A 56,970-nucleotide genomic window follows, 5' to 3' on the forward strand; every position below is an offset into this window, starting at 1 on the left:
CGCCCCAGGTCACGCAGGTGGCCGGTCCGGCCTTCCACAGCCAGGGGTGGCCGTGGCCGACCGGCCGACCGGGCACTGCCGCACCCGTCACCCCGAAGACGCCGACGCCCCCGTCCCCGCCTTCGTCGCGTCCGCGCCCCAGCTCGCCAGCAGCCGCAGGGCCTCCGCCGACGGCGAACCCGGTTCCGCGTGGTAGGTGATCAGGTTCTGTTCCGTGCCGTCGGTCAGGCGGAAGGACTCGAAGTTCAGGGTCAGCTCGCCCACCAGGGGATGCCGCAGGCGCTTGACGCCGTAGCTCTTCTCCTTGACGTCGTGGGCGGCCCACAGCTGCCGGAACTCCTCGCTCTTGACGGAGAGCTCGCCGACGAGGGCGGAAAGGCGCGGGTCGTCGGGGTGGCAGCCCGCGTCCATGCGCAGGAAGGCCACCATGTCGGACGCCTTCTGATCCCACTCCATGAACAGCTCGCGGTACTCGGGCCTGAGGAACACCAGCCGCGCCCAGTTCCGCTCCTTCGCCGGCAACTCCGCCCAGTCGCCGAAGACCGCCGCCGCCATCCCGTTCCAGGCGAGGATGTCCGAGCGCCGGCCCGAGATGTACGCCGGAACGTCGTGGATCGAGTCCAGCAACTGCCGCAGCGCCGGCCGCACCTGCTCCGTGCGGGACGCCGGCTTCTTCTTGTGCTGCTTCGGCTTCGCCAGGTGTGTCAGGTGCGCATGCTCGGCGTCGCTCAGGCGCAGCGCCCGCGCGATGGCGTCGAGGACCTCCGTCGAGACATTGCGCCCGTTGCCCTGCTCCAGCCGCGTGTAGTACGCCACGGACACCCCGGCGAGCTGCGCCAGCTCCTCGCGCCGCAGCCCCGGCACCCTGCGGTGGCGGCCGAAGTCGGGCAGCCCGACGTCCTCCGGCTTCAGCCGGGCCCGCCGGGTGCGCAGGAACTCGCTGAGCTCGGTGCGCGGATCCAGGCCGCGCCCGGTTCCGGCGGCGGGTCCTGGCATGGATCGGGGCTGTTCATCCATGCCTCAAGTATTCCCGTTCGTACGCCCACCAGCCTGTCCCCGTCAGTGGTAGGACCGGCCGACGTACGATCGACCGAGGTCTGGGTGACCGCCGGCCGAACCAGCAGGCTGAGGACGTGCCCGGACGAGAAGCAGGACCAGAAGGCAGCCGGGCGCGAAACCCCCGCTAGGAGAACCCGGCATGACCACCGTCGCCGCATACGCGGCACCCTCCGCCAAGGCTCCGCTGGAGCGCACCACCATCGAGCGCCGCGCGGTCGGCGAGTTCGACGTCCTGATCGACATCGAGTTCGCCGGTATCTGCCACTCCGACATCCACCAGGCCCGCGAGGGCTGGGGCGAGGCGATCTTCCCGATGGTGCCCGGCCACGAGATCGCCGGCGTCGTCTCCGAGGTCGGCCCCGGCGTCACGAAGTACCAGGTCGGCGACCGTGTGGGCGTCGGCTGCATGGTCGACTCCTGCCGTGAGTGCGAGAACTGCCGGGCCGGCCTGGAGCAGTACTGCCTCAAGGGCCAGATCGGCACGTACAACGCCCTCGACAAGAACGGCGAGCCGACCTACGGCGGCTACTCGCAGAAGATCGTCGTCGACGAGAACTTCGTCCTCCGCATCCCCGACGGCCTCTCCCTGGACGTCGCCGCGCCGCTGCTCTGCGCCGGCATCACCACCTACTCGCCGCTCAAGCGCTTCAACGTCGGCCCCGGCAAGAAGGTCGCCATCCTCGGCTTCGGCGGCCTCGGCCACATGGGCGTCAAGATCGCGCACGCGCTCGGCGCCGAGGTGACCGTGCTGTCGCAGTCCCTGCGCAAGCAGGACGACGGCCTGAAGCTGGGCGCCGACCACTACTACGCCACCAGCGACCAGACGACCTTCCAGGACCTGAGGGGCACCTTCGACGTCATCCTCTCCACGGTCTCCGCCCCGCTGAACCTGGACGCGTTTCTGTCCCTGCTGAAGTCGGAGGGCGCCTTCGTGAACGTAGGCGCGCCCGAGGAGCCCGTCGCGCTCAATCTCTTCTCCGTGATCGGCGGCGGCAAGACCCTCGCCGGCTCCATGATCGGCGGCATCACCGAGACCCAGGAGATGCTCGACTTCTGCGCGGCGCACGGGATCGGTGCCGAGATCGAGCTGATCGACGCCGACCAGATCAACGAGGCGTACGAGCGGGTGGTGAGCAGCGATGTGCGCTACCGCTTCGTGATCGACACGGCGACGATCTGACCGCGCCCGGCCCGAAGGGCCCCCGAGCCCGAGTACCGGAGGAGTAGCGCCACCCCCGCCCCACGACCGATGTGCCGCGGGGCGGGCCCGCCTAGCGTGAAGGTGAAGGAGCCAGTCCGGACCGTGTAGACGAGGAGGCAGTTCCGATGACTGTCCAGCTCAACCACACCATCGTCGCCGCGCGCGACAAGAAGGAGTCGGCCCGGTTCCTCGCCGACATCCTGGGACTGGAGGTGAGCCCGCAGTACGGTCCCTTCATCCCGGTCGGGATCTCCAACGGCGTGACCCTGGACTACCTGGACTCGCCCGGCGCGATCACGTCGCAGCACTACGCGTTCCTGGTGTCGGAGGACGAGTTCGACACGATCTTCGGCCGGATACGCCAGGCCGGCCTGACGTACTGGGCCGACCCGGGCCACCGCCGCCCCGGCGAGATCAATCACAACGACGGCGGCCGCGGCACGTACTTCGAGGACCCGAACGGCCACAACCTGGAGATCCTGACCAGGCCGTACGGCAGCGGCGGCTGACCCGGGTCACACCCCTCGCCCGGCAAGCCCGTCACATCACCGCTCCGCCCGGCGTCATACCGGCGCAGGCACACCACAGCACGATGGGAGCGGAGCGGTCATGACATCAACGATCCTGGTCACCGGCGGTACCGGCACCCTGGGCGGCCATGTGGTCCCGCTGCTGCGGGCGGCCACTTCGCGAGCGTCGAGGCGGCCGTGGCGGGCGCCGGGACGGTGCTGCATCTGGCGGGTGGCCGGAAGGGGGACGACGTGGCGACGCGCAACCTGCTGCGCGCCGCGTCGCGGGCCGGCGTCGGCCATCTCGTCTACATCTCGGTCGTCGGCGCGGACCGGGTCCCGCTGGCCTGGCTGCGCATGAAGCTCGCGGCGGAGCGGGCGGTGGCCGACTCCGGCATTCCTTGGACGACCCTGCGCGCGGCCCAGTTCCACGACCTGACGCTGAAGATGGTGCGGCAGCTGACGCGGCTGCCGGTGCTGCCGAACTCCGGCGGCCTGCGCCTCCAGCCGGTCGACGCCCGCGAAGTGGCCGCCCGCCTGGCCGAGTTGACCCTCGCCGCCCCCGCGGGCCTGGTCCCCGACCTGACCGGCCCCGAGCTGTACGACCTCCCCGCCCTGGCCCGGCCCTACCTCCGACTCACCGGCAAACGTCCCCGTCCGTCCCTGCCGATCCGCATCCCGGGCAGGGCGGGGCGGGCGTATCGGGCGGGGGCGAACCTGACGCTGGAGGGCGGGGCGGTGGGGAAGCTGACGTGGGAGGAGTTCCTGGCGGAGCGGCTGGGGCGGGGTGAGTACTCACTTCCCTCTTGACGGAGTGGGTACTCACTCTGCCGGTGTCCGCACGGTCCGTGCCCGTCAGTGCGGCAGCGTCGCCGGGCTTCCGCCGTTCGCCTCGTAGCCCGCCACCGCCATCGCGCGGTAGACCGCGAACTCCGCGGCCGGGTCGGCCGAGAGTGTCCAGGGCAGGGCGCCCACGTGGCCGTCCACGTGTATGAGCTGGTCCATCGCCTCCGCCCAGCGCTCGCCTCGGACCAGGAAGAACACCAGCAGGTGCCGTACGTGCGCCAGCATCGGGTCGTCGCGGCGGGCCGCGTGCACCGTGAACAGTGCGCCGTGGATCGCCTTCGTCACGACCTCGCTCTGGTAGAAGCCGCTGACCAGGTTCACCTCGGGCAGGTGCTCGAACACCGCGAACAGCGGCATGGCGGCGAGCAGGGAACCCTGGGGTGCGCGGGCCGCCGCCGCTTCCGCGAAGTCGTACGCCAGCTCCCGCGAGCCGTGCCACTTCTCGCACCAGTAGTGCAGGGCCGCCAGATGCGCGCCCATATGGGCCGGGGCGCGGTCCAGGATCTTCAGCCAGAGCTGCTCGAACTCCGGTCGGGGGTAGGCCAGTCCACGGGCCACCGACAGCTCGATGATGTACGGGATCGGGTCACCGGGAGCCAGCAGGGCCGCCTCGCCGCACGCCGACCTCGCCTCCTCCATGATGATCCGGAACTCGTCCGTGCCCGGCGTCGCCGTACGCCAGGCCTGCTGGACCAGGAACTCTGCCTGTACCGCCGCGCCGCCCGCGTCCTTGGGCTGCTCGGTCCGCCACACGCGCAGCCACTGGCCGCCCGGCGCCTCACCGACCCCGCCCGGTCGCTGCTGCAGCTCCAGCGCGGCGGCGCCGGCGAAAGCCTGTACGCGCTGCCAGCGCAGCTCGCCCTCCGCCTCGGTGCCGGCGAGGAGCTGCGAGGCCGCTCGGTAGTCCTGGGTGCGCTGCACCAGGTCCAGGACGTCCAGCAGGTCCTGGTCGGGGCCGGGCATGCGGATGTCCAGCTCCTCCTGCCGTACGAAGCCGTAGTTCGCCGGGTCCGCGGCGTCGGGGTGGCCCGCCGGGACCTGCTCGATCATGCCCCGCCTGCGGCGCATGAAGGGCACCAGCACGAAACCGATCATGACCAGCGCGACCAGGAGCAAGAGAATTTCCATGCCTCCAGCGTTCCAGACGCCGCCGACAATTGGCCAACGAGGTCGGAGGCCTGTGGAGAAACGGTTAACCCGCCGTCCGGCATCCGGTCCGTTCGCGCACTACGCTCGGTGCCCATGAGTGACAGGCACATCAGTCAGCACTTCGAGACCCTCGCGATCCATGCGGGCAACACCGCCGATCCCCTCACCGGCGCGGTCGTCCCGCCGATCCACCAGGTCTCGACCTACAAGCAGGACGGCGTCGGCGGCCTGCGCGGTGGCTACGAGTACAGCCGTAGCGCCAATCCGACCAGGACCGCCCTGGAGGAGAACCTCGCCGCCCTGGAGGGCGGCCGTCGCGGGCTCGCGTTCGCGTCCGGACTGGCGGCCGAGGACTGCCTGTTGCGTACGCTGCTCAGCCCCGGCGATCACGTGGTCATCCCCAACGACGCGTACGGCGGCACGTTCCGCCTGTTCGCCAAGGTCGTCGCCCGGTGGGGCGTGGAGTGGTCCGTCGCCGACACCAGCGACGCGGCCGCCGTGCGGGCCGCCATCACCCCGAAGACCAAGGTCGTCTGGGTGGAGACCCCCTCCAACCCGCTGCTCGGCATCACCGACATCGCCGCCGTCGCGCAGGTCGCCCGGGACGCGGGCGCCAGGCTCGTCGTCGACAACACGTTCGCCACGCCGTACCTTCAGCAGCCGCTGTCGCTCGGCGCGGACGTCGTCGTGCACTCCCTGACCAAGTACATGGGCGGCCACTCGGACGTCGTCGGCGGTGCCCTGATCGTCAGTGACCCGGACCTGGGCGACGAACTGGCCTTCCACCAGAACGCGATGGGCGCGGTCGCCGGGCCCTTCGACTCCTGGCTGGTGCTGCGCGGCACCAAGACGCTCTCGGTGCGCATGGACCGGCACAGCGAGAACGCCACGAAGATCGCCGACATGCTGACCCGGCACGCGCGCGTGACGCGCGTTCTGTACCCGGGCCTGCCCGAGCACCCCGGGCACGAGATCGCCGCCAAGCAGATGAAGACGTTCGGCGGCATGGTCTCCTTCCAGGTCGCCGGCGGCGAGGAGGCGGCCGTCGAGGTCTGCAACCGCGCCGAGCTGTTCACGCTCGGCGAGTCCCTGGGCGGCGTCGAGTCCCTCATCGAGCACCCGGGACGCATGACCCACGCCTCGGTGACCGGCTCCGCCCTGGAGGTGCCCGCCGACCTCGTCCGGCTCTCGGTCGGCATCGAGAACGTCGACGACCTGCTGGAGGACCTTCAGCAGGCGCTCGGCTAGGCCGGGGCGGCAAGAAGGTCTCACCAGCCCGTCAGAAGGTCTCACCAGCCCGTCAGGGGTGGAGTCGTCTCCGACGGCGGCTCCACCCAGGGCCGGGCCGTCACCGCCCACACCGCGAACGCCACGGCCGCCGCGAACAGCAGCAGCCACGTCAGCAGCAAGGCCGCCTTCCTGCGGCGCAGCATGCGCCCGCCGCGCCGGACCACCTCCGGGTACAGATCCGGCGGTACGGGCGGCGGCGTGCCCTCCATGATCCGCCGCGCGGCCGCCTCCCGCTGCGTGCGGTTCACGGTGACACCGCCTTCGCCCCCAGCACGGCCGGAGCCGGCCCGCGCGGCGGATGCAGCAACGTCGCCGTCGCCCGGTCGCAGATCGTGTGGACGCGCTCCGCGGGCAGGCCGAGCAGCGCGGCCGTCTGCTCCTCGGCGACCCCCTCGTACAGCCGCAGCACCAGGATCAGCCGTTCCTGCGGGGAGAGCCGGGCGAGCGGGCTGTCGGGGTGCGGGCGGGACCGGCCGAGGGCGCCCGGGCCGCCGTACCGGTGCCAGGCGACCCGGGAGAAGCGGGTGGCCAGTTCCTGGCGGGCGCGGTCGTACGGGTCCTCACCGCGCAGTCGGTCCCAGCACGCGTACGTGTGCGCCAGGGCCAGCGTCAGCAGGCGTCTCGCGCGCGGGTTGGCCTCGGGCGGCTCCGCGGTGAGCAGTGTGGCGGCATGCAGCAGCCGCCCTGCCGCGCCCGCGACGAACGCCTCGAACTCCCGGTCCCGGCGGGCGTCCTGGACCACACTCCGTCGTCCCACCGCCCCTCCCGCCTGACCGCGCCTTGAGGACCGGCCCCGACCCGGCACATGACGCATCGGCCGCGTACGAAGAGGGCCCGGTTTCACATCAGGACAGCTTTCATATGAGGACAGCTTTCATATGAGGACAGCGCGGGCCCGGGGTCAAGAGCCGGGACCCGATCATCCGTGCACGCGCGCGTGCACGATCCGGGACACCCCGGGAGCCAGCGGGCGCGGCCCCGCTGGTCAGGTCTCCGTGTGCGGCTCCGCGCCGGAGATTCCCTGGGCCGCCATCCGGGCGGAGAGCGCGGTGTTGAAGCGGGTGAGAAGCGTGCAGAACGCCTCGCGCTCCTCGGGCGCCCAGTCGTGTGTCAGCTCGGCCATCAACTGACGGCGCGACGAGCGCACTTCCTCCAGCCGGGACTGGCCGCGCGGCGAGAGCTGGAGCACCACCGCCCGTCCGTCCTCGGGGTGCGAGGTCCGCTTGACCAGCCCCGTGTCGACGAGCGGCGCCACCTGGCGGGTGACCGTCGACGAGTCGATCCCCATGCTCGCGGCGAGCGCCTTGACGCCCATGGGGCCTTCCTTGTCGAGACGGTTGAGCAGCAGGTATGCGGCGCGGTCCATGGAGTTGCGCACCTGCCCGACCCCACCGAGCCGGGTCTGTTCGGCACGACGGGCGAAGACCGCCACCTCGTGCTGCAGGGTGTCGAGGAGACCGCTGTCGGCGACGGTCGTCATGTCCATCGACATTTCAGGTGTTGTCGGCATGGCCGGGGGCTCACTTCATGAAAGGGGGTGCTGGGTTGGGGGACAGGGTACGCGGCCGGGAGGCGGGGTGTACCGGCGCTGCGCAAACCCGTCTCGGTGCTTGGTCACAACGCGGCCTTGCGCCTGTGAACTGCGAGACTTGTGTCATGAGCTACCGCACGGCTGACTCCTTGCCTCCCGTCACGCTCGACGACGTGCGCGGCGCGCAGAAGATGCTGACGGGCGTGGCGCGGGTGACGGCGATGGAGGGCAGCAGGCACCTGTCCCAGTTGGTGGGCGCGCCGGTGCACTTCAAGTGCGAGAACCTCCAGCGGACGGGATCGTTCAAGCTGCGCGGCGCGTATGTGCGGATCGCCGGGCTGCTGCCGGAGGAGCGCGCGGCGGGGGTCGTGGCGGCGAGCGCCGGCAATCACGCGCAGGGCGTCGCCCTGGCGTCGTCGCTGCTCGGCGTGGGCTCGACGGTGTTCATGCCGAAGGGCGCCCCGCTGCCGAAGATCAGCGCCACCCGTGACTACGGCGCCGAGGTGCGCCTGCACGGGCAGGTGGTCGACGAGACGCTGGCCGCGGCGCAGGAGTACGCGGCCGAGACGGGCGCGGTGTTCATCCACCCCTTCGACCACCCCGACATCATCGCGGGTCAGGGCACGGTCGGCCTGGAGATCCTCGAACAGTGCCCGGAGGTGCGGACGGTCGTCGTCGGCATCGGCGGGGGAGGGCTCGCCGCGGGTATCGCGGTGGCGGTGAAGTCGCTGCGGCCCGATGTGCGGATCGTGGGCGTACAGGCGGCGGGCGCGGCGGCGTACCCGCCCTCCCTGGCCGCCGGGCAGCCGGTGGCGGTCGACAACCCGGCGACCATGGCCGACGGCATCAAGGTCGGCCGGCCCGGCGACGTGCCGTTCCGGCTCGTCCGCGACCTGGTGGACGAGGTCCGCACGGTCACCGAGGACGAGCTGGCCACCGCTCTGCTGCTGTGCCTGGAGCGGGCCAAGCTGGTCGTCGAGCCGGCCGGGGCGAGCCCGGTCGCGGCGCTGCTGAGCGATCCCGGCGACTTCGAGGGCCCGGTCGTCGCGGTGCTGTCCGGCGGCAACGTCGACCCGCTGCTGCTGCAGCGCGTCCTGCGGCACGGCATGGCCGCGCAGGGCCGCTACCTGGCCGTACGGCTGCGGCTGACGGACCGGCCGGGCGCGCTCGCCACGCTTTTGGGGGTGTTGTCAGTGGTGGACGCTAACGTCCTCGACGTGAGCCATGTACGGACCGACCCACGGCTCGGGCTCACGGAGGCGGAGGTCGAGCTGCACCTGGAGACGAAGGGTCCGGCGCACTGCGTCGAGGTCGGTCAGGCCCTGCGCGAGGCGGGCTACACCGTCATCGGCTGAGGTCAGGCCAGTCTTCGTCACCCGTTCGAGTAAGTCCATTGAGAGACGCGATACATCGCGTTATGGTGTGTCTGCATTGCATGGCAGTAACCCCCCAACGACGTGGAGACCCATATGCCAGGCGCCATCTATGCCGAAGGTCTGGTGAAGACCTTCGGCGACGTAAGGGCTCTGGACGGCGTCGACCTCGATGTCCCCGAGGGCACCGTCCTCGGTCTGCTCGGGCCGAACGGCGCGGGCAAGACCACCACCGTCCGCTGCTTGACGACCCTGCTGCGGCCGGACAGCGGCTCGGCGGTCGTCGCCGGAATCGACGTCCTCAAGAACCCCCACGCCGTGCGCCGCTCCATCGGCCTGTCCGGCCAGTTCGCGGCGGTCGACGAATACCTCACCGGCCGCGAGAACCTCCAGATGGTCGGCCAGCTCTACCAGATGAAGGCGAAGGCGGCGAAGGCCCGCGCGGCCGAGCTGCTGGAGCAGTTCGATCTCGCCGAGGCCGCCGACCGCCCCACGAAGACCTACTCCGGAGGCATGCGCCGCCGCCTCGACCTCGCGGCGGCGCTGGTCGTCTCACCGCCCGTGATGTTCATGGACGAGCCGACCACCGGACTCGACCCACGCAACCGCCAGCTCCTGTGGGAGGTCATCAAGCGACTCGTCTCGGGCGGTACGACCCTGCTGCTGACCACCCAGTACCTGGAGGAGGCCGACCACCTCGCGCACGACATCGCCGTCGTCGACCACGGCCATGTCATCGCCAAGGGCACCTCCGACCAGCTCAAGGCCCGCACCGGCGGCGAGCGCGTCGAGGTCGTGGTCCATGAGCGCGAGGACATACAGCCCGCATCGGAGGTGCTGCGCGGCTTCGGCAAGGGCGACACCACGGTCGAGGAGCACATGCGCAAGCTCACGGTGCCCGTGATCGGCGGCGCCAAGCTGCTCGCCGAGGTCATCCGCGAGCTCGACGTCCGCGGCATCGAGATCGACGACATCGGCCTGCGCCGACCCACCCTCGACGATGTGTTCCTGTCCCTGACGGGCCATCTCGCGGAGATCGAGAACGACGAGAACGACGCCAAGGAGGCCGCGAAGTGAGCGCCGTCACCGATGCTGTGCGGGTCGCGCCGGCCACGAACCCGGTCAGTCAGTCGGTCCGGGACTCGATGGTCGTCGCCAAACGCAATCTGATCCGTATGTCACGCATCCCGGAGATGATCATCTACGGGCTCATCCAGCCCATCATGTTCGTGGTGCTGTTCACCTACGTCTTCGGCGGGTCGATGCGGATCGGCAACAGCACCAGCGTCGTCGACTACAAGAACTTCCTGATGGCGGGCATCTTCGCGCAGACCGTCACCTTCGCCACCGCCAGCTCCGGCGCGGGCATCGCCGACGACATGCACAAGGGCCTCATCGACCGCTTCCGCTCGCTGCCCATGGCGCGCGGCGCGGTGCTGACCGGGCGTACCTTCGCCGACTCCGTGCAGACGGCGCTGACGCTCGTCGTGCTGGCGGTGGTCGCCCTGCTGGTCGGCTGGCGTGTGGGCTCGGACGGCAGCACGAACGCGGGCAGGGTCCTGGCCGCCTTCGGCCTGCTGCTTCTGCTCGGCTACGCGTTCACCTGGATCGGCGCCCTGATCGGCATGTCCGTGAAGACTCCCGAGGCGGCCACGTCCAGCGGGCTGATCTGGCTGTTCCCGGTCACGTTCATCTCGAACGCGTTCGTCGACACCAGCCATATGACCCCGTGGCTGCGGCACATCGCCGAATGGAACCCGTTCAGCGCCACCGTCCAGGCCTGCCGGGTGCTGTTCGGCAACCCGGGCCAGTCGCCGTCGGACGCCTGGCCCATGCAGCACCCGGTGTGGGCCTCGCTGATCTACTCGGTGCTGATCCTGGTCGTCTTCCGCACCCTGGCGGTCAGGAAGTACCGCTCCGCCACGGCATGACGAAACCCCCGGTGCCGAGGGGCGGCCGGGGGTTGTCGTGGAAGACCGGGCCTGCCGGTCCTGTCCGGAGGCGGAGTCAGCCGCTGTAGGGCTCGGCCTTGAGGATCTTCACCGAGGCCGTCTTGCCGTTCGGCAGCTCGTACTCCGCGTCCTCGCCGACCTTGTGGCCGATCACGCCGGAGCCCAGCGGGGACTGCGGGGAGTACGTCTCGATGTCGGAGCTCGCGTACTCACGCGAGGCGAGCAGGAAGGTCAGCGTGTCGTCCTCGTCACCGTCGAAGGCGATCGTCACGACCATGCCGGGGGCCACCGCACCGTCCGCCGACGCCGGCGCCTCGCCGACCTTGGCGTTCTCCAGGAGCTGGGTGAGCTGACGCACACGGAGCTCCTGCTTGCCCTGCTCCTCCTTGGCCGCGTGGTACCCGCCGTTCTCGCGCAGGTCGCCCTCCTCGCGCGCGGCCGCGATCTTGGCGGCGATCTCCGTGCGCGCGGGACCAGACAGGTACTCCAGCTCGGCCCTGAGCTGGTTGTACGCCTCCTGGGTCAGCCAGGTGACGTTCTCGCTGGTCTGGGTCACAGGTGCTCCTCGTAGGTACTGGGAATACAAAGCATCGCCCTACCCAGAAGGATGTTCCCTCATGGATGGGCGAAACCACGAGCCTAACAATTCAATGCCCGAAGGGGGAGGACATAAGCCATCAGAATCACGTCAACGCAGGTCAGCGTCTCTGTATTCCGGACGAGGGCGAGGGGTCAGTCGGCGTGGCAGCCGAGCAGCTCGGCCGTGGTCCCCCGGGACGTCGTACGGAGTGTGACGACCTTGTCGATGCGGGTGGCATCGCCGTCGAAGCGGAAGTCGGCCCGGCCCACCTCGGCGCCGTTCTCCGCCTGGGAGCGCAGGGTGCAGTAGCCGGAGGCGCCGGCGTCCTTGCGGACCTCCAGATGCACCTTGACCGCGTTCTCGCCGACGTCGTACTCGATCACCTCGGCGCTGATCTTGTTCTGGCCGATGTAGTGATAGGCGAAATAGCCGATCAGCGCCAGCAGTACCGCCCCCAGGACGGCGCCGGTGACCTTGAGCGTGCGGTCGGCACGTGCGTCCGAGGAGCGGCCGTAGCGGCCCTCGGGCGGTCGCGTGCTCGCCGTGCTCATGATCGTCCTCTCCGCCGGGGCGGGACGGATGTCCCAAAACGGGGCCCGCGGGCCGTGGCCCGGAATTATCCGCCCCCCGATTCGGTCACTATAGAAGCTGCCGATCGCGCCGGTTCACACCGGGCGCCGACACTTGAGGATTGAGTCTTGACTGACCAGCTACGACTGATGGCCGTGCACGCCCACCCCGACGACGAGTCGAGCAAGGGCGCGGCGACCATGGCGAAGTACGTGTCCGAGGGGGTGGACGTGCTGGTGGTGACCTGCACGGGCGGAGAGCGCGGCTCCATCCTCAACCCGAAGCTTCAGGGCGACAAGTACATCGAGGAGCACATCCACGAGGTACGCAAGAAGGAGATGGACGAGGCCCGCGAGATCCTCGGGGTCGGGCAGGAGTGGCTCGGCTTCGTCGACTCCGGCCTGCCCGAGGGCGACCCGCTGCCGCCGCTCCCGGAGGGCTGCTTCGCCCTGGAGGACGTCGACAAGGCGGCCGGCGAACTGGTGAAGCAGATCCGTCGCTTCCGTCCCCAGGTGATCACCACCTATGACGAGAACGGCGGCTACCCGCACCCCGACCACATCATGACCCACAAGATCTCGATGGTGGCGTTCGAGGGCGCGGCGGACGCCGAGAAGTACCCGGAGGCCGAGTACGGGCCCGCGTACCAGCCGCAGAAGCTCTACTACAACCAGGGCTTCAACCGCCCGCGCACCGAGGCGCTGCACCAGGCCATGCTCGACCGCGGCATGGAGTCGCCCTACGGGGACTGGCTCAAGCGCTGGGACGAGTTCGGCATGAAGCAGCGCACTCTCACCACGCACGTTCCGTGCGGCGACTTCTACGAGATCCGTGACAAGGCGCTGCTCGCGCACGCCACCCAGATCGACCCCGACGGCGGCTGGTTCCGCGTTCCGCTGGAGCTCCAGCGGGAGGTCTGGCCGACCGAGGAGTACGAGCTCGCGAAGTCCCTCGTCGATACCTCCCTCCCCGAGGACGACCTCTTTGCGGGCATCCGCGACAATGCCTGACATGAGCGCAAGCGCAAGCCTGGCAATGACACAGCTCGCCACCCTCGCCAAGGAGGTGGACGAGGACAAGGTCACCCCCGGTGTCCTCGGCTTCATCGTGTTCGCGGTGATGGCGCTGGCGGTGTGGGGCCTGATGAAGTCCATGAACCGGCACATGAGCAGGGTCGAGTTCAAGGAGGCTCCGGACCCGAAGGCGGAGTCCGGGGATACCGCGGCGAAGGGCTGACGGCGAGGCGATGCATTGACGGCATGATTCCATGATGGCCTGTGGGTATCATGGAATCATGCTGTATCGCACGCCTGACCTTGATCCGAAAGACCGCGAGGTGCTGGAGAGCATCGACAAGATGCGCCATGAGCTGCGGCACCAGGTTCTGCAGACGCCTATAAAGTGGACAGCGGGGCTGCGGAAGACGCTGACGGCCGAGGCCATCGCCGGCTCCAACACCATCGAGGGCTACAAGGTCGACTCCGTCGACGCCGAGGATCTGATCGACGGCGAGTTGGAAGTTGGCACGTCGGAGGAGAACAAGGCGGAGACGCTGGCGTACCAACACGCCATGACGTACGTCCAGTCGCTCCATGACGTCGCCGACTTCACCTACTCCAAGTCGCTGCTGAATGCCCTGCACTGGATGCTCCAGGGACATCACCACCCCCGCAAACTGGCCGGCCAGTGGCGCAAGAGCGGGGTCTGGATCAATGAGCCGGGCAGGCCGAACGAGGCGGCCTACGTCGCTCCGGACGCCGACCGGCTCCCGGCCCTGATGGACGAACTGGTCGCCTGGCTCAACGATGGGGATCCGGACGCCCATGTGCTGGTCCGCGCCGCGATGGCCCATCTCAACCTGGTCAAGATCCACCCGTGGGCGGACGGCAACGGCCGCATGTCCCGTTCGCTTCAGACGCTCCTCATCGCGCGTGGCGGCGTGCTAGCCCCCGAGTTCTCGTCGATCGAGTCCTGGCTGGGGGCGCCGGTCAACACCTGGGAGTATTACAAGATCCTCAGCCGCGTAGGCGGCAAGGAATGGACCCCCGACCGCGACACCGCCCCGTGGATCCGCTTCAACCTCCTCGCCTACCACCAGCAGTCGCAGTCGGTGCGGCACCGCATCACCCGGTCCAACCGCTGCTGGATCGACCTCACCGAGTACGCGGAGCGGCACGGCATCGACGAACGCCAGGTCACCGCCCTCCACGACGCCGCCGTGTCCGGCCGGGTCCGCCGTGCCCGCTATCAGCGGGCCGAGAACCTGAGCAACCAGCAGGCGGTCCGGGACGTCCGAGCCCTGACCGAGGCGGGTCTCCTGGAGGCGGTGGGCAACACCAAGGCCCGCTTCTACGTACCAGGACCGGACTTTCCGGCCGCCGTGCTGGAGGCGACCCGGCAGCCGATCCGGCTCGTGGACCCGTACGAGGACTGACGCCCTCGGGCTCATCGGCAGTGGTTGGCCAGGGAGGCGCGCTCGCACGGGAGCCGTCCCGATGCCCGCGTACCCGATGCCGGCCCGCATGGCCGCATCGAGGAACGGCCTCCGAGGCGCCCGCGCAGCGGATCGTCCGTCGAGGCCCCGGCCTCACCCCCGAGACGCCGCCACCGTCACCCCCATCACCTCCCGCGCGTGGCGGTTCGGCACCATGCCGAGCCGCCAGGCCTGCCAGCCCGTCTCCAGGTTCACGCCGCGTTCCAGCAGGAGCTGGTACGCCTCCACATAGTCGTCCAGCTTCGCGTCACGCAGCGGATGGCCGGTGCGGGAGAGCTGGGCCAGTTCCTCCTGGGCCACCGCGGTGCCGACCTCCACGCCGCCGGGAGCGGCGTACGGCAGCAGCGTGCAGCGCAGGAAGCGGGCCCAGTCCTCGCCGCGCCGGTCGCCGTAGGACGCGAAGAGTCCGATGGCGTCGTCACACAGCGTCAGCGCCTGCGGGGCGCGGGTGTTGCCGGCGTCCACGACCGCCAGCTCCAGGCAGGTCCACGCCTCGCCGTGCGCGACGCCGATGCGCTGGAAGTCGGCCCGGGCGTCGACCAGGAGCTGGCGGGCGAAGCCCGAGTTGCGCAGCGAGCCCGTCTGGGCCGCCCGCTGGTCGCGGGTCACCCGCGCCGAGTGGTGCCGGGCACACGCCAGGCCGTACACGTCGCGCATCCGGGAGAACAACGTCCGGGAGCGCTCCAGCTCCCGCACCGCGAGGTCGAGGCTGCCCGTCTCCTCCAGGGCCTGGCCCAGGTAGTACAGGGACCAGGCCTCGCCGCGCGCGTCCTCGTTCTCGCGGTGGCGGGCGGCCGCCTGGCGCAGTCCGTCCACCGCCGGGGACGGATCGCCCGCGACCAGGCGGGCCCGCGCGAGCTGGGTCATGGCCCACGCCTCGCCGCGGGCGTCGCGGGTACGGCCGTACAGCTCCAGGGCCGTGCGCAGATCGTCCTGCGCGCGCGGTACGTCGCCCATCCGCAGACCCAGTTGGCCGCGCTGGAAGTGGGCCCAGGCCTCGCCGTGGACGGACTCGCCGGCGCGGTGCAGGGACAGGGACTCGGTCAGCAGGTCCAGGGAGTCCGAGACCCGGCCCCGGTCCCGCTCCACCGCCGCCAGCGCGTGCATCGTCCAGGCGCGGTCGGTCGCCAGCCCGGGCGCCGACTGCAGGTCCAGGGCCTCGCGGAGCTTCGCCGCCGCCTCGGTGAGGTTGCCCTGGTGGTGCAGGGTGATGCCGAGGGAGCACAGGGCACGGGCCGCGCCCGCGTCGTGGTGGGCCTCCATGTACAGCTCGACCACCGAGGTCAGGGTGGTGCGGGCCTTGTCGAGCTCGCCGAGCTGGCGGGCCGCGATGCCGGTGCGCCACTGCACCGAGCGGACCAGCAGGCCCTTGTCCACGGCCTGTGCCAGCTCGCTGATCTCGCCGAGGCGGTAGAGGTCGCCGCGCAGCAGGCAGTAGTCGCACAGGGCGCCCAGCAGGTTCAGCACCGCCGCCTGGTTGGCGTCCTCCGCGTGCCGGAGCGCGGCCGTGATGAAGCTGGACTCGTCGTCCAGCCAGCGCAGCGCGTCGTCCAGCGAGGTGAAGCCGTGCGGGCTGAACCGGTCCGAGCGGGTCGACATGTTGCCGTCGACCAGGCGCAGCACCGAGTCGGCGAGATCGGCGTAGTTCACGATCAGCCGCTCCTGCGCCGCCGTACGCTCCGCCTGCTCCTCCTCGTCCAGGAGGCGGGCCTGGGCGAAGGCGCGGACCAGGTCGTGCAGGCGGTAGCGGTTGCCGCGGACGTGGTCGATCAGGCCCGAGCGGGACAGCGCCACCAGGTGCCGGGTCGCCTCCGCCTCGTCCGTGGCCAGCAGCGCCGCCGCGGCGGCCGCGCCCAGCGAGGTCCGGCCCGCCAGCGCGAGCCTGCGCAGCAGACGCCGGGCCGCCTCCGACTGGTCGGTGTAGCGCAGCCACAGCACCCGCTCGACCGGCTCCACCGGGCCGTACGCCCCCAGATCCGTGGCCAGCGTGCGCGGGGAGCGCGGGCCGAGGGACGAGCCCGCGATGCGCAGCGCCAGCGGCAGCCCGCCGCACAGCTCCCGGATCCGGTCGGCCGACTCGGCGTCGTAGGGCCCCGAGGAATCCTGCGCCGCGGCGGTCAGCAGCTCCTCCGCGCCGGCCGGGTCCAGCGCCTCGACCGGCAGGTGGTGCACCCAGGCGGAGAGGTCCGCGGGCAGGCCGAGGGGCTCGCGGGAGGTGACCAGGACCAGGCTGTCGGAGCGCTCGGGGACGAGGGTGCGGACCTGGTCCGCGTCCGAGGCGTCGTCCAGTACGACGGTGACCGGGAGGCCGGTGAGGTGCTGGTGGTACAGCTCGCCGAGCCGCTTGATCTGCTGCTCGGGCGAGGAGCGCTCCCGGAACAGGAGTTGCTCGCGCGGGGCGCCCAGACGGTTCAGCAGATGCAGCAGCGCGTCTCTCGTCGGCAGCGGCGGCTCCTCGGCGGTGCCGCCGCGCAGGTCCACCACGCACGCGCCGCGGAACTGGTCCTTCAGGTCGTGGGCCGCGCGGATCGCCAGCGCCGTACGGCCGCTGCCGGGCGCGCCGTGCAGGACGACGACCGTAGGCTTCGTCTCCGTACTCGCCCGGGCCGCCTGCACCCACTGCCGGATCCGCGCCATCTCCTGCCGGCGGCCCGCGAACGCGTCCACCGGGTCCGGGAGTTGGGCGAACGACTGCCCCAGCACACTGCGCCCACGGGCCGCCGCGCTCTTGTCCGCGCCTCTCAGCCGCGGCCCCGTCTTCTTCGGGCCGGTGGACGCGCTCAGCACCCGCTGCTGGTCGAGGAAGGGGCGGATGCCGCGCACCTCCAGCGCCGTCAGCCACTGCAGCCGAAGCTGCTGCGGGCCGCCGGGCTGGCCGACGGCGCCCGCGCGGTGGTGGGCGGCCGGCAGATGCGTACCGGCCACCTTCACGACGGTCGCCGCGGCGCCCACGACGCCCACGGTGACGCCCGCGCCCACCGCGGTGCCGGTGCCGGTGCCGAGTGCCAGGTCGGAGACGACGGCCGCGACCGCGGCGACGCCCGCCACCATCAGCGGCGTACTGCCGCCCTCGCGCGCGAACCGCTGCCCGAACGTCAGCCGCCCGGCCTCCGCCTCGTCGAGCGCGCGGGTGTACGCCTCGTACTCCTCAGCCGCCGCCTGCGCCATGGAATCCAGCGCCCCGCGCGCCCGCGACAACAGCACCTGGCCGTCGATACGGCCACCCGAGCGCCGCACCTCCTCCTCCACGGCCCGAGCCAACAGCCGCTCGGCATCGCTGCGATGGCCGTCCCGCATGTCTCGTCCCCCTCCGGCGGCAATGGCGTTCTTGGTCAAGTGTGCTGTGGATGGGGCGCTGTGGGGAGGGGGCCGGGTGATCGTGTGGGCGTGCGGCGCCGACGAGCCGGCCGCGGGGGCCGCCGCATCGTCCGCTTCAAGGTCACCGTCCGGGAGGCGCCTGCCGTGTGACGAACGGGGTACTGCGGCAGGATGGACCCCATGCCGAACCGACTGGCCCACGAGACGTCCCCCTACCTGCTCCAGCACGCCGACAACCCGGTCGACTGGTGGCCCTGGGAACAAGAGGCGTTCGAGGAGGCGAGGCGACGCGGTGTGCCCGTTCTGCTGTCGATCGGTTACTCCGCGTGTCACTGGTGTCACGTCATGGCCCACGAGTCCTTCGAGGACCAGGAGACAGCCGACTACCTCAACGCCCACTTCGTCAGCGTCAAGGTCGACCGCGAAGAGCGCCCCGACGTCGACGCCGTCTACATGGAGGCCGTCCAGGCGGCCACCGGACAGGGCGGCTGGCCCATGACGGTGTTTCTCACGCCGGACGCCGAGCCCTTCTACTTCGGCACCTACTTCCCGCCCACCCCCCGCTCCGGCATGCCGTCCTTCCGTCAGGTCCTGGAGGGCGTGCGCAGCGCCTGGGCCGACCGGCGGGACGAGGTCGCCGAGGTCGCCGGGAAGATCGTCCGGGATCTGGCCGGGCGGGAGATCTCCTACGGCGGCACCGAGGCGCCCGGCGAGCAGGAGCTGGCGCAGGCGCTGCTCGGGCTGACGCGGGAGTACGACCCGCAGCGGGGCGGGTTCGGGGGGGCTCCCAAATTCCCGCCGTCCATGGTGATCGAGTTCTTGCTCCGCCACCACGCCCGCACCGGCTCCGAGGGCGCGTTGCAGATGGCGCAGGACACGTGTGAGCGGATGGCTCGGGGTGGGATCTATGACCAGCTCGGTGGCGGGTTCGCGAGGTACTCCGTCGATCGCGACTGGGTGATCCCGCACTTTGAGAAGATGCTCTATGATAATGCCCTTTTGTGTCGAATGTATGCTCACTTGTGGCGTAGTACGGGCTCGGAGCTGGCGCGCAGGGTAGCCCTCGAAACCGCCGACTTCATGGTCCGCGACCTGCGCACCGACGAGGGCGGGTTCGCCTCCGCGCTCGACGCCGACAGCGACGACGGGACCGGCAGGCACGTCGAGGGCGCCTACTACGTCTGGACCCCGCAGCAACTGCGCGACGCCCTCGGTGACGACGACGCCGAGCTCGCCGCCCGCCACTTCGGCGTGACCGAAGAGGGCACCTTCGAGCACGGCGCCTCCGTCCTCCAGCTCCCGCAGCAGGACGGGCTGTTCGACGCCGAGAAGATCGCGTCCATCCGGCAGCGGCTGCTGGACAGGCGCGCGGAGCGCCCCGCACCCGGCCGGGACGACAAGATCGTCGCCGCCTGGAACGGCCTCGCCATCGCCGCCCTCGCCGAGACCGGCGCCTACTTCGACCGCCCCGACCTCGTGGACGCCGCCCTCGCCGCCGCCGACCTCCTGGTCCGGCTGCACCTCGACGACCAGGTCCGCCTCGCCCGCACCAGCAAGGACGGCCGGTCCGGCGCCAACACGGGCGTGCTGGAGGACTACGCCGACGTCGCCGAGGGCTTCCTCGCGCTCGCCTCCGTCACCGGCGAGGGCGTCTGGCTGGACTTCGCCGGGTTCCTGCTGGACCACGTGCTCGCCCGGTTCGTGGATGAGGCGTCCGGTGCGCTTTACGACACCGCCGTCGACGCCGAGCAACTGATCCGCCGGCCCCAGGACCCCACCGACAACGCCGTCCCCTCCGGCTGGAGCGCGGCGGCCGGCGCCCTGCTCGGCTACGCCGCCCAGACCGGCGCGGAACCTCATCGCACCGCCGCCGAGAAGGCGTTGGGCGTCGTCAAGGCCCTCGGCCCGCGCGTCCCCCGCTTCATCGGCTGGGGTCTGGCCGTCGCCGAGGCCAACCTCGCCGGGCCCCGTGAGGTCGCGATCGTCGGGCCGAGCCTCGACGACGGGGCCACAAAGGCCCTGCACCGTACGGCACTTCTGGGCACCGCCCCCGGAGCCGTCGTCGCCGTGGGCACTCCGGACAGCGACGAACTCCCGCTGCTCGCCGACCGGCCGCTCGTCGGCGGTGAACCGGCCGCGTACGTCTGCCGTAACTTCACATGTGACGCGCCGACGACCGATCCGGAGCGGCTGCGCGCGGCTCTGCGGAGCTGACGGGTCGACACGGACGCGGAGGGAGTCGTTCCGGCTGCTTTATGGGTGTGTGCTGCCCATATGGGTCTGTGTTCCGACAGGTCGCGCTATCCAACGCCCCGTTCCGAAACACGCAATTGACCGAAACGGCCCTTGCGCTTCACAGTTTCCCCTTAATCTCTCCACAGTGACGCGACGGGTGTGACGCACCGTCGCGACAGGGGGCATTGGGGATCTGGGGGGATCTGTTGCTGACGTCTGTCTTCATAGCCGTCGTCTCGCTGGCCTTGTTCTGGATGGCGGCTTTCACCCTGTGGTGGCAGATGCACGCGTGGCGTACGCCCGAAGTGCTCGCCTCCACCCGGTTCAGCAGACCGGACGGCGGCGAGCATCTGTCGTTCTCGCTGCTGCTTCCGGCACGGCACGAGCAGGCCGTGCTGGACCACACCATCCAGCGGCTGCTGGAGTCCACACACACCGACTTCGAGATCATCGTCATCGTCGGACACGACGACCCGGAGACCACCGAGGTCGCCGAGAAGGCGGCCGCCCGCGATCCGCGGGTCCGGGTCGTGGTCGACACCCACGAGAAGAAGAACAAGCCGAAGGCCATGAACACGGCGCTGCCGCACTGCCGCGGCGATGTCGTCGGGGTCTTCGACGCCGAGGACCAGGTCCATCCGGAGCTGCTCGCCCACGTCGACCACGCGTTCCGCACCACGGGAGCGGACGTCGTCCAGGGCGGGGTCCAGCTCATCAACTTCCACTCGAGCTGGTACAGCCTGCGCAACTGCCTGGAGTACTTCTTCTGGTTCCGCTCGCGACTGCACCTGCACGCCCAGAAGGGGTTCATCCCGCTCGGCGGCAACACCGTCTTCGTACGGACGGATGTGCTGCGGGAGGCCGACGGCTGGGATCCCGACTGCCTCGCCGAGGACTGCGACCTGGGCGTCCGCCTGTCCAGCGTCGGCAAGAAGGTCGTCGTCGCCTACGACTCCGACATGGTGACCAAGGAGGAGACCCCCGGCAGCCTGATGTCGCTGCTGAAGCAGCGCACCCGCTGGAACCAGGGCTTCCTTCAGGTCTACCGGAAGAAGGACTGGAAGCAACTGCCCACCTTCGGACAGCGGTTGCTCGCCCGCTACACCCTCATGACGCCGTTCATGCAAGCCTTCACCGGGCTCATCATCCCGCTCAACATCGCGATCGCCGTCTTCCTCGACGTACCCGTGGGCGTCGCCTTCATCACCTTCCTGCCGGCCGTCACCGCGCTCGTGACCTTCGTCTTCGAGGTCGTCGGACTGCACGACTTCGGCAAGCAGTACGCACTGCGCGTCCGCTTCGTGCACTACCTGAAGCTCGTCGTGGGCGGTCCCTTCTACCAGGTGCTCCTCGCCGGCGCCGCCGTCCGCGCCGTATGGCGTGAGCAGCGCGGCCGCAACGACTGGGAGCTGACGACTCATGTCGGCGCACACCTCAACGACACAGCGGTAATCCGAGAGGACGTCCCCGCGTGACCTCCACCCTTCCCGCGGTGACCACTCCCAAGGTCCCCGCGCAGCGGCAACCTGCCCCTATCGAGCGTTCGGCCGGCCGAACAAACCCACCGATCCGCCTCCGCTCCTCCCGACCCGACCTCGTCCTGTGCGGCGTCCTGCTCGTCGCGATCCTCGTCGTGCAGGGCTGGAACATCGCCGACTACCCGACCCTCAGCGACGACGAGGGCACCTACCTCGCCCAGGCCTGGGCCGTGCAGGAGGGCCGGGGCCTGGCCCACTACACCTACTGGTACGACCACCCGCCGCTCGGCTGGATCCAGCTCGCCCTGCTGACCTGGATCCCGGCCGCGCTCAGCCCCGAGTCGATGACCGTCGGCACCATGCGCGCGGCGATGCTCGTCGTCAGCGCGGTCAGCGCGGTGCTGGTGTACGTGCTCGGGCGGCGGCTGTCCCTGCCGCGCTGGGCGGCCGGGCTCGGCATGGTCCTGTTCGGCCTCTCCCCGCTGTCGGTCGTCCTTCAGCGGGAGATCTTCCTCGACAACCTCGCGGTGATGTGGACGCTGCTCGCGTTCGCCCTCGCCGCCTCGCCGAGCCGGCACCTCTGGCACCACTTCGGCGCCGGGATCGTGGCCGCCACGGCCGTACTGACCAAGGAGACGATGCTCCTGGTCCTGCCCGCGGTCTTCATCACCATGTGGCGGCACAGCCACCGCGACACCCGCAAGTTCGCCCTGACCGGCGCGATCACCGCCTGCGCGCTGATCGGCCTGTCCTACCCCCTGTTCGCCCTGCTGAAGGGCGAGCTGCTGCCGGGCAGCGGGCATGTCTCGCTGTGGGACGGCATCAAGTACCAGATGACCAGGCCCGGTTCGGGCTTCGTCCTCGACCAGGGCTCCGGCTCCTGGGGCGTCCTCCAGTCGTGGCTCTACTACGACCGTGTCCTGATCCTCGGCGGTCTCGCGGGCGGTCTGCTGCTCCTGCTCACCTGGCGCTGGTCGGTCACCGCCCGCGCGCTGGCCGGACCGTCCTTCGCGGTGGTCGTCCTCGCCCTGACGGCGATGCGCCCGAGCGGCTATCTGCCCGCCATGTACGTCATCCAGGCCCTGCCGTTCCTCGCCCTCGTCCTCGCCGGCGGCACGGCCTCCGTCGCCCACGCGGTCCTGCGGCGCCGGCGGTCCGAGACCGAGCACCGGTATGTCACCGGCGGCCGGTACGCCCTCGCGGCCGTCCTCGCGATCGCCGCCGGTTCCTATGTCGTCCCGCGCTGGTACGAGGGAGATCGCACCGCCGTCACCGCCGACGCCAACGCGCCCTACCGGGCCGCCTCGAAGTGGCTGGCCACCGAGGTGGCGGACCCGGGGGACACCCGCGTCCTGGTCGACGACGCGCTGTGGCTCGACCTGGTGCACGCCGGGTACGAGCCGGGGCTCGGCGTCATCTGGTTCTACAAGGCCGACCTCGACCCGGCCGTGACGAAGACGATGCCGCGCGGCTGGAGGGACCTCGACTACGTGGTCGCCTCGCCGACGGTGCGCCGGGACGCGGCCGACCTGCCGGGCGTCAAGGCGGCCATCGAGCACTCGAAGCCGGTCGCCGTCTTCGGCAGCGGCGCGGACCGCGTCGAGATCCGTCAGATCCAGACAGCCTCGGGAGGGGTTCGATGAGCCAGGAGTCCACCGTCCCGGAGGAGTTGGGCGATCCGTCCGTAGATGCCGCCGAGGTGCCCGAGCCCGGCGCCGTCACCATCGTCGTACCGACCTTCAACGAGTCCGCCAACGTACGGCAGTTGCTGCATCAGATCACCGAGTCGGTGCCGTCCCGGCTGCCCTGCGAGGTCGTCTTCGTGGACGACTCCACCGACGACACCCCGCAGGTCATCGAGGAGGCCGCGCAGGACTGTCCGTTCCCCGTCACCGTCATCCACCGCGACGAACCGGTCGGGGGGCTCGGCGGCGCGGTCGTCGAGGGCATGAAGGCGGCCGGGTCGGACTGGATCGTCGTCATGGACGGCGACTGCCAGCACCCGCCGTCCCTGGTCCCCGACCTGGTCGCCACCGGCGAGCGGGCGAACGCCGGGCTGGTCGTCGCCTCCCGGTACATCAAGGGCGGCAGCCGGGCCGGGCTCGCCGGCAGCTATCGCGTGGCCGTGTCACGGGCGGCGACCTGGCTGACCAAGTCCCTCTTCCCGCGCCGGCTGCAGGGCATCAGCGACCCGATGAGCGGCTTCTTCGCGATCCGCCGCAGCGACATCGCGGCAGAGGCGCTCAAGCCCCTCGGCTACAAGATCCTCCTGGAGCTGGCCGTGCGCAGCCGCCCGCGCGCGGTCAGCGAGGTGCCGTTCGTGTTCCAGGAGCGGTTCGCGGGGGAGTCCAAGTCCACCGCGGCCGAGGGGCGCCGCTTCCTGCGGCACCTCGCCGGGCTGCGTACGGCCGACCCGCTGGCGAGGATGGTGGTGTTCGGGCTGATCGGGCTGACCGGCTTCGTGCCGAACCTGGCCGCGCTGTGGGCGATGACGCAGGCCGGGCTGCACTACCTCCCGGCGGAGATCATCGCCAACCAGTTCGGCGTGGCCTGGAACTTCCTGCTCATCGAGAAGCTGCTGTTCCGCGAGCGCCGCCGGCACCGCCACTGGGCCGACCGCACCGTACGGTTCGCGCTGCTCGCCAACGCCGACCTGGTGCTGCGCATCCCGCTGATCGCGCTGCTGGTCGGGCACTTCGGGCTGGCCGTGCTGCCCGCGACGGCGCTGGCCCTGGTCATCACCTTCGTCCTGCGCTTCGTCGGTACCGAAGCGCTGGTGTACCTCCCGCGCAGGAGCCGCCGCACAGCAAGGAGTACTGCATGAGATCCAGACGGAGAACGGCCCTCCTGGCCGTCATGGGCCTCACCGGGGCCCTGCTCCTGACCGCACCCCCGTCCGCCTCCGCCGCCAACCTCGTCAAGAACCCCGGCTTCGAGACCGCCGGCACCGGTGACATGCCCTACTGCTGGGAGAAGTCCGGCTGGGGCGACAACGACTTCACCTTCGAGACGGTGGCCGACGCCCACAGCGGCGGCAAGGCCATGAAGGTCGAGCTCACCCGCCGCCTCGACGGCGACCGCAAGGCGCTGATCACCGAGTCCGCCGAGTGCGCGCCGGTCGTCACGCCGGGCAAGCAGTACGACCTGGGGCTCTGGTACAAGTCGACCACCCCCGACACTTCGATCACCCTCTTCCGGCACGACCCCACGGCGGGCTGGCAGTACTGGACCGACCTCAAGACGCTGGACATGGCGGCCGGTTGGACCGAGGCCACGGTCCGCACACCCGAGGTGCCCGCCGGCACCGACCGCATCGCCTGGGGCGTCTCCGTCTACGGCACCGGCTCGGTCACCACCGACGACTACACGATGGACCAGGTCGCCGACCCGGTCCCGGACCCGGTGTGCACGGGGACGGCCGAGGAGTGCGCGAACGGCCGCTGGGACGTGCTGCCCACCCAGAACCCGGTGCGCTCCATGCACTCCGTCGTCCTGAACAACGGCAAGGTGCTGCTGATCGCCGGGTCCGGCAACAGCGAGGAGATGTTCGAGGCGGGCACGTTCACCAGCGCGGTCTACGACCCGGAGAACGGCACGTACAAGACGATCCCTACGCCCAAGGACATGTTCTGCGCCGGGCATGTGCAGTTGCAGGACGGCCGGGTGCTCGTGATGAGCGGTAACAAGGGCTATCCGTCGGCCGACGGCACGATCGGCTACCAGGGCTACAAGGACTCGTACATCTTCGACCCGGTCACCGAGACCTACAGCAAGACCAACGACATGAACGACGGCCACTGGTACCCGTCGGCCACCATCCTCGGCAACGGTGACGTCATCTCCTTCGGCGGTCTGAAGGAGGACTCGACCGGTTCGGTCACCGCCGAGCTGTGGTCGGACGCCGAGCAGAAGTGGCTGGAGCTCTGGAAGGTCAACCAGACCTGGTCGTACTGGGGCCTGTACCCGTCGATGATCCTGATGCAGGACGGGCGCCTCTTCTACTCCGGCAGCCATGTCTTCGGCAACAACATCCCGGGCACCGGATCGGCGATCTACGACTACGACGCCAACACGGTCACCCAGATCCCGGGCCTGCAGAACAAGGACGAGCGCGACCAGTCCGCGAGCGTGCTGCTGCCCCCGGCCCAGGACCAGAAGGTCCTCACCATCGGCGGCGGCAACATCGACTCCAACCCGGACGCGAACCGCCTCACCGACGTCATCGACCTCAAGCAGCCCAACCCGACCTACGTCGCGGGACCGCCGCTCCCGCAGGGCACCGTCGACCTCGGGGCCGGCAAGGTCCCCCAGACCGGCGGCCAGGGCAAGATGTACGTCTCCGCCGTACTGCTGCCGGATGGCAAGGTCCTGGAGACGGGCGGCGCGCTGCACAACCGGGCCGACCCGGTGTACGAGTCGTCGATCTACGACCCGGCGACCAACACCTTCGACCCGGTGGCGGCCGACCCGGAGGAGCGCGGCTACCACTCCTCGGCGTTCCTGCTCCCCGACGGCCGCGTGATGGCGACGGGTGACAACCCGGGCAACGGCTCCTGGAACCACGACGTGTCGATCTACACCCCGCCCTATCTCCTCAAGGGCGAGCGCCCGACGATCACTTCGGTCATCGACACCGAGTGGACCTACGGCGACACCCAGCGGATCACCGTCGACCGGCCCATCGCCAAGGCCGAGCTGATCCGCCCGGCGGCGGTGACGCATTCGTCGGATCCCAACCAGCGGTTCGTGGATCTTCCGCTGTCCGTCGACGGCAACAACGTCGACCTGAACGTGACGAGCAACCCCAACCTGGCCCCGCCCGGCTGGTACATGCTCTTCGCGGTCGACGCGAACGGGGTCCCGTCGGTGGCCAAGTGGGTGCACCTCCAGGGTCCGCAGGCCCTGAGCGCGACGGACGCCACCGCGCATGTCCACGAGTTCGCCGACGACCTGACGGGCAAGGTCACGGGCCCCGGAAAGAAGCGGCGGTCCCAGAACGTCGGCCCGACCGTCTCCGGCTGCGACCGCCACTACGGCTCGGCCAACGTCTGCGTCCCGACCGACTTCCCGCCGACGGTGAAGGCGACGACGAAGGCCCGCTGCGACTGGCTGAAGAAGAACGACTACGGCCGTTTGAAGGTCAACGGCAAGGACGACCCGCTGCGGCTGGACCCGAACCGGGACGGGATCACCTGCGGGAAGGGTGATGTGACCCGGCGCTAGCTCGCGTAGTCGGCGAGGGCGCGCTCCACGATGGCCACGAGCTGTTCGTGGTGCGCGCCCTTCCAGTAGGCCCGGCCGCACTGGGTGCACTGCGCGAACACGTCGTACGTCCGCTGCGTCCCGCCCTCCAACTGGTCCGACACCTCCTCCTTGGTCGCCTCCTTCAGCAGCCCGTTGCAGGCGGTGCAGCGTGTCCAGGGCCGCAGCTCGGGCCGGAAGCGGTCCAGGACGTCGCGGAGCTGGTCGTCGGACCGCGTGCTGTAGACATAGGCGCCGGCCCACAGTTCGCGGCGCCGCAGCAGCCCCCGGTCCCGGCTCAGCATGACCCGCCGCTCGGCGGCCGAGCGCGCGGCGAGGGCCGGGTCGCCGATGTCCGTCGACTCGTACGCCGTGTCCACGCCGAGCAGCCGCAGCCGGCGGGCGAGGGTGCCGAGGTGGACGTCGAGCAGGAAGCGCAGGGGAGCGCCGGGCACCCGCTGGGGGCGCTCGACGGGCCGTACGCGGACGGATTCGGCCGCCGCCGGGATGTGCGACACGGGCACCTCGCGTCCGTCCACGACCAGGGGACCGACCTCGGTCAGCGGGACACCGAGGGACTCCACGACATGGCCGAGGGTCGAGACGCCGTCGGTGGCGACCCGGGCGGTACCGTCCTCGCGCCGGCCGTTGGGCAGGAACAGGCGCAGCTCGGGGGCGAACTCGACGTGGATCTCGGGACCGTTCACCCGGTCAGGATGTCACGGGGCCCGGGCGGGGGTCCTGCCGTTTTGCGGCCTGCTGCGGTGCGTCCCGCAGTTTCGGGAGGTCCTTGAAGGCGGCGAGGGCGCGGTCGATGAGTTCCAGCAGGTCGTCGCCGAAGTCGCGCTCGACCCAATAGATCATCGTCTCCAGCAGGGCCCCCATCAGGCCCATCGCGTAGACGCGCACCTCGAGGTCGTTCTCGTCCCGGCCGGTGCGCTCGGCCAGGACCCGGCACAGCATGCGGCCCGTGACGGACATGCTCTCCATCAGGCGGGAGCGCAGCGCGGGGACCTCGACCATGAGCCGGGTGCGCAGGATCATCTCGTCCTGCTCGAATTTCGGGCCGTCGGCGAGCGCCATGGTCAGCCCCTTGTGGATCGACCAGCGCAGCGACTGCAGGACCGGCTCGTCCTCGGGCCGCTCCCGCAGCAGGTCCTCCACCAGCGGGTCGTACTCGTCCGTCAGGACGATGTCCTCCTTGGTGGGGAAGTAACGGAAGACGGTGCTCGGCGAGACCTCGGCGCGCTCCGCGATCTGCTCGACGGTCGTGGCCTCGTACCCCTGCTCCCTGATCAGGGCATAGGTGGCGTCCCTGATGGCGATCCGCGTCTTGATCTTCTTGCGCTCGCGCAGGCTCAGATGGCGAGCCGCCTCCGGAACAGGGGTTCGTGCCGTGGTCATGTCGCTCATTGTCGTTCATCGGCCTCCCGGGGGACCACGACCGCAGCCGGGGGCTCTTCCGCTCCGGGCGGCTCGGCGGCGGGCCGGGTGTTCGGCAGCAGCAGCGCCGTCAGCGCCGCCGTCACCAGGGCGGCGATGCCGCAGACGACCAGCACGGTGGTCATGCCGTCGACGTAGGCGGCGTCGGCGGAGCGGGCGAGCGCGGGCAGGCCGAGCTGCTCGGCGACGGCGTGGGCGCCGCTGAGCGAGTCGCGCGCGGCGTCCGCGGCCGCCTCGGGCAGGCCGGCGGTGTCGATCCGGTCGCCGTAGGAGCCCGCGACCAGGCTGCCAAGCAGCGCGATGCCGATGGCGCCGCCCACCTGGCGCAGCGTCATCAGCAGCCCCGAGCCGCTGCCCGCCTCCTCGGCCGGGATGCCGCCGAGCGCGGCGTCCATCGCGGGCACCATCGCCAGGCCGAAGCCCAGGCCGGCGACGGTCAGCCACAGCGCGGTGAAGCCGTAGCCGCTGCCGGTCTCGGTCCGCGAGCCGAGCAGGGCGGCGAAGCACAGCACCACCAGGCCCGCGGTGACCACCGGGCGCGGTCCCATGCGCTGGACCAGTGTGGTGCTCAGCCGCGCGGAGACCATGAGCCCGCCCATCATCGGCAGCAGCCTGAGCCCGGTGCCGAAGGCGTCGCTGCCGCCGACCTCCTGAAGGTACGTCGGCAGCATGAACAGCAGCCCGGAGAAGACGAAGGTGCCGAGCGTCGCGGCCAGGCTGTTGAACAGGAACCCCCGGTGGGCGAGCAGCTTCAGGTCGAGCATGGGGCGTACGGCCCGCCGCTCCCGCAGGACCAGACCGGCCAGCAGTACGGCGGCCACCGCGAAGGAGCCGAGCACCGTCGTGCTGCCCCAGCCCCGCTCGGGCGCCTCGATGATGCCGAAGACCAGGGCGGCAAGGCCCAGCGCGCTGCACGCGGTGGAGACCGCGTCGACCCGGGGCGAGGAGGGGTCGCGGGACTCGGGCAGCAGGAAGAGGCAGGCGAGGATGCCGACGGCGGCCATCGGGATGTTGATCAGGAAGATCGAGCCCCACCAGTAGTGGTCGAGCAGCACCCCGCCCACCAGCGGCCCGAGCGGCATCCCCGCGGCCATGGCTGCGGTGACCGCGGCGACGGCCTTGCCGCGCTCCTGCTCGCCGAACATCGACGGCAGCACGGACAGGCCGAGCGGCATCACCAGCGCGGCCCCGAGGCCCATGACCGAGCGGGCCACGATGACCAGTTCGGGCGCGTCGGCGACGGTGCCGAACAGGGATCCGGCGAGGAAGACCGCGAGGCCCGCGATCAGCATCCGGCGCCGCCCGAAGCGGTCGCCGAGCAGTCCGGCGGGGAGCATCAGCGCCGCGAAGACGACGACGTACGAGTCGACGATCCACTGCAACTCGCCGGTGCTCGCGTGGAGTTGTCCGGCCATCGTGGGCAGCGCCACGTTGAGGATCGTCAGGTCGAAACCGAGCGTGAGCATGCTCGCCACGAGGGCGCCGAGCGCCCACCAGCGGCGTGCGTCTTTGGTGACAGCAGCCATGAAATGAGAGTAGCTCTCAAAAGAGTGGTACTGTCAATTGACTCGGAGAACGAAAACCGGGGAACGAAAAAGGGCCACGGCTCGAAGCCGTGGCCCTCGCTGAGCGGGAGCAGCTACCCGTGCTGGTACGCCACCAGCGAGATCCCCACGTAGTGCGTGATGAACGCCGCCAGCGTGAAGGAGTGGAACACCTCGTGGAAGCCGAACCAGCGCGGTGACGGGTTCGGGCGCTTGATGCCGTAGATCACGCCGCCCGCGCTGTAGAGGACGCCGCCGACGATCACCAGGACCAGCACCGCGATGCCGCCGGTGCGCATGAAGTCCGGCAGGAAGAAGACGGCCGCCCAGCCCATCGCGATGTAGCAGGGGGTGTAGAGCCAGCGCGGGGCGCCCACCCAGAAGACCCGGAAGACGATTCCGGCCAGCGCCGCCGCCCAGATGCCCCACAGCAGCCACTGGCCCTTGGCGCCCGGAAGGAGCAGCAGGGTCAGCGGTGTGTACGTGCCCGCGATGATCAGGAAGATGTTGGCGTGATCCAGCCGGCGCAGAATGCCGTCCATGCGCGGGCTCCAGTTGCCCCGGTGGTACAGCGCGCTCACGCCGAACAGCAGGCAGGCGGTGAGGACGTAGATTCCGCAGGCCAGGCGCCCCCGGGGCGAGTCTGCGAGGGCGGTGAGCACCAGGCCCGCGACGAGCACCGCCGGGAACATGCCGAGATGGAGCCAGCCGCGCAGCTTGGGCTTGATCTCGCCGGTGAGCTGCTGGGCGTGGTGCGCGATCTGGTGCGGCAGCGAGGGCGCGGCGGAACCGCGGCCGGCGGCCGGCGTGTCCATGGGCGCGTCGGGGACGGGCGCAGTCATGCGGGGCATCGTACCTACGGAACCGTAAGTTACGCGTCAGAGTGGCGAGATGAGCGGCGGTAAGTGGCCATCGTCTCACGGGGTACCCGGTGGGGACACACCCGGGGTGAAGCGGTGGTGACACATCGAAAACATCTGGATGAGTGGCGATGCTCACGCCGCTCACCTGTGACGCCCTCTGGACATATGCGCAGACGCGTCGGATGATCAAATGAGTGCGGTCGGCACCGGATGAGCGCTGAAGATCGCTCGGCACAGCATCCGGGTCGCGGCCCCCACGGGGCAAACAAGGGCATATTCAGGACAAAATCCCTCACTTAGGAGCAACCGTGGCGCGCGACATCGCGGCTCCCCCCGTCGTTCCCACCAACCACCGCGAACTGGTCTCGTGGGTGAACGAGATCGCCGAACTGACGCAGCCGGACAACGTGGTCTGGTGTGACGGATCCGAGGCCGAGTACGAGCGCCTGTGCGGGGAGCTCGTCGCGAAGGGCACCTTCCGGAAACTCGACCCGATCAAGCGCCCCAACTCGTACTACGCCGCCTCCGACCCGACCGACGTCGCCCGCGTCGAGGACCGGACCTTCATCTGCTCCGAGAAGGAGGAGGACGCGGGGCCGACGAACCACTGGATGGACCCTGGAGAGATGCGGGAAATCTTCCAGGGCGAGAAGGGCCTGTTCCGTGGCTCGATGCGCGGTCGCACGATGTACGTCGTGCCCTTCTGTATGGGCCCTCTCGGCTCCAAGCTCTCCGCCCTCGGTGTGGAGATCACTGATTCGGCCTACGTCGCCGTCTCCATGCGTACGATGACCCGCATGGGCAGCGCCGTGCTCGAAGAGCTCGGCGAGGATCGCAACTTCGTGAAAGCCGTGCACTCCGTCGGCGCACCGCTTGAGCAGGGCCAGGCGGACGTCCCCTGGCCCTGCAACCAGACCAAGTACATCTCCCACTTCCCGGAGACCCGCGAGATCTGGTCCTACGGCTCCGGCTACGGCGGCAACGCCCTGCTCGGCAAGAAGTGCTACGCCCTGCGCATCGCCTCGGTGATGGCCCGCGACGAGGGCTGGCTGGCCGAGCACATGCTGATCCTGAAGCTCACGCCCCCGCAGGGCGGGTCCAAGTACGTCGCCGCCGCCTTCCCCTCCGCCTGCGGCAAGACCAACCTCGCCATGCTGGAGCCCACGATCTCCGGCTGGACGGTGGAGACGATCGGCGACGACATCGCCTGGATGCGCTTCGGTGACGACGGCCGCCTGTACGCCATCAACCCCGAGGCCGGCTTCTTCGGCGTCGCGCCCGGCACCGGTGAGCACACCAACGCCAACGCGATGAAGACGCTGTGGGGCAACTCGGTCTTCACCAACGTGGCGCTGACCGACGACGGCGACATCTGGTGGGAGGGCATGACGGAGGAGACCCCGGCCCACCTGACGGACTGGAAGGGCCGGGACTGGACGCCTCAGTCCTCGGACCCCGCCGCCCACCCCAACGCCCGCTTCACGGTCCCCGCCTCGCAGTGCCCGATCATCGCGCCCGAGTGGGAGGACCCCAAGGGCGTGCCGATCTCGGCGATCCTCTTCGGCGGCCGGCGCGCCACCGCCGTACCGCTGGTGACGGAGTCCTTCGACTGGAACCACGGCGTGTTCCTGGGCGCCAACGTGGCCTCCGAGAAGACCGCCGCCGCCGAGGGCAAGGTCGGCGAACTGCGCCGCGACCCCTTCGCCATGCTGCCCTTCTGCGGCTACAACATGGGCGACTACATGGCCCACTGGATCGACGTGGCCAAGGACAAGGACCAGTCCAAGCTGCCGAAGATCTACTACGTCAACTGGTTCCGCAAGAACGACGAGGGCAAGTTCGTCTGGCCCGGCTTCGGCGAGAACAGCCGCGTCCTGAAGTGGATCGTCGAGCGCCTCGAGAGCAGGGCCGAGGGCGTTCAGACTCCGATCGGCATCCTGCCGACCAAGGAGGCCCTGGACACGAACGGCCTCGAACTGGCCGACGCCGACCTCGACTTCCTCCTCACCGTCGACAAGGAGATCTGGCGCGAGGAGGCCGCGCTCGTCCCCGACCACCTCAACACCTTCGGCGACCACACGCCGACGGAGCTGTGGGACGAGTACCGGGCGCTGGTGCGGCGCCTGGGCTGACAGTTCCCCACCCAGGACCGGCGAGGTTCCGTACAACGACGTGCGGGGCCCTGGGCCTGTCGTCGCAAGTTCCCGTCCGCCCCGACGGGACGAGCGCGGCGACAGGCCCTCGCCTGCGAGGAAACGATTCAGCCCCGACGCAGTCGCCGCCGGACCATGCGGGCGACGGCAGGCCAGTCCCCGCCCCCGACGACCAGCACCACGCTCCCGTCCGACTGCTGCCGCACCCGCGCCGTCAGCAGCCGGGTTCCGTGCGTGTACCGCCGACGGGGCAGCCCCCCGCTCGGGACGGACGGCCGCTTCCCGCCCTCGGGGGGTGCCGGGAACCGCAGGGGGACGTCGTGGCGGAGCTTGCCGTCCGCCGACGTCACCCGCAGCAGCAGCTCCCACTTGCCGGGCCGGCGCGTGTGCTCGTGGAGACCGCCCAGGTCGAGGACCAACCGGGCGGTCAGCGGCGCGTCGGTGGCCGACGCCTTCCCGGCGGGAATCTGCATCTCGTAGCCGTCGCTGTGGCGCAGCACGACGCTGTGCCGGACCCGTTCGACGCCGGTGCCGCGATAGTGGCCGCTGCGCACCAGCACGGCCAGCCGCCGTCCGTCGTCGAGCCACTCCATGGCGTCGGGCCCGTCTTCCAGCTCGGCCCAGGAGAGCTTGTTGTGCCGGGAGAGGGAGATCAGCTCGCTGACCCGTCCGCCCTCGCGCAGCAGCTTGTCGCGGAGCTGGTCGACCGGCGGGAAGCGGGTCATGACCTCCTGCGGGATGAACTCCCGCAGCACCTCGCCGGCGATGCGGGCGTACGACTCCTGCCGGTCGGCGGACTTCCAGCGGTGATAGTTCGGGCCGAACTTCGCCAGCAGCTCCACCTTGGCGAACCGCACGAACAACTCGTTGCGCCGCTCACCGGGCTCGGTCAGATCCACGATCGACTGCAAAGCCGTGCGCACCGCCGAGTAGAACGACTCGGCCGTTGGCTGCTGCTTGGTCAGATGCGGGAATCCCTCGCGGTTCACGAGGTAGTAGCAGTCGTAGTCGGCCACCACCGAGATCGCCCGCGCCCTCAGATAGGCCGGGACGATGAACGGCTGCTCCTCGGCCAGCCGCACCCCCTCGGCGAACCGCAGGCCGTACTCGACCACGAGCGAGCGCCGGAAGAGCTTCTGCGGCGTCAGGGTGAACATCGCCTTGGTCGACCACACGTCACCCTGCTCGACCGTCGCGGCGAACGGATCGGTCGGCACGCCCCGGCCGACCCCGCGCATCCGGCCCAGCACCACGTCCGAGTCGTTGCGCCGGGCGGCGTCCACCATCCGCCGCAGCGCGTCCTGGCCGAGGTAGTCGTCCGGGTCGGCGAAGAACAGGAACTCGCCCCTGGCCAGCTGTAAGCCCCGGTTGCGCGGCCCGCCGGGCGCCCCGGAGTTCTCCTGGTGTACGACCCTGACGTTGGGGTACCGCTCCGCCCAGTCGTCCAGCAGTTCCCCGCTGGCGTCGGTGGAACCGTCGTTCACGGCCACGATCTCGATGTGCTCGAACCCGAGGCTCTGCTCCACGATCGACGCCAGGCACTCCTCCAGGAAGTCGGCGGCGTTGCACACCGGAATGACCACCGTGACCGCTATGTCGCTCATATCAACCTCTCCCCCCGCAGTTGCCGACACTCCCCGATTGGGAGGGACACCCCTGTTGACGAGCGGCATAGGGAGTTGGTTGTAACTTTGAGCGTCCTGTGAGAGGCATTGGTGTGTGTGATGCCCGTGCGCCCGGAGGTGTTCACCGGGTCTTTCCCCAAAGGGAACCAAGCCTGGAAATACGGGCGTCAGGCGGTGATGTCACCCGTCCCGCCCCGGTCCTCCAGATACCGGGTGTGGGACTCCTGGCGGCGCGCCTCCACCTCGCGCAGGCCCGCCGCCAGTTGCTCGGCCTCCTTCTTCAACAGGCCCAGCTGGCGCTCCAGATGCAGCTCGGGCGACTGAGTGCCCGGTGCCATCCGTGTCCACCAGCGCGTCCGTACGAAACTGTCGACCGCCTCGGGGAGATCGCGCCGTACGATCCGGGAGAGCATGTGTACGCCCTCCGGGTCGTGGGCGAGCAGCTCGGCCACCCAGTCCTGGTCGAGGAGCGCGCCGAGGAGTTCGGTGAGTTCGCGCAGTCGGGCCGCGGCCGTGACCGACAGGTCGACGTCCGTCAGGTAGCCGCGCAGCTTCTCGAAGTCGCCGCGCAGCTCCTCCAGTTGGGCCGAGGGGTCCGGGAAGTCGGGCGGTGCGGGGCGCTCCGGTGGGGTGATCAGTGCGGCCGCGCCGTACAGGCCCGCGACCACGACGGGCCAGTACGGGCCCGCCACCCCCGTGAAGGTCAGCGCCAGGCCCGCCAGCCCGCACGCGCTCCCGGCGATGTTCTTGCGGGACTCCAGGTACGCCACTGCCCTACTGGTAGCCACGGATCTCCTCGAAGGCGCCGTCCAACGAGCCCTCCTGGGCGTCGAAGAGGCGGCCGCCGGTCAGCTCGGCGATGTGCTCCAGCTCGGACCTGTCGGAGTCGCCGAAGAGGATGGGGAAGACGGGTGTCTCGCGCCGGTCGCGGTCGAGCCCGGCGTAGAAGGAGTCGAAGTCCGCCGCCTCGGCGCCCGTGGTGTTCTCGCCGTCCGTCATCAGCACGATCGACGTGAAGGTGTCCTGGGACCGTCCGGCGCCGAGATGGTCGTACGCCTTCTCCAGCGAGGTGTAGATCGCGGTGTCGCCCTCGGCGGACAGCGCCTCGGTGTCCCCGCGGATCCCTTCGAGCCCGGACCTGGGGTCGGCCGGCTCCACGACATGCGTGCGCACGCTCTTCACCCGCGTCCCGAACGGCATCAGCGTGACCTCCTCGCGCTCACGGAAGTCGCCGGTGAGATCGGTGAGCGCCCGCTTCAGCTTCGCCAGGCGGTCGCCCTCCATGGAGCCCGAGGTGTCGAGGACGTAGACCGTCCTGGACGGGCGGCGCAGCTCGTTCTCGTACGAGTCGAGCAGGCCGTCGGCGACGGAGCGGGTGCCCGGGAAGGGCAGCTCGCGCCGCCGGCCGGTGTCCAGGCCGGGCGCGGGGTCGACGGCGGCGACGACCGGGCGGCGATGGGTGCGCTCGGTGATCATCCGCTGGACGGCGTCGGTGCGCAGGGCCTCGGTCAGGCGGCGGACGTCCTCGCGGGTCGCGGCGGACGTCGACGCGAGGGAGGACAGCGGGTAGTCGGCGGTGACGACGCCGTCCTTGGGGCGGATCACGGTCAGGTCCGGGATGCCCTTGAGGACGGACTCGTAGTTGAGCATCGCGTCGACGTTCCCGCGCCGCTGGTACGCCGCCGCCAGCCAGCCCGACGAGCCCGACGTCAGCTTCTGCCCCCTGAAGAACTCCTTGAGCCGGGGCGTGGCCTTGGTGACGTCGGCGTCGGTGAGCGCGGACTGGGCGCCGGAGAGGGCCGAGGCGACCGAGACGAGGGTGGCGAAGCCGGAGTTGGAGCGGGCCGGGTCGGTCATGCCGTAGGTCAGCCTGCCGTCCCGGACGGCCCGCTCGACCTGCGACCAGGTGACGTCGTCCGGCTTCCAGCCCAGGGCGGTCAGGGCCGTGGTCCGCACGCCGATGGCGACCGGGCTGGACATCACCGGGGTCTCCGACACGACCTTCCGCGCCGCTTCCGGCCGCAGCCGCAGATAGTCGTTGGAGGACAGCCACAGCGCGTCGTACCGCCCGTCCGCCTCGCCCTTGGCCAGCAGCTCCACGGCGTCGAGGGTGCCCATGTAGGTGGGCCGGACTGTGACGCCGGTGTCGTCGGCGATCCGGTCGAGGACCGGGGTCATGTCGCTGAGCTCGCTGGAGGCGAGGACGCGGAGGGTGCCGGGCCGTGGGCCGTTCTGCGGCTTGTCGTCGTCCGTCTGCTGCGAGGTGCAGGAGGCCGTCGTCAGCAGGGCCACCGCGGCGAGCGCGGCGGCGAGCAGCCGTGCTCTCATCCGAGACCACCCTCCAGAGCGCCCTGCGAGCGGCTGCGCTCCAAGTAGCCGCTGGCGTGCTGCAGTTCGGCGGTCAGGTTCTCCACCGTCGCCGCCATCGCCTCGGTCGCCTGGACCTTGTAGCTGTCGATGGCGTCCAGGGTGCGGTAGATCTGCTGGAAGGCGCCGCGCAGGGTCTCCGCCCCCACCGCCGGGTCGGCGGCGATGCGCTGGATCTCGCCGCTCTGCGTGGCGAGCATCTCGGCGTTGCCCCGGATGAGGTCCTCGGTCGTCCCGCGCAGGGCGTTGACCTGCTCGACGACCTTCTTCTGGTTGTCCAGCGCGGAGGCCAGCATCACGGAGATCCGCAGCGCCGAGACGGTGGTGGTCGCGGCCCGGTCGACGCCCTTGATCAGCTCCTCGTTGTTGCGCCGTACGACGTCCATGGCGAGGTATCCCTGCGCGCACACCGCGAGCTGGGTGAGCAGGTCCTGGTGCTTCTGCCGGACCGGGAAGAGGACGTCGGCGCGCAGGCTGTCGGCCTGCTGAGGGTCGGTGACCCGCTCGATGTGCTGCTCGACGGCCGTGTCCAGCGCCTCCGTCAGCACCACATACTCCTGGAGCTTGCCCATGGTCTCCCAGAGCCGCACCCGCTCGGTCTGCAGCGCGGCGTTGTCCCGCCGCAGCTCGTCCTGCCCGCCCCGCAGCGACCCCACGATCCTGTTGAGGGTGCCCTGCGCGGAGGCGTACTTGGCGACGTGGTCCCGCAACTTGTTGCCGCCGGGCAGCCTGGACAGGAACTTGCGCCCCTTGGACGCGGGAAGATCGCGCGGGTCCAGGTCCTCCACCACGCGCCGGAGTTCCACGAGCGAGCCGGCGACCTGCGACTGGGCGTCCCCACCCTGGTCCGGCAGGCTGCGGACGGTCCGCTCCAGCATCCGGTTGGACTGGCCGGCCGCGGTCCGCATCTCGCCCGCGCCCAGCGCGGTGATCTCGCCGACCTTGCCGGCGAACTCGGGGGAGCGGGCGTCGAGCGCCGCGAGCCCCTCGACATAGGCGGAGGCCTTGTCGGCCATGTCGGCACGGACGCTGTCGTCGACCGGGACGAGTCCGCCGGCCTTCTCGCGCGGCACGGCGGCCACGGGCTCGGGCGGAGTGAGGACGAAGGTGTCGTCGTTGCTGTTGTTGCTCATGTTCGGTGCCCCCTATCCCCGCGCCCGCCGCGCCAGCTCGCGCAGCACCTCGGAGGTGGGCACGGCCGCCTGGTGGACGCCGGTCAGTTGCTGCTTGAGGTACGTGGTGTCCGAGGCGAACTCGACGGCCTCGCCCTGCGGACGGAACCCGTGCCGGGCCTGAAGCTCGCGCAGCTTCGGGTCGTCGGAGAGGAGTCCGGCGACGGCCTTGCCGTGCTCGGTCAGCGGTACGACGGTGTGGTCGCTGTTGACCGTGGTGTCCGGGTAGAGGACGACCAGGTCCTCGGGCTGCTGTCCTCGCGCCAACAGGGCGGCGACCTGGGACTCGTAGACCACGACCAGCGGATTGCCGGCGCCGCTGACGAAGTCCCGGAACACGGCGTCACTGCTGGACTGCTGTGCGCCCTGCACACTGACCAGCTTGTGCAGCAACGGCGCGATGCGGCCGACCTCGGCGTCGGTGGTGACGACCTTGGCGCCGTTCTCGACGTAGGAGGCGGCGGCGAGGTAGAGGGCGCCGGAGTTCGAGGTCTCGGGGTCGGTGCTGGACAGATACAGCGTGCCCGTCAACTCTCCGTACTTCTCGGCCTCCTTGAGCTGCTGCCAGGTGCGGTCGGCGCGGGCGGCGTCAAGATAGGCGGCCATCCTCAGCGTGCCGCGGTGGGCCGCGTCCAGCGTGGCGAGCCCGTTGGCCGCGAGCACCTCGGCGGCGTTCTTGTGCGCCACGACGACGAGGGGCGAGTAGAAGGGCCGCGGCAGCGTCCCCGTCACCTTGTACTTCGCGGCGAGCTCACGGGCCGGCGCCTGGCTCGACGGGAGCGCGAGATCGTAGCCCTTGAGGTCCAGCCCCTCCATGGCCCAGGACCCGGAGGTCTCGGCCTTGACGGTGTAGCCCTTGGCGGCGAGGGCCCGCACCACGTCGGGATCGGCGAAGAACTCGGCCTTCTCCGACCCGATCACCGCACGCACGGTCTTCGTTGCCGTGCCCTTGTCCTCATTGCTGCGGCCCGCGACGACGGCGGCCACCACGCCACCGATCAGCAGCACCGCGAGGACGATTCCAGCGATACGTCTCACGTCGGGGAGAGTGCTCGCGGAATCCAACGTTCCCTGACGAAAGGGATGAACGGCAGGTGTCGTATGGGTCCCGTTACAACACGGGGGCGGAGGAGCGACCCGCCAGGGGCGCGGGGCTGTATCGATATGCGGCTCCGCCGCGTGGGCGCGACCAGCCACAACGAACCGGCAGCCGCGAAACGACAGAAACCCCTACGGCGAAGGCGAACGTCGGCCCAAACCAACGCAGTGCCATGGCACCCGGCCCGCGCGTCGCTGCGGGTGCACGCGGACCGGGGCCGTCCAGGGGTGTCAGCCGACGCCGGTCAACTCCTGCGGCTCGGCCTGCGCAGCAATCTGCGCGGCGGCATGGGCGTCCATTCGCTCGGCGGCCAGAATGGCCGCCGCGGTGTCGGCCCGCGACGCGGCAACGACCAGCGCCCGCCCGGCAAGCGCATGCGCCCGACGATGCAGCGCCGCGAGCTTCGGCTCACCGCCGGAGGCAGCCGTACGGGCCGGCACGCGCCCCTCCCGCAGCCGGGCCACCTGCTCGGCGAGCCGCTCGGCGGCCGCGTCGAGGTCGGTGGACGGTTCGAGCGCGCGCAGCTCGTCGGTGACGGCCAGCAGCGCCGCGAGGTGCCCCGCGAGCTGGATGTCCAGCTCCTCCTCGCGGGAGCGGTGCGGAAAGTCGGAGGTCGTGCCGGCCATCGTGCTGTGGACCGACTTGGTGCGGATCGGTTCGTACATGGATGGCCTCCTGTGCTGTCAGGAAGCCATCCTAGCTTAGATTCCGTCTAAAGTTGAGCGAACGCAAAAGATCTATGGCTGGCCGTACCCGTCCAGGAACCGCCCGATCCGCCCCACCGCGTCCCGCAGATCCGTGACCGTCGGCAGGGTCACCACCCGGAAGTGGTCCGACTCCGGCCAGTTGAAGCCCGAGCCCTGGACGACCATGATCTTCTCGCGGCGCAGCAGGTCCAGGACTAGCTGCCGGTCGTCCTTGATCTTGAACACCTTGGGGTCGAGGCGCGGGAAGAGATACAGCGCCCCCTTCGGCCGTACGCACGTCACGCCGGGGATCCGTGTCAGCAGCTCGTACGCGACGTCCATCTGCTCCTTCAGCCGCCCGCCGGGCAGCACCAGGTCGTTGATGGTCTGCCGCCCGCTGAGCGCGGCGACCACCCCGTGCTGGCCGGGCATGTTCGCGCACAGCCGCATGTTCGCGAGGATGGTGAGGCCCTCGATATAGGAGTCGGCGTGCGCGCGCGGGCCCGAGATCGACATCCAGCCCACCCGGTACCCGGCGACGCGGTACGCCTTCGACATGCCGTTGAAGGTGAGGGTCAGCAGGTCGGGGGCGACGGCGGCGGTCGGGGTGTGTGTGGCGCCGTCGTAGAGGATCTTGTCGTAGATCTCGTCGGAGCAGACGAGGAGGTTGTGCCGCCGGGCGATGTCCGTCAGCCCGCGCAGCATGGCCTCGTCGTATACCGCCCCCGTGGGATTGTTGGGGTTGATGATGACGATGGCCTTGGTGCGGTCGGTGACCTTGCGCTCGATGTCGGCGAGGTCGGGCATCCAGTCGGCCTGCTCGTCGCACCGGTAGTGCACCGCGGTGCCGCCGGACAGGGACACGGCGGCGGTCCACAGGGGGTAGTCGGGCGCCGGGACGAGCACCTCGTCGCCGTCGTCGAGCAGCGCCTGCATGGCCATGACGATCAGCTCGGAGGCGCCGTTGCCGATGAAGACGTGCTCGACGTCGGTCTCGATGCCGAGGGTCTGGTTGTGCATGACGACCGCGCGACGCGCGGCCAGCAGGCCCTTCGCGTCGCCGTAGCCGTGGGACGTCGAGACGTTGCGGAGGATGTCCTCCAGGATCTCGGGCGGGCACTCGAAGCCGAACGCGGCCGGGTTGCCGGTGTTCAGCTTGAGGATCCGATGCCCCGCCGACTCGAGCCGCATCGCCTCCTCGAGCACCGGGCCCCGGATCTCGTAACAGACGTTGGCGAGCTTGGTCGACTGGATCACCTGCATGTCAAGGAGCTTACGGCCCGGTAACGCCCCTTGGGCCGTGTTTTCCGACACGTGAGACGCGGGGGTTTGGGCTGTTATCGCCGGTAACTGTCCCATGAGCCTCTCCCGTCTCTAGAATTCGCCGCCATGTCCAAGCCGCCTGAGTACGAGAACGGGGCGCCGTCGACGCCGCCGAACGTGTTCCTCCCGCGGCCGACGGCACCTCCCCCCGTGTACGAGGAGTTCACGGACCCCGCGGCCGCGCATGGCTGGGAGAGCGGATACGACGAGACGGTCCAGTTGCCGCCGGTGGTCGAGGAGGGTGCCGCGAGCGGGGGAGCGCGGCGTGGCCGGCGGGCTGTCGGCGCGGGTCGGGGCTCGCGGCGCAAGGCGGGTCCCCCGGTCTCGCGGCGGGTGCTGGTCCTGGCCGGTGCGGTGGGGGCGGTGTCGGCGGCGGCGCTGATCGGCGGGGTGGCCCTGAACGGCTCCGAGCCGGCCGACGACACGCAGGAGAAGCAGAACCGCACCAGCCCGACCGCGCCCGACCTGGCGACCCCGACCGAGGCCCCGGACGGCGACCGGGCCACGCCCCGCTCGTCGGGCGCCCCGTCGCAGAAGGCGGCCCCGAACCCCTCGGCGAGCCCGTCCGGCACCCAGGACGACGACACCGACCGCCCCTCACCGACGCCGTCCACGACGGGCGGGGCCAAGCCGGCGCCGACGGCCACGGCGCCCACGACACCACCGAACGCCGCCGACGACAAGCCGGGCCGCGGCCTGGGGAACACCAAACGCCCCAGGTAGGCCCCGGCCGCCGACCGGGCGGAAAGCGGATCGGGGGAAGTGCGGGCATGCCGCCGCGCCGCCCGGCACACGCCTCCGTCGCCTCAAGGGCGTGACAACAGCGGCTGTTGCGGCGGGCGGACCAGTTCCGTCCTGGCGACCCGCAACGCGAGGCTCCCGTCGCTGCCCGGGGGAGGCATACCCCGTTTCCTGGATGGCTGATGGATTGGCCAATTGAGTGCTGTAATGCACCATTTGCGGGGATATTTGCCGACAGGAATGTGAAGACATCACGACTTCCCGGTGCCTGTGACGTGACTTCGTCACCTACGGACTGAACTCACGGGTAAGCAACTCCTTGTCCCCACCCCCCTCCTGCGTGAGAATGCGCATGACAAAAGCGTGGGTGGCCGGAGATTCTCCGGTCACCCTCCTCGTATGAGGGGACCCCCACATGAGAAAACCGCTCGGCGCTGCCCTCCTCGCCCTGGCGATAGCCGGGGCCGGCGCCGCACCCGCGACCGCGGCTGACGTGGACACGGCCCAGTCCTTCGGCAAGGGTGCCGACACGGACACGGTCACCTCGGTGGTCCGGGACACCGTCACGTCCGCCACCCAGAGCCTGGGCCAGGTCCTGAGCCCCAGGGCCCAGGCCGTCAACTTCGCGGGTACCGTCTCGCTCAGCAACTGCTCCGGCTCGGTCGTCCGCTTCCCGGACTCCGAGGACAACGACCCGGCGCTCGTCATGTCCAACGGCCACTGTCTGGAGACCGGCATGCCGGGACCCGGCCAGGTCGTCGTCGACCGGGCCTCCAGCCGTACCTTCGGTCTGCTCAACGCCTCCGGCAGCCGGGTCGGCACCCTGCGTGCCAGCAAGATCGCCTACGGCACGATGACCGACACGGACGTGGCGATCTATCAGCTCACCACGACCTACGCCCAGATCAAGAGCCAGTACAACATCGACGCCCTGACCATGGCCGACACCCACCCGGTCGCGGGCACCGCCATCACCGTCGCCTCCGGCTACTGGAAGCGGATGTACAACTGCAACATCGACGGGTTCGCGTACCGCCTCAAGGAAGGCGACTGGACCTTCAAGGACTCGGTCCGCTACACCTCCGCCTGCAACACCATCGGCGGCACCTCCGGCTCCCCCGTCATCGACCAGGCCACCAACAAGGTCGTTGCCGTCAACAACACCGGCAACGAGGACGGCCGGCGCTGCACGGTCAACAACCCGTGCGAGGTCGACGAGAGCGGCGACGTCACCGTCCGCCAGGGCATCAACTACGCCCAGCAGACCTACCAGATCCCCGCCTGCTTCGGCGTCGACAACAAGCTCGACCTGAGCGCGAGCGGGTGCGTGCTGCCCAAGCCGTAACCGGCTACCCCGGATACGCGGTTCCGCGGATCGCCCGTCCCGCCAGTACGTCCGTCCGGCGGCCGTCCTCGATCACGAAACGGCCGTCGATCAGGACGTGCGGGACGCCCGTCGGTAGCGTGCGCGGCTTCTCGAACGAGGAGCCCGCCGCTACCGTCTCCGGGTCGAACAACACCAGGTCCGCCCGGTAGCCCTCCCGCACCAGCCCCCGGTCCGGCAGCCGCAGCCGCGCCGCCGGGCGCGAGGTCAGATGGGCCACGCACTCCTCCAGGGACAGCACCCCCAACTCCCGTACATAGCGGCCGAGGTAGTGCGGGAACGTGCCGTACGCCCGCGGATGCGGCTTCGTGCCCTGCAGGATGCCGTCCGAGCCGCCCGTGTGGATGCGGTGCCGCATGATCGCGCGGACGTTCTCCTCGTGCCCGACGTGCTGGAGGATCGTCGAGCCCAGCCGGTCCTGACGGAGCAGTCGGCGCGCGGTCACCCAGGGGGCCTCGCCCCGCGCGTCCGCGGACTGCTGGATCGTACGGCCGACGAAGTCCCCGAGGGCCGGGTCGCTCACGCCCGAGATCTCGATGGTGTCCCACTCGATGGGCACGCCGTGGCAGCCGTCGGCGCCGACGACCTCCATGTGGTGCCGGATGCGCTCGGCGGTGTCGTCGTCCGCCAGCCTGGCCAGGACCGCCTCGGGCCCGCCCTCGCTCGCCCAGCTCGGCAGCATCGCGACGAGGGTCGTGCAGCCGGGGGTGTAGGGGTAGGTGTCCAGGCTGATGTCGGCCCCTTCGGCGAGCGCCTTGTCCAGCAGGGACAGCAGCTCCGCCGCCCGCCCCTTGTTCACGCCGAAGTTCATGGTGGCGTGGGCCAGATGGAGCGCGCAGCCCGCCTCCCTCGTCAGGGCCACCATCTCCGCGTACGCCTCCAGGGCCCCGGCCCCGTAGGAGCGGTGGTGCGGGCAGTAGTAGCCGCCGTACCGCGCCACCACCCGGCACAGCTCGGTCAACTCGGCGTCCTCGGCGTACATACCCGGCGTGTACGTCAGCCCCGACGACAGCCCGACCGCGCCCTGTTCCATCCCCTCCGCGACCAACTGCCGCATCCGGTCCAGCTCGTCCGGCGTGGCCTCCCGGTCCTCCCAGCCGACGGCGAGCATGCGGACCGTCCCCTGCGGAATCAGGTAGGCGGCGTTCACCGCGATTCCCCGGTCCAGCCGGTCCAGGTACTCGCCCACCGAACGCCAGTCGAAGTCGATGTCGTCCCCGTAGCCGTTCCAGCCGGTGATCGCGCGGCGCACCTCGGCCAGGGTGCGGTCGTCGACGGGGGCGTACGACAGCCCGTCCTGGCCGATGACTTCGAGGGTGACCCCCTGCGCGGCCTTGGCGCTGTGGTCGGGGTCCCGCAGCAGCGCCAGGTCGCTGTGGGCGTGCATGTCGATGAAGCCGGGGGACAGGACAAGGCCTTCGGCGTCCAACTCACGCCGCGCCTTGGGCCGTTGACAGCCGGCGGCGGCCGCCTCCCGCACGATCGACACGATCCGGCCGCCGTCCACGACGACATCGGCGCGGTAGGACGGACCACCGCTGCCGTCGACGACGTCCGCGTCCCGGATGACAAGCTCTTCCACGACCGCCACCCCTCTACTGGAAGTACGTGACTAGAAGTACGTGCGGATGTAGTCGACGACCGTCCCGTCCGCCTCCGCGACCGGGATCAACTGCCACTTGTCGAACGACGTGCACGGGTGGGACAGCCCCATCCCGAGCCAGTCCCCGACCTCCAGATCCGCCTCCTCGGTCGTCGCCAGCCAGGCGTGCTGGTCGGACAGGGCGGTCACCGAGATGCCGGTGGCCGGGCGCTCGGCCCCGTCCCGGCGGACCACCTGGGCGAACGGGAGATCGAGGTCGTACGCCGCGTCCCGCTTGCCCGCGTTGACGAAGGCCTGCTCGGGGGAGGGGCGGGAGACGACCTGGGCCCACAGCCGGAAGGCGGGTTCGAGGGCGCCCTCCTGCGGGACCCGGTTGAAGGGGGTCAGCTTGCGGTAGTGGCCGTCGTCGTGCGAGACGTAGGCGCCGGAGCGCAGCAACTTCAGTACCGGGGCTGACAGTTCGGGGATGTCGGCGAAGACGTCCGCCACCGCGTCGAACCAGCCGCTGCCACCCGCGCTGACGACGATCTCGTCCAGCCCTCCGAACAGCCCCGCCTTGTCGAAGCCGGCGGCGAGCGCGACGAGCCGCCGCAGATAGGCGCGCACCCGCTCGGGGTCCGGCCGCGGCACCTCGCCCTCGTACCCGGCGACACCGACCAGCCGCAGCGTCGGCACGGCGGCCACCGCGTCCGCGACGGCGGCACACTCGGCCTCGGTACGGACCCCGGTACGGGCGCCCTCACCGGCGGCGAGCTCGACGACGACGTCCAGCGGGCGCGTGGCCCCGGCGTTCCGCAGCGCCGCGTCCATCAGCTCCACGCCCCGCACGGAGTCGGCGTAACAGACGAGACGGAAGTCGGGGTCGGCCGCCAGCTCACCGGCGATCCACCGCAGGGCGGCCGCGTCCACGAGCTCGTTCGCGAGGAAGATCCGCCGGATGCCGTACGCCCGCGCCACCCGCACCTGGTGCGGCACGGCGAGCGTGATGCCCCACGCCCCGTGCTCGATCTGCCGCCAGAAGAGCTGCGGGGCCATGGAGGTCTTGCCGTGCGGGGCGAAGGCGAGGCCGTGGCGTTCGGCGTACGTCTCCATGAGGTCGAGGTTGTGCTCCAGGCGCTCGGCGGAGAGGGCGAGCACGGGGGTGGCGAAGCCGCCGGTGAAGAGGTTGCGGCGCTGGGCGGCCAGCTCGGCGACGGTCAGGTCGGCGGCGTCCGGGGGGAGGCCCTTGAAGCGGTGATCGACGCGTTCCTCGGCCAGGCGGCGAAGCGCCTCGTTGCTCATGGAACCTCCTTGATCTGCGAGATTGCATTACCTGCAACACTCATTGCGTATATCGCTAGCCGCTGTCTAACATCTCGCCCAACCGCGGGTCAACGGAGCCGCGTCCCGCGAAAGCGCCGAGGAGCTACGACGATCGTGACTGTCACCGGACCCTGCAATGCCCTCGACGTCGTGGACGTCGTCGCGCTCGGCGAGTCCATGGTCACCTTCCTGCCCACCCGCCCCGGACGACTCGCCGACGTGCCCTCGTTCGAACGGGCGATCGGAGGCGCCGAGTCCAACGTCGCGTGCGCACTGGCTGCCGCCGGCCACAGCACGAGGTGGGTCAGCCGCGTCGGCGCCGACGGGTTCGGCGACCATCTCGTCGAGGCGATCGCGGGACACGGCGTCGATGTCTCGGCCGTACGGCGGGATCCGGTCCGGCCGACGGGGGTGTACTTCCGCACGGCCGGGGACCGGGCCACGGACGCGCATGAGGTGGCGTACTACCGGGCGGGGTCGGCGGCGTCCGGGATGTCCGTGGCGGACGTGGACCTGAGCGCGGCGCGTTCGGGTCGGGTGCTGCATCTTTCGGGGATCACGGCGGCGTTGTCGGAGGGCTGCCTGGAGCTGATGCGCGAGCTGACGGCGCCGGGGGAGGGCCGCCCGCTGGTCTCGTTCGACGTCAACTATCGGGCGGGGCTGTGGTGGGACGGCGATGGGGCGGGGGTGCTGCTGGAGTTGGCGCGGGGGGCCGACGTGGTCTTCGTGGGGGAGGACGAGGCGGAGGAGGCGTGGGGGGTTGCGGGAGGACCGGAGGCGATCCGTGAGCTGGTGCCGGAGCCTCGGGCGTTGGTGGTGAAGCAGGGGGGAGTGGGGGCCACAGCGTTTGTGTCGGCTGCAGGTGGTGGTGGGCTGGTCGCGCCCACGCGGCAGAGCCGCACATGTCACAGCCCCGCGCCCCTTAGGGCGTTGCAGCCAGCCAAGCCGCGGGCATGCGTGCCGCCTGGGGCGGCTCCCGACCCACAGAAGGGCGGCACCCCGTCAGCGCCGGGCTGCGCGACCCACCCCCGCCCAGCCGCAACGCCGAGCACCTTCGTACCCGCCCTCGCCGTGGACGTCGTAGCAAGCACCGGAGCCGGCGACGCCTTCGCCGCAGGGTTCCTCTCGGCCACCCTCCGCGACCTCCCCCTCCCCGCCCGCCTGCGCCACGCCCACCTCTGGGCCGCCGCCACCCTCACCGCCCCCGGCGACCTCGCCCCACCCCCCACCCGTGACCACGCCGACCGTCTGGCCGCCCTGGACGACGACACGTGGGGGACACTTCGACTCGGCCCCGGCTGGACGCAAGCCGCACAACGGGCCGACGAGGAGGTACGCACGCCATGAGCCAGACCGTCGACCGCGCGCTCAGCATCCTGCCGCTGCTCGCCGAGGGCCCCGCCGACCTGGGCCAGGTCGCCGACCGCCTGGGCGTCCACAAGTCCACGGCCCTGCGCCTGCTGCGCACGCTGCACGAGCACGGCATGGTCTACCGCCAGTCCGACCAGCGCTACCGCCTCGGCGCCCGCCTCATCGCCCTCGCCCAGGAGGCGATGGAGAACCTCGACATCCGCGAGATCGCCCACCCCCACCTCGTACGCCTCAACGAGCAGTGCGGACACACCGTGCACCTCGCCGTCTACGAGGAGGACGAGGTGCTGTACATCGACAAGGTCGAGAGCCGCTACCCGGTGCGGATGTACTCCCGGATCGGCAAGCCCGTCGCCATCACCGTCGCCGCCGTCGCCAAGCTCCTGCTCGCCGACCTGCCCGAGCACGAGCGCCGCGCCCTCGCCGACAAGCTCGACTACCCCATGTACACGGCCCGTTCCACGCCCAACGCCACCGCCTTCCTCAAGGAGCTGGCGAACGTGCGCGAACAGGGCTGGGCCACCGACCTCGGTGGCCATGAGGAGTCCATCAACTGCGTCGCCGCACCGATCCGCGGCGCCGACGGCCGCGTCGTCGCCGCGATGTCCGTCTCCGCCCCGAACGTCGTCGTCACCGCCGACGAACTCCTCACCCTGCTCCCGCTGGTGCGCCGTACGGCGGACGACATCAGCGGCGAGTACTCCGGCAGAACCTCAGCGAAGGGCACCGCATGACCGAGAAGACCGCACTCACCCCGACGACCCACACCACCCCGCCCGCCAAGTTCTCGCACGGAGTGAAGAAGGGGAACATCCTCCAGGTCGCGGGGCAGGTCGGCTTCCTCCCGGCGGTCGAGGGGCAGCCCCCGACGCCCGCCGGCCCCACCCTGCGCGAGCAGACCCTCCAGACCCTCGCCAACGTCAAGGCGATCCTGGCGGAGGGCGGCGCCTCCTGGGACGACGTGATGATGATCCGCGTCTATCTGACGGACGTCGCCCACTTCGCCGAGATGAACGAGATCTACAACGCCTACTTCGAGGCGCAGGGGCTGACCCAGCCGCCCGCCGCGCGCACGACCGTGTACGTCGGTCTGCCCGCCGGCCTGCTCATCGAGATCGACGCGCTGGCCGTACTCGGCTGACGCCTCCTCAACTCCCGCACGCCGTCAACGGCTCGGCGCCCACCGGGGCGCCGTGCCGCGATCCCCCCTGCCCGAAAGCTCGATGTACTTACCCAGAGGACCCCCGAATGTCCGCATCGTCCCTCCCGCTCGCCGCGGCCGCCACCCCCGAGACCCCACCCCACACCGGCGGACTGCTCCTGCTGATCGACGGTACGGCCGGTCTCCTGACCGTCGCCGCCATCGGCATCGCCCTGCTGCTCTTCCTCATCATCAAAACGCGCCTCCAGCCCTTCGTGGCCCTGCTCGCCGTCTCCATAGCCGTCGGCCTCATGGCCGGCCTCTCGGTCACCGAACTCTTCGGCACGGTCCAGCGCAGCGACGCCGTGTCCACCATCGAGTCCGGCATGGGCGGCATCCTCGGCCATGTCGCCATCATCATCGGACTGGGCACCATGCTCGGCGCGATCCTCGAAGTCAGCGGCGGGGCCGAGGTGCTGGCCTCCCGGCTGCTGCACCTCTTCGGGGAGCGGAGAGCGCCCCTCGCGATGGGCCTGACCGGCCTGATCTTCGGCATCCCGGTCTTCTTCGACGTCGGCATCTTCGTCCTCGCCCCGATCGTGTACGCCGCCGCCAAGCGCTCCGGGAAGTCCGTACTCCTGTACTGCCTGCCGCTGCTCGCGGGCCTGTCGATGACCCACGCCTTCCTGCCCCCGCACCCCGGCCCGGTCGCCGCGGCCGGCCTGCTCCACGTCGAGCTGGGCTGGGTCATCCTCATGGGCATCGTCTGCGGCATCCCCGCGGTGCTGGCCGCGTGGGTGTTCTCCGCCTGGATCGGCAGGCGCATCTTCGTCGCCGTACCGCAGGACATGGTCGAGGCGGCGGACGAGGCGAAGCGGGCCGTGCTCGACGAGCAGCGGGCGGCCGGGGTCGAGCCTCGGGAGAAGCCGGTCCCGCTGGGCACGGTCCTCGGCATCATCGGTACGCCGCTGGTGCTGATCCTGGCCGCCACGTTCTCCTCGATCGCGCTGGACCCCTCCACCACCCGCTCGGTGGTCGAGTTCTTCGGCAACCCGTTCGTGGCCCTGACGATCGCCCTGCTGCTCGCCTACTACCTGCTGGGCATCCGCCGCGGCTGGTCCCGCAAGTCCCTGGAGACGGTGTCGACGTCGTCGCTGAAGCCCGTGGGCAACATCCTGCTGGTCGTCGGCGCCGGCGGTGTCTTCGGCGCCGTCCTGAAGGCCAGCGGCGTGGCCCAGGCCCTGTCCGACACCTTCAACGACGTCGGTCTGCCGGTCATCGTCCTGTCGTACCTGATCTCGGTGGTGCTCCGGGTGGCCCAGGGCTCGGCGACGGTCGCCATCGTCACGACGGCCGGGATCGTCGCCCCCCTGCTCACCGAGGGCGACCACTCCCAGGCCTTCGTCGCCCTCGTCATCATGGCCATCTCGGCCGGCTCGATCTTCGCCTCGCACGTCAACGACGGCGGCTTCTGGATCGTCGCCAAGTACTTCGGGATCAGCGAACGTGACACGTTGAAGACGTGGACCGTACTGGAGAGTGTGCTGTCGGTGGCCGGGTTCGTGGTGGCAGCGGTATTGAGCCTGTTCGTATAACGATGCGGGGGCTGGTTGCGCGGGACACAGGGTTGTCGACCATACTGCTCGGCTGTGGAGCAGCGCATAGGTTCAGGCAGCCAGCCCCTGGAGGGTGCCGGGTTCGACCCGGCCTTCATCCCCGGGCTCACCTCACCCGCGTCCGCCGCGCCGGAGGACGCGAAGAAGACGAAGGAGGAGGACGCGGTCGAGGAGGGCGACTTGGCGGAGTCGGCCCTCGACGACGCCGACGAGCCCGAGGCGGAGGTCGACGAGGAGGCCGATGAGGAGGCGGCGGACGACGCCCCTGCCGACGGGCCCGTCTTCGAGGCCGCCGACCGCCGGGCCCGTATCGTCGCCGATCACAAGGGCGTACGGCTCTCCCTGGACGACCAGCAGTGCGAGTTCCGCTGGGACGAGATCGGCGCGATCGAGACGGACGTGCCGCGGTTCGGCAAGAGGCTCACCATCACGGTGCACACTCCTGACCGCCGCTGGTACCCGATCGAGATCGAGGCGACGGCCAGGAGCGACTTCAAGGAGTGGGACGAGCAGTTGGACGCCGTACTGGACGCCTACTTCGAGGAGTAGCCGGTCCTAGCTGCAGTACTGGGCTTCCTTGCCGATCGACCGGTACATACAGTCGGCGTTCTCCAGCAACTGCAACACCGCGTCCCGGTTGCGCGACGTCTCCCGCTCGATCACCTCGTCGGGCGGGTAGAAGCCCCCGCCGCCGGACCTCGGGTACATCTCGAAGGTGTACCCGAAGATCTTCTGGCTGCCCCACAGCCAGTCGTCGATCGACCCGTCGGTGATGTACAGGTCGCTGGACTGCTCCGGTGTGTAGCCGTTGCTGGCCGCCATCTTCCGCCCGACCGTGGCGAAGGCGTCGCGGTCGTCGGCGGTCATGCCGGTCGTGGTGTCGGAGTAGGTGTACCCGAACGGCCACAGCACCAGCTCGCTGTAGGTGTGGAAGTCGATCCCGGCCTTGATCTGCTGCACGCCGCCGACTACCCGGCTGCGCACGAAGTTCGCGACCACCTTCACCTCGGGCGCCGACTCGGGGGACGCGCCCCGGTACGTGTCCGAGGACGTGGACCCCGAGGAACCGCCGCAGCAGCCCCAGCGGTAGTCCCAGTTGCGGTTGAGGTCGGTTCCGACGGCCGACGAACCGGAGTTGGGCTGCCGGTTCTTGCGCCACGACCGGTACGAGCCGGTGGCGATGTCGTACTCGCCGCCGTCCGGGTTGAGGTCGGGCACGATCCAGATCTCCCGGTTGTTCACCAGGCCGGTGACCCGGGAGTCGCTGCCGTAGTCGGAGGTCAGCTCGCGCAGCAGATAGAGCGCCATCTCGACGGTCAGATGCTCACGGGCGTGCTGGTGGTGGGTGAACAGGACCTCCGGCTCGGCCTCGTCCGTGCCGACGTTGTCGCTGATCTTGATGGCGACGATGTTCCGGCCCTGGTACGACGTGCCGATGACACGCTGGCTGGCGATCGAGGAGTTGGCCGAGACGATCGAGTTGATCTCGCTCGTCATCTCCGCGTAGTTGTGATAGCGCGAGTCGCCGGACGGGAAGTCGTAGAGCCGGACGTCGTCCTCGCCGGCGGACCGGTCGGGAACCGCGCCGAGCGGGGTGACCTCGTAGCCGAGGGCCTTCAGCTTCTTGATCTGGTCCGCGCGGCCGGAGACGACGACACCGTGACCGTGGGCCTCGTCCACGGTCACGCCCGTCCGCTGAAGTGCCGTGCGGTCCTCGGCGGTCGAGTGCATGTGGACCTCGTACTGCCGGATGTCGTCGGCCGAGGAGGCCGCCCTGGCGGAGCCGTCGGCGCTGTCGGCGTTCGCGGACACGTTCGCCGAGAGGGGAGCGGCGAGGGCGAGGGCGAGCAGCGTGGCGAGGGCGGCAGTGCGTCTGCCGCTCCGGCCGCCTGAGCCGCGTATGCGAAGTCGCATGAATTCTCCTTGTGGGAGTGGGGGGTGGGGTTCAGTGCGACGTACGTACTTGGTGCGGGTGTGGCGCTCATCCTGCGGCCATGACATGGACGGGTCAAGTGCACCTGGATGGCGGAGGGCGTGAACGATCCGAAAATCAGCCGCGCAGTGTACGCGGGGCGCGTTCGCGCGGAGCGGTCGCCGGTGAAGTCCACCCGGGGGTGTGATCCGGACGTGCGGGGCGGCGCGGGGCCACGGAAGGGTGGTGAGTCGCGCAAGGGGGGAGCGGTGGGAGCGGCGGCGAGGCGGGGACCGGCGCACCCGCCGCCTCCCCGGTTCCCGTAGGGCCTGTTCCGAGTTCCCCCGTCTGCGCCCCGACGCCCGGCACGTACGCTCGCCGCACGCCGATCGCACGCACCGACCGCCGCTGCGCCCGCGCTTCGCGCGGACGATCGGGGGAACTCGGAACAGGCCCTGGACACCCCGGAGGAACGGCCTCGGCATGGGCGGATCAGCGCCACGACGGGATCGGCAGTTGCCGGTCGAGACGACCAGCTTCGTCGACCGGCGCGGCGAACTCGCCGCCGGGCGCGAGCTGTTGGCCAGGACCCGGCTGGTCACGCTGACCGGGCCCGGCGGCGTCGGCAAGACCCGCCTCGCCGCCCGCATCGCGGCCGGCGTACGGCGCACCTTCCCCGACGGCGTGCGCTTCGTGCCCCTCTCCGGCCTCGACGACCCCGCCCTCGTCCCGCACGCCGTCGCCGATGCGCTCGACCTGCACGACCACACCGCGCGGCCGCCGCTGCAGGCGCTGGTGGCGCAACTGAGGGACCGTCGGCTGCTCCTGCTGATCGACAACTGCGAGCATCTGCTGCCGGCCTGCGCCGAACTCGCCGCGGCCCTGCTGCACGGCACCACCGGCGTACGCATCCTCGCCACCAGCCGCCATCGCCTGGGCCTGACCGAGGAACACCTCCTGGACGTACGGCCCCTGCCGGTCCCCGACCCCGACGGCGACCTGTCCTCTCCCGAGGGCTACCCGGCCCTGGCCCTCTTCGCCGACCGGGCCGCCGCGGTCGTCCCCGGCTTCCGCCTCACCGCCGCCAACCGTGCCGCCGTAGCCCGCCTCTGCCGCCGCCTCGACGGCCTCCCCCTCGCCATCGAACTCGCCGCCGTCCGCATGCGCGTCCTCGACGCCGACCGGCTCCTCGACCGCCTCGACGACCGCTACCGCCTCCTCACTGGCGGCAGCCCCGCCGCCCTGCCCCGCCACCAGACGCTGCGCGCGGCGGTCGACTGGAGCCACGAACTGTGCACCGAGCGCGAGCGGTTGGTGTGGGCCCGGCTGTCGGTGCTGGCGGGGAGCTTCGACTTGGAGACGGCGGAGACGGTGGCTTCAGCCCGTCCGGCGTCTGGGGACGAGGCCCGTTCAGCGCTGACGGGCAGCTTCGACCTGGAGACGGCGGAGGCGATTTCAGCCCGTTCGGCGTTTGAGGCCATGACATCACCGTCCCTGTCCCCCACCCGCCCGGAGGGGGCTTCGCCTCCTGACGCCGGTCGGCTTCACCCAGCCCGTCCGGGGTTTGAGGACGTGGCATCACCGTCCCTGTTCCCCACCCGCCCGGAGGGGGCTTTGCCTCCTGACGCCGGTCGGCTTCACCCAGCCCGTCCGGCGTTTGAGGACGAGGCCGTTCAGGCCGAAGGGGGGTCTGGGGGCGCAGCCCCCAGCGGGGTGGAAGGGGCGGAGCCCCTTGAGGATGGGACGGGTAGGGGCGGCGGGGGCGAGAAAGCCCGGGCGGCCACCACCTCCCACATCCGCCCGGACGACGTCCTCGACGCCATCACCGGCCTCGTCGACAAGTCCGTCCTCTCCCGCGAGTCCGGCCCCGACGGCACCCGCTACCGCCTCCTCGACACCCTCCGCCACTACGGCCTCGACCGCCTGCGCCGACTGCCCGACGAGGAGGCCGCCGCCCGGCGCCGGCAGCGGGACTGGATGCTACGGCGGGCCGCAAGCTGTGAGCGGGCCTGGTTCGGGCCCGGCCAGCGGGAGATCGTCGCCCGGCTCCGCGCCGACCAGGACAACCTGCGCACCGCCCTCGACTTCAGCCTCACCACCCCCGGCGAACGCCTCACCGGCCTGCGCCTGGCCGGCACCCTGTGGTTCTACTGGCACGCCTGCGGCGCCCCACGCGAGGGCCGGCACTGGATCGACCGCGCCCTGGCCGCCAACCCGGAGCCCACCAGGGAACGCGCCCGCGGCCTGTGGATCGCCGGACTCCTCGCCGCCGCCACCCACGCCCTCCCCGTCGGCCTCGCCCTCGCCCGCGACGCCCATGCCCTGGCCAGGGACCTCGGCGACGAGGCGGAGGCCGCGCACGCCGAGTACGTCATCGGCGTCATCACCCTGTTCATGGACGATCTGCCGGCCGCGCTGAAGCACTTCGAGGCCAGCGTCGCCCGCGGCCCCGTCCCCGGCCAGCACCTCAGCCTGCACGGCCTCGACCAGGTCGAACTCGCCTGCGCCCTGGGCTTCATGGGCGAGGCCGAGCGCGCCGTGGAGGTCTGTGAGCGGGCCCGCCGGATGTGCGAACGGCACGGCGAGGAATGGGTGCACTCCTACGTCCTGCGGATGCTCGCCCTCGCCCACAGCGCGCGGGGCGACTGGCAGCGGGCCGAACACCACGCCCGGCAGGCCCTGCGCCTCAAGCTCGCCGTGCACGACGTCACCGGCATCGCCCTCACCCTCGACCTGCTGGCCCGCACCGCCACCGAGACGGACGCCCACGAGCGCGCGGCCGTGCTGCTCGGCGCCGCCGACCGCACCTGGACCGCCGTCGACCGCGACCGCTGGGGATCGCGCTGCCTGAAGGCCACCCGGCGCGACAGCGAGACCCGGGCGCGCGGGGCCCTCGGCGCACCCGAGTACGGGCGGGCGTACGACAGCGGCGCCGCGCTCGAACTCGCCCGTGCCGTCGAGTACGCCGTCGACGACGCGGCCACCCGCAAGGTGAACGGCCGCCGCACCCCCGCCCACGGCACCTGCCTGACCCGCCGCGAGAGCGAGGTCGCCGAACTCGTCGCCCAGGGCCTGGCCAACCAGCAGATCGCCGACCGCCTCGTCATCGCCCGCCGCACCGCCGAGGGCCACGTCGAACGCATCCTCGGCAAGCTCGGCTTCAGCAACCGCAGCCAGATCGCGGCCTGGGTGACGGCCCAGCGCGAGGGGGTGCCTTGAAGGCCCCGCACGGCATCCTCGGCGCCCGGCACGCAGAGGGCACGCACCGACCGCGACAACAGCCTCCCCCACGCTCGAACCGAGCTCGCGCGGGGGACGCGGGGCACGCGGGGGCACGCGCAGGCACCCCCATCGCGCCGGGCGCGGGCACTCCACAGGACGACCCCCAAGACACCCCTGGACCCACGGCCGACCCCCCTCCCCCTCACCGACCCCCCAGAGGAGCGCACCCACCCCATGACCACCCGACCCGCCCCGCCGCAGAGCCAGTTCGATCACCGTATGGCGGTCTTCCGGACCGATGAGGAGTTTCTCGGTGCCGCCCTTCCCTTCCTCACCGAAGGCCTCGTCGCCCCGGCCGAACCCCCGCCCGTGGCCATCGCCGCTCCCGGCAACCTCGATCTCCTGCGCGACGCACTCGGCCCCGACGCGAAGGACGTCGGCCTCGTTCCGCACACCGACTGGTACACCGGGTCCGCCGCCAACGCCATCGCCCAAGGCGCCGGTTACCTCGCCGCCAACGCCGGACCCGGCGGCCGTATCCATCTGCTGATGGAGCCCGTCTGGGCGGGGCGCGCGGGGCGTTCGCCGCGTGAGACCGCCGAGTGGATCCGCTACGAGGCCCTCGCCAACCTCCTCTTCGCCCCGCTCGCCACGACCGCCCTGTGCGCCTACGACACCCGCGTCGCCGGCCCCGCCATCGTGGCCGCCGCCCGCCGGGCCCACCCCGACACCTGCGTGTACGAGGACCCGGTCCGGCTCGCCGCCGAACTCGACGCCGTACCGCTGCCGCCGTCGCCCGCCGACGCCGAGCGCCTTCCCGGGCCGGCCCCCACCGCCGACGCCGTACGCACCTGGGCCACCGTCCAGGGGCTGTCCGCCGCGGACGCGGAGCTGTTCGCCACCGCCGTCACCGAGGCGGCCGCCGCCCTCGGCCCGCTCGACGGTGCCCTGCTGTGGGGCGAGGCCCCGGCGTGCGTCTGCGAGCTGCGCGCTGCGCGCCGCGTGGACGACCCGCTGGCGGGCTTCGTACCGCCGCCGAGCACCGAGCTGGAACCCGGGCAGGGGCTGTGGTTCGCCCGGCAGGTGTGCGCGTACGTCGATGTGCGTGCGGAGGGGGACGGGGCGAGCGTACGGCTCCAGTACGGGTAGCGCGGTCCGGCGCAGGTACGGTCCGGGCGCAGGTATGGAATCGGGTATTCCTCCCCATGCGGCCGTACCCGCGCACCCGCCACCCTGGACCCATGCTGCACGGCTCATATCCCCAGCCGCCCCTGGGGGCAGGCCATCTGAGCGTCGAGTACGACCCCCGTCCCTCCGCGGTCGGCGAGGCCCGCGCGGAGGTCCGCCGGCACCTGGAGGGATGGGGGCTCGCGGACCACGACGACGTGGTGGACGTGGCCGAGTTACTGGTGAGCGAGCTGGCGACCAACGCCCTGCTGCACTCGGCGGGCCGCTTCCGGCTCACCCTGTCCGCCGCGCACGGGATCCTGCGCTGCGAGGTCCAGGACTCCGGCAGCCGCGTTCCGACCGTTCTGGACGCGTCCGACGCGGAGAACGGCAGAGGGATGTTCCTGGTG

47 protein-coding genes and 1 pseudogene (1 of these 48 running past the window's edge) are annotated in these 56,970 nt (G+C 70.7%); 26 read left to right on the forward strand and 22 right to left on the reverse strand.

Translation table 11 applies throughout. From position 1 onward, the window contains the following. Positions 1 to 87: 87 nt before the first annotated feature. Complete coding sequence (locus ACP4J3_RS01060) at positions 88 to 1,017, reverse strand: helix-turn-helix transcriptional regulator (protein WP_426529303.1); 930 nt, start codon at positions 1,015 to 1,017, stop codon at positions 88 to 90. A 181-nt stretch (positions 1,018 to 1,198) separates the two neighbouring features. On the opposite strand from ACP4J3_RS01060, the gene ACP4J3_RS01065 reads away from it, so the two are divergent. The 3 genes and pseudogenes from ACP4J3_RS01065 to ACP4J3_RS01075 all read left to right on the forward strand — a co-directional run bounded on the left by ACP4J3_RS01065 (position 1,199) and on the right by ACP4J3_RS01075 (position 3,579). Continuing rightward, positions 1,199 to 2,239, forward strand: a complete 1,041-nt coding sequence (locus ACP4J3_RS01065; protein ID WP_426529305.1) for an NAD(P)-dependent alcohol dehydrogenase — start codon at positions 1,199 to 1,201, stop codon at positions 2,237 to 2,239. Positions 2,240 to 2,385: 146 nt separating this feature from the next. Next, positions 2,386 to 2,769, forward strand: coding sequence for a VOC family protein (locus ACP4J3_RS01070; RefSeq protein ID WP_426529307.1), 384 nt, complete (start codon positions 2,386 to 2,388; stop codon positions 2,767 to 2,769). A gap of 100 nt (positions 2,770 to 2,869) precedes the next feature. Next, positions 2,870 to 3,579, forward strand: a pseudogene (locus tag ACP4J3_RS01075) (SDR family oxidoreductase). Positions 3,580 to 3,624: 45 nt separating this feature from the next. Here ACP4J3_RS01075 and ACP4J3_RS01080 read toward each other — a convergent pair. Beyond that, positions 3,625 to 4,743, reverse strand: a complete 1,119-nt coding sequence (locus ACP4J3_RS01080) for a hypothetical protein (RefSeq protein WP_426529309.1) — start codon at positions 4,741 to 4,743, stop codon at positions 3,625 to 3,627. 114 nt (positions 4,744 to 4,857) lie between these two features. On the opposite strand from ACP4J3_RS01080, the gene ACP4J3_RS01085 reads away from it, so the two are divergent. Further along, positions 4,858 to 6,012 (forward strand): cystathionine gamma-synthase, encoded by a 1,155-nt coding sequence (locus tag ACP4J3_RS01085; RefSeq protein WP_426529311.1) that lies wholly within the window; start codon positions 4,858 to 4,860, stop codon positions 6,010 to 6,012. A gap of 41 nt (positions 6,013 to 6,053) precedes the next feature. Here ACP4J3_RS01085 and ACP4J3_RS01090 read toward each other — a convergent pair whose 3' ends face one another. The 3 genes from ACP4J3_RS01090 to ACP4J3_RS01100 all read right to left on the reverse strand — a co-directional run bounded on the left by ACP4J3_RS01090 (position 6,054) and on the right by ACP4J3_RS01100 (position 7,546). Continuing rightward, on the reverse strand, positions 6,054 to 6,302 hold the full coding sequence (locus ACP4J3_RS01090; protein WP_426529313.1) for a hypothetical protein: 249 nt from the start codon (positions 6,300 to 6,302) through the stop codon (positions 6,054 to 6,056). Continuing rightward, positions 6,299 to 6,811 (reverse strand): sigma factor-like helix-turn-helix DNA-binding protein, encoded by a 513-nt coding sequence (locus ACP4J3_RS01095; RefSeq protein WP_426529315.1) that lies wholly within the window; start codon positions 6,809 to 6,811, stop codon positions 6,299 to 6,301. The genes ACP4J3_RS01090 and ACP4J3_RS01095 overlap by 4 nt, the downstream gene beginning before the upstream one ends. 228 nt (positions 6,812 to 7,039) lie before the next feature. After that, on the reverse strand, positions 7,040 to 7,546 hold the full coding sequence (locus ACP4J3_RS01100; RefSeq protein ID WP_426529317.1) for a MarR family winged helix-turn-helix transcriptional regulator: 507 nt from the start codon (positions 7,544 to 7,546) through the stop codon (positions 7,040 to 7,042). A 164-nt stretch (positions 7,547 to 7,710) separates the two neighbouring features. On the opposite strand from ACP4J3_RS01100, the gene ilvA reads away from it, so the two are divergent. From ilvA to ACP4J3_RS01115, 3 genes are all read left to right on the forward strand, one after another. Next, a complete protein-coding gene (ilvA, locus tag ACP4J3_RS01105; protein ID WP_426529319.1) occupies positions 7,711 to 8,940 on the forward strand; it encodes a threonine ammonia-lyase in 1,230 nt (409 codons plus the stop codon). A gap of 114 nt (positions 8,941 to 9,054) precedes the next feature. Continuing rightward, positions 9,055 to 10,035: an ATP-binding cassette domain-containing protein gene (locus tag ACP4J3_RS01110; RefSeq protein ID WP_426529321.1), complete on the forward strand. Its 981-nt coding sequence runs from the start codon at positions 9,055 to 9,057 to the stop codon at positions 10,033 to 10,035. Beyond that, positions 10,032 to 10,889 (forward strand): ABC transporter permease, encoded by an 858-nt coding sequence (locus tag ACP4J3_RS01115; RefSeq protein WP_426529323.1) that lies wholly within the window; start codon positions 10,032 to 10,034, stop codon positions 10,887 to 10,889. Before ACP4J3_RS01110 ends, ACP4J3_RS01115 begins: the two co-directional genes overlap by 4 nt. 76 nt (positions 10,890 to 10,965) lie before the next feature. Here the strand turns inward: ACP4J3_RS01115 and greA are convergent, their stop codons facing one another. Together greA and ACP4J3_RS01125 are read right to left on the reverse strand one after the other, a co-directional pair. Further along, entirely contained in the window at positions 10,966 to 11,466 is a 501-nt protein-coding gene (gene greA / locus ACP4J3_RS01120; RefSeq protein WP_426529325.1) for a transcription elongation factor GreA, read from the reverse strand. Positions 11,467 to 11,642: 176 nt separating this feature from the next. Then, positions 11,643 to 12,041, reverse strand: coding sequence for a DUF4307 domain-containing protein (locus ACP4J3_RS01125; protein WP_426529327.1), 399 nt, complete (start codon positions 12,039 to 12,041; stop codon positions 11,643 to 11,645). Between the two features lie 168 nt (positions 12,042 to 12,209). Between ACP4J3_RS01125 and mca the strand changes: the two genes are divergently transcribed. From mca to ACP4J3_RS01140, 3 genes are read left to right on the forward strand one after another with little or no spacing between them, the layout of a single operon-like run. Continuing rightward, positions 12,210 to 13,070, forward strand: coding sequence for a mycothiol conjugate amidase Mca (mca, locus tag ACP4J3_RS01130; protein ID WP_426529768.1), 861 nt, complete (start codon positions 12,210 to 12,212; stop codon positions 13,068 to 13,070). Continuing rightward, positions 13,063 to 13,296, forward strand: coding sequence for a hypothetical protein (locus ACP4J3_RS01135; protein ID WP_426529329.1), 234 nt, complete (start codon positions 13,063 to 13,065; stop codon positions 13,294 to 13,296). The genes mca and ACP4J3_RS01135 overlap by 8 nt, the downstream gene beginning before the upstream one ends. Before the next feature lie 58 nt (positions 13,297 to 13,354). Continuing rightward, complete coding sequence (locus tag ACP4J3_RS01140) at positions 13,355 to 14,494, forward strand: Fic family protein (protein WP_426529331.1); 1,140 nt, start codon at positions 13,355 to 13,357, stop codon at positions 14,492 to 14,494. 153 nt (positions 14,495 to 14,647) lie between these two features. Here the strand turns inward: ACP4J3_RS01140 and ACP4J3_RS01145 are convergent, their stop codons facing one another. Next, positions 14,648 to 17,851 (reverse strand): tetratricopeptide repeat protein, encoded by a 3,204-nt coding sequence (locus tag ACP4J3_RS01145; RefSeq protein WP_426529333.1) that lies wholly within the window; start codon positions 17,849 to 17,851, stop codon positions 14,648 to 14,650. A gap of 201 nt (positions 17,852 to 18,052) precedes the next feature. Here ACP4J3_RS01145 and ACP4J3_RS01150 point away from each other — a divergent pair, with 201 nt between their 5' ends. The 5 genes from ACP4J3_RS01150 (at position 18,053) to ACP4J3_RS01170 (ending at position 26,808) form a co-directional block, all read left to right on the forward strand. Further along, the gene (locus ACP4J3_RS01150; protein WP_426529335.1) at positions 18,053 to 20,086 is read left to right on the forward strand and encodes a thioredoxin domain-containing protein; all 2,034 of its coding nucleotides are present in this window, start codon (positions 18,053 to 18,055) and stop codon (positions 20,084 to 20,086) included. 227 nt (positions 20,087 to 20,313) lie between these two features. Further along, complete coding sequence (locus tag ACP4J3_RS01155; protein ID WP_426529337.1) at positions 20,314 to 21,582, forward strand: glycosyltransferase; 1,269 nt, start codon at positions 20,314 to 20,316, stop codon at positions 21,580 to 21,582. Further along, positions 21,579 to 23,228 (forward strand): ArnT family glycosyltransferase, encoded by a 1,650-nt coding sequence (locus tag ACP4J3_RS01160; RefSeq protein WP_426529339.1) that lies wholly within the window; start codon positions 21,579 to 21,581, stop codon positions 23,226 to 23,228. The genes ACP4J3_RS01155 and ACP4J3_RS01160 overlap by 4 nt, the downstream gene beginning before the upstream one ends. Further along, complete coding sequence (locus ACP4J3_RS01165) at positions 23,225 to 24,409, forward strand: glycosyltransferase (RefSeq protein WP_426529341.1); 1,185 nt, start codon at positions 23,225 to 23,227, stop codon at positions 24,407 to 24,409. Before ACP4J3_RS01160 ends, ACP4J3_RS01165 begins: the two co-directional genes overlap by 4 nt. After that, entirely contained in the window at positions 24,406 to 26,808 is a 2,403-nt protein-coding gene (locus ACP4J3_RS01170; RefSeq protein WP_426529343.1) for a galactose oxidase-like domain-containing protein, read from the forward strand. Before ACP4J3_RS01165 ends, ACP4J3_RS01170 begins: the two co-directional genes overlap by 4 nt. Here ACP4J3_RS01170 and ACP4J3_RS01175 read toward each other — a convergent pair. The 4 genes from ACP4J3_RS01175 to trhA form a co-directional block, all read right to left on the reverse strand. Further along, positions 26,805 to 27,533 (reverse strand): Mut7-C RNAse domain-containing protein, encoded by a 729-nt coding sequence (locus ACP4J3_RS01175; protein ID WP_426529345.1) that lies wholly within the window; start codon positions 27,531 to 27,533, stop codon positions 26,805 to 26,807. The genes ACP4J3_RS01170 and ACP4J3_RS01175 overlap by 4 nt on opposite strands. 4 nt (positions 27,534 to 27,537) lie before the next feature. Next, positions 27,538 to 28,230: a TetR/AcrR family transcriptional regulator gene (locus ACP4J3_RS01180; protein ID WP_426529347.1), complete on the reverse strand. Its 693-nt coding sequence runs from the start codon at positions 28,228 to 28,230 to the stop codon at positions 27,538 to 27,540. 5 nt (positions 28,231 to 28,235) lie between these two features. Beyond that, entirely contained in the window at positions 28,236 to 29,795 is a 1,560-nt protein-coding gene (locus ACP4J3_RS01185; protein ID WP_426529349.1) for an MFS transporter, read from the reverse strand. Positions 29,796 to 29,908: 113 nt separating this feature from the next. Continuing rightward, the gene (gene trhA, locus ACP4J3_RS01190; protein ID WP_426529351.1) at positions 29,909 to 30,655 is read right to left on the reverse strand and encodes a PAQR family membrane homeostasis protein TrhA; all 747 of its coding nucleotides are present in this window, start codon (positions 30,653 to 30,655) and stop codon (positions 29,909 to 29,911) included. Between the two features lie 329 nt (positions 30,656 to 30,984). Between trhA and ACP4J3_RS01195 the strand changes: the two genes are divergently transcribed. After that, a complete protein-coding gene (locus ACP4J3_RS01195; protein WP_426529353.1) occupies positions 30,985 to 32,808 on the forward strand; it encodes a phosphoenolpyruvate carboxykinase (GTP) in 1,824 nt (607 codons plus the stop codon). 128 nt (positions 32,809 to 32,936) lie between these two features. Here the strand turns inward: ACP4J3_RS01195 and ACP4J3_RS01200 are convergent, their stop codons facing one another. From ACP4J3_RS01200 to ACP4J3_RS01230, 7 genes are all read right to left on the reverse strand, one after another. Next, positions 32,937 to 34,433, reverse strand: a complete 1,497-nt coding sequence (locus tag ACP4J3_RS01200; RefSeq protein ID WP_426529355.1) for a glycosyltransferase family 2 protein — start codon at positions 34,431 to 34,433, stop codon at positions 32,937 to 32,939. A 188-nt stretch (positions 34,434 to 34,621) separates the two neighbouring features. Next, positions 34,622 to 35,242 carry a hypothetical protein gene (locus ACP4J3_RS01205; RefSeq protein WP_426529357.1) on the reverse strand — a complete coding sequence of 207 codons (621 nt, stop codon included), beginning with the start codon at positions 35,240 to 35,242 and terminating at the stop codon, positions 34,622 to 34,624. Next, positions 35,229 to 36,782, reverse strand: coding sequence for a substrate-binding and vWA domain-containing protein (locus ACP4J3_RS01210; protein WP_426529359.1), 1,554 nt, complete (start codon positions 36,780 to 36,782; stop codon positions 35,229 to 35,231). Before ACP4J3_RS01210 ends, ACP4J3_RS01205 begins: the two co-directional genes overlap by 14 nt. Continuing rightward, positions 36,779 to 37,954, reverse strand: coding sequence for a toxic anion resistance protein (locus ACP4J3_RS01215; RefSeq protein ID WP_426529361.1), 1,176 nt, complete (start codon positions 37,952 to 37,954; stop codon positions 36,779 to 36,781). Before ACP4J3_RS01215 ends, ACP4J3_RS01210 begins: the two co-directional genes overlap by 4 nt. Before the next feature lie 12 nt (positions 37,955 to 37,966). Beyond that, positions 37,967 to 39,031 (reverse strand): hypothetical protein, encoded by a 1,065-nt coding sequence (locus tag ACP4J3_RS01220; protein ID WP_426529363.1) that lies wholly within the window; start codon positions 39,029 to 39,031, stop codon positions 37,967 to 37,969. Positions 39,032 to 39,322: 291 nt separating this feature from the next. Further along, positions 39,323 to 39,757 carry a hypothetical protein gene (locus ACP4J3_RS01225; protein WP_426529365.1) on the reverse strand — a complete coding sequence of 145 codons (435 nt, stop codon included), beginning with the start codon at positions 39,755 to 39,757 and terminating at the stop codon, positions 39,323 to 39,325. 72 nt (positions 39,758 to 39,829) lie between these two features. Continuing rightward, positions 39,830 to 41,041, reverse strand: coding sequence for a pyridoxal phosphate-dependent aminotransferase (locus ACP4J3_RS01230; protein WP_426529367.1), 1,212 nt, complete (start codon positions 41,039 to 41,041; stop codon positions 39,830 to 39,832). Between the two features lie 126 nt (positions 41,042 to 41,167). Between ACP4J3_RS01230 and ACP4J3_RS01235 the strand changes: the two genes are divergently transcribed. Beyond that, positions 41,168 to 41,824 (forward strand): hypothetical protein, encoded by a 657-nt coding sequence (locus tag ACP4J3_RS01235; protein WP_426529369.1) that lies wholly within the window; start codon positions 41,168 to 41,170, stop codon positions 41,822 to 41,824. Between the two features lie 433 nt (positions 41,825 to 42,257). After that, positions 42,258 to 43,187 (forward strand): S1 family peptidase, encoded by a 930-nt coding sequence (locus ACP4J3_RS01240; RefSeq protein WP_426529371.1) that lies wholly within the window; start codon positions 42,258 to 42,260, stop codon positions 43,185 to 43,187. Positions 43,188 to 43,191: 4 nt separating this feature from the next. Here ACP4J3_RS01240 and ACP4J3_RS01245 read toward each other — a convergent pair whose 3' ends face one another. Together ACP4J3_RS01245 and ACP4J3_RS01250 are read right to left on the reverse strand one after the other, a co-directional pair. Beyond that, on the reverse strand, positions 43,192 to 44,808 hold the full coding sequence (locus ACP4J3_RS01245) for an N-acyl-D-amino-acid deacylase family protein (protein ID WP_426529373.1): 1,617 nt from the start codon (positions 44,806 to 44,808) through the stop codon (positions 43,192 to 43,194). 30 nt (positions 44,809 to 44,838) lie between these two features. Beyond that, positions 44,839 to 46,110: an amino acid deaminase gene (locus ACP4J3_RS01250; protein ID WP_426529375.1), complete on the reverse strand. Its 1,272-nt coding sequence runs from the start codon at positions 46,108 to 46,110 to the stop codon at positions 44,839 to 44,841. A gap of 135 nt (positions 46,111 to 46,245) precedes the next feature. On the opposite strand from ACP4J3_RS01250, the gene ACP4J3_RS01255 reads away from it, so the two are divergent. The 5 genes from ACP4J3_RS01255 (at position 46,246) to ACP4J3_RS01275 (ending at position 50,808) form a co-directional block, all read left to right on the forward strand. Then, positions 46,246 to 47,478 (forward strand): PfkB family carbohydrate kinase, encoded by a 1,233-nt coding sequence (locus ACP4J3_RS01255; protein WP_426529377.1) that lies wholly within the window; start codon positions 46,246 to 46,248, stop codon positions 47,476 to 47,478. Next, on the forward strand, positions 47,475 to 48,236 hold the full coding sequence (locus ACP4J3_RS01260; protein ID WP_426529379.1) for an IclR family transcriptional regulator: 762 nt from the start codon (positions 47,475 to 47,477) through the stop codon (positions 48,234 to 48,236). The genes ACP4J3_RS01255 and ACP4J3_RS01260 overlap by 4 nt, the downstream gene beginning before the upstream one ends. Next, complete coding sequence (locus ACP4J3_RS01265) at positions 48,233 to 48,643, forward strand: RidA family protein (protein WP_426529381.1); 411 nt, start codon at positions 48,233 to 48,235, stop codon at positions 48,641 to 48,643. The genes ACP4J3_RS01260 and ACP4J3_RS01265 overlap by 4 nt, the downstream gene beginning before the upstream one ends. A 107-nt stretch (positions 48,644 to 48,750) precedes the next feature. After that, the gene (locus ACP4J3_RS01270) at positions 48,751 to 50,238 is read left to right on the forward strand and encodes a GntP family permease (protein ID WP_426529383.1); all 1,488 of its coding nucleotides are present in this window, start codon (positions 48,751 to 48,753) and stop codon (positions 50,236 to 50,238) included. A gap of 54 nt (positions 50,239 to 50,292) precedes the next feature. Beyond that, positions 50,293 to 50,808, forward strand: a complete 516-nt coding sequence (locus ACP4J3_RS01275; RefSeq protein ID WP_426529385.1) for a hypothetical protein — start codon at positions 50,293 to 50,295, stop codon at positions 50,806 to 50,808. Positions 50,809 to 50,814: 6 nt separating this feature from the next. Here the strand turns inward: ACP4J3_RS01275 and ACP4J3_RS01280 are convergent, their stop codons facing one another. Continuing rightward, on the reverse strand, positions 50,815 to 52,173 hold the full coding sequence (locus ACP4J3_RS01280; RefSeq protein WP_426529386.1) for a M14 family metallopeptidase: 1,359 nt from the start codon (positions 52,171 to 52,173) through the stop codon (positions 50,815 to 50,817). Between the two features lie 481 nt (positions 52,174 to 52,654). On the opposite strand from ACP4J3_RS01280, the gene ACP4J3_RS01285 reads away from it, so the two are divergent. The 3 genes from ACP4J3_RS01285 to ACP4J3_RS01295 form a co-directional block, all read left to right on the forward strand. Beyond that, positions 52,655 to 55,390: an ATP-binding protein gene (locus ACP4J3_RS01285; RefSeq protein ID WP_426529387.1), complete on the forward strand. Its 2,736-nt coding sequence runs from the start codon at positions 52,655 to 52,657 to the stop codon at positions 55,388 to 55,390. A 237-nt stretch (positions 55,391 to 55,627) separates the two neighbouring features. Further along, on the forward strand, positions 55,628 to 56,542 hold the full coding sequence (locus ACP4J3_RS01290) for an anti-sigma factor RsbA family regulatory protein (RefSeq protein WP_426529388.1): 915 nt from the start codon (positions 55,628 to 55,630) through the stop codon (positions 56,540 to 56,542). Between the two features lie 92 nt (positions 56,543 to 56,634). Then, on the forward strand, positions 56,635 to 56,970 hold the 5' portion of the coding sequence (locus tag ACP4J3_RS01295; RefSeq protein ID WP_426529390.1) for an ATP-binding protein. 123 nt of this gene lie beyond the right edge of the window; 336 of the gene's 459 nt are visible here — the first part of the coding sequence; it begins with the start codon at positions 56,635 to 56,637; its stop codon lies off the right edge, out of view.

This window comes from Streptomyces sp. UG1, assembly GCF_049974585.1.
Lineage (GTDB): Bacteria > Actinomycetota > Actinomycetes > Streptomycetales > Streptomycetaceae > Streptomyces.

What these genes read in the sequence shown, in the direction of transcription:
- ACP4J3_RS01180 (WP_426529347.1), bottom strand. Translation starts at nt 28,230, where the DNA reads ATGACCACGGCACGAACCCCTGTTCCGGAGGCGGCTCGCCATCTGAGC.
- ACP4J3_RS01065 (WP_426529305.1), top strand. Translation starts at nt 1,199, where the DNA reads ATGACCACCGTCGCCGCATACGCGGCACCCTCCGCCAAGGCTCCGCTG.
- ACP4J3_RS01260 (WP_426529379.1), top strand. Translation starts at nt 47,475, where the DNA reads ATGAGCCAGACCGTCGACCGCGCGCTCAGCATCCTGCCGCTGCTCGCC.
- ACP4J3_RS01230 (WP_426529367.1), bottom strand. Translation starts at nt 41,041, where the DNA reads ATGCAGGTGATCCAGTCGACCAAGCTCGCCAACGTCTGTTACGAGATC.
- ACP4J3_RS01145 (WP_426529333.1), bottom strand. Translation starts at nt 17,851, where the DNA reads ATGCGGGACGGCCATCGCAGCGATGCCGAGCGGCTGTTGGCTCGGGCC.
- ACP4J3_RS01265 (WP_426529381.1), top strand. Translation starts at nt 48,233, where the DNA reads ATGACCGAGAAGACCGCACTCACCCCGACGACCCACACCACCCCGCCC.
- mca (WP_426529768.1), top strand. Translation starts at nt 12,210, where the DNA reads ATGGCCGTGCACGCCCACCCCGACGACGAGTCGAGCAAGGGCGCGGCG.
- ACP4J3_RS01060 (WP_426529303.1), bottom strand. Translation starts at nt 1,017, where the DNA reads ATGGATGAACAGCCCCGATCCATGCCAGGACCCGCCGCCGGAACCGGG.
- ACP4J3_RS01140 (WP_426529331.1), top strand. Translation starts at nt 13,355, where the DNA reads ATGCTGTATCGCACGCCTGACCTTGATCCGAAAGACCGCGAGGTGCTG.
- ACP4J3_RS01185 (WP_426529349.1), bottom strand. Translation starts at nt 29,795, where the DNA reads ATGGCTGCTGTCACCAAAGACGCACGCCGCTGGTGGGCGCTCGGCGCC.
- ACP4J3_RS01240 (WP_426529371.1), top strand. Translation starts at nt 42,258, where the DNA reads ATGAGAAAACCGCTCGGCGCTGCCCTCCTCGCCCTGGCGATAGCCGGG.
- ACP4J3_RS01250 (WP_426529375.1), bottom strand. Translation starts at nt 46,110, where the DNA reads ATGAGCAACGAGGCGCTTCGCCGCCTGGCCGAGGAACGCGTCGATCAC.
- ACP4J3_RS01215 (WP_426529361.1), bottom strand. Translation starts at nt 37,954, where the DNA reads ATGAGCAACAACAGCAACGACGACACCTTCGTCCTCACTCCGCCCGAG.
- ACP4J3_RS01280 (WP_426529386.1), bottom strand. Translation starts at nt 52,173, where the DNA reads ATGCGACTTCGCATACGCGGCTCAGGCGGCCGGAGCGGCAGACGCACT.
- ACP4J3_RS01270 (WP_426529383.1), top strand. Translation starts at nt 48,751, where the DNA reads ATGTCCGCATCGTCCCTCCCGCTCGCCGCGGCCGCCACCCCCGAGACC.
- ACP4J3_RS01235 (WP_426529369.1), top strand. Translation starts at nt 41,168, where the DNA reads ATGTCCAAGCCGCCTGAGTACGAGAACGGGGCGCCGTCGACGCCGCCG.
- ACP4J3_RS01225 (WP_426529365.1), bottom strand. Translation starts at nt 39,757, where the DNA reads ATGTACGAACCGATCCGCACCAAGTCGGTCCACAGCACGATGGCCGGC.
- ACP4J3_RS01170 (WP_426529343.1), top strand. Translation starts at nt 24,406, where the DNA reads ATGAGATCCAGACGGAGAACGGCCCTCCTGGCCGTCATGGGCCTCACC.
- ACP4J3_RS01110 (WP_426529321.1), top strand. Translation starts at nt 9,055, where the DNA reads ATGCCAGGCGCCATCTATGCCGAAGGTCTGGTGAAGACCTTCGGCGAC.
- ilvA (WP_426529319.1), top strand. Translation starts at nt 7,711, where the DNA reads ATGAGCTACCGCACGGCTGACTCCTTGCCTCCCGTCACGCTCGACGAC.
- ACP4J3_RS01210 (WP_426529359.1), bottom strand. Translation starts at nt 36,782, where the DNA reads ATGAGAGCACGGCTGCTCGCCGCCGCGCTCGCCGCGGTGGCCCTGCTG.
- ACP4J3_RS01070 (WP_426529307.1), top strand. Translation starts at nt 2,386, where the DNA reads ATGACTGTCCAGCTCAACCACACCATCGTCGCCGCGCGCGACAAGAAG.
- trhA (WP_426529351.1), bottom strand. Translation starts at nt 30,655, where the DNA reads ATGACTGCGCCCGTCCCCGACGCGCCCATGGACACGCCGGCCGCCGGC.
- ACP4J3_RS01080 (WP_426529309.1), bottom strand. Translation starts at nt 4,743, where the DNA reads ATGGAAATTCTCTTGCTCCTGGTCGCGCTGGTCATGATCGGTTTCGTG.
- ACP4J3_RS01200 (WP_426529355.1), bottom strand. Translation starts at nt 34,433, where the DNA reads ATGAGCGACATAGCGGTCACGGTGGTCATTCCGGTGTGCAACGCCGCC.
- ACP4J3_RS01290 (WP_426529388.1), top strand. Translation starts at nt 55,628, where the DNA reads ATGACCACCCGACCCGCCCCGCCGCAGAGCCAGTTCGATCACCGTATG.
- ACP4J3_RS01165 (WP_426529341.1), top strand. Translation starts at nt 23,225, where the DNA reads ATGAGCCAGGAGTCCACCGTCCCGGAGGAGTTGGGCGATCCGTCCGTA.
- ACP4J3_RS01100 (WP_426529317.1), bottom strand. Translation starts at nt 7,546, where the DNA reads ATGTCGATGGACATGACGACCGTCGCCGACAGCGGTCTCCTCGACACC.
- ACP4J3_RS01125 (WP_426529327.1), bottom strand. Translation starts at nt 12,041, where the DNA reads ATGAGCACGGCGAGCACGCGACCGCCCGAGGGCCGCTACGGCCGCTCC.
- ACP4J3_RS01150 (WP_426529335.1), top strand. Translation starts at nt 18,053, where the DNA reads ATGCCGAACCGACTGGCCCACGAGACGTCCCCCTACCTGCTCCAGCAC.
- ACP4J3_RS01135 (WP_426529329.1), top strand. Translation starts at nt 13,063, where the DNA reads ATGCCTGACATGAGCGCAAGCGCAAGCCTGGCAATGACACAGCTCGCC.
- ACP4J3_RS01285 (WP_426529387.1), top strand. Translation starts at nt 52,655, where the DNA reads ATGGGCGGATCAGCGCCACGACGGGATCGGCAGTTGCCGGTCGAGACG.
- ACP4J3_RS01085 (WP_426529311.1), top strand. Translation starts at nt 4,858, where the DNA reads ATGAGTGACAGGCACATCAGTCAGCACTTCGAGACCCTCGCGATCCAT.